The organism is Shewanella sp. HL-SH4, from assembly GCF_051164845.1.
GTDB lineage: Bacteria > Pseudomonadota > Gammaproteobacteria > Enterobacterales > Shewanellaceae > Shewanella > Shewanella glacialimarina.
Genome location: NZ_CP195037.1, coordinates 2,726,960 through 2,784,630 on the forward strand (window position 1 = coordinate 2,726,960; position 57,671 = coordinate 2,784,630).

Annotated in this window: 52 protein-coding genes (2 of these 52 running past the window's edge); 29 read left to right on the top strand and 23 right to left on the bottom strand. The window is 41.0% G+C overall.

Features of this window, described 5'->3' with window-relative positions; translation table 11 throughout:
- Together ACRWQL_RS12920 and ACRWQL_RS12925 are read left to right on the top strand one after the other, a co-directional pair.
- Window positions 1-556, top strand: partial view of an LON peptidase substrate-binding domain-containing protein gene (locus tag ACRWQL_RS12920; protein WP_434927257.1) — the 3' portion only. 23 nt of this gene lie to the left of the window's left edge; the window shows 556 of its 579 coding nt (coding positions 24-579); its start codon lies off the left edge, out of view; its stop codon occupies window positions 554-556.
- Between the two features lie 43 nt (window positions 557-599).
- On the top strand, window positions 600-1,541 hold the full coding sequence (locus ACRWQL_RS12925) for a pseudouridine synthase (RefSeq protein ID WP_434950367.1): 942 nt from the start codon (window positions 600-602) through the stop codon (window positions 1,539-1,541).
- Between the two features lie 24 nt (window positions 1,542-1,565).
- Here ACRWQL_RS12925 and ACRWQL_RS12930 read toward each other — a convergent pair whose 3' ends face one another.
- Window positions 1,566-2,297, bottom strand: a complete 732-nt coding sequence (locus ACRWQL_RS12930) for a sulfite exporter TauE/SafE family protein (RefSeq protein ID WP_434927255.1) — start codon at window positions 2,295-2,297, stop codon at window positions 1,566-1,568.
- A gap of 173 nt (window positions 2,298-2,470) precedes the next feature.
- Window positions 2,471-2,785 carry a met regulon transcriptional regulator MetJ gene (metJ, locus tag ACRWQL_RS12935; protein WP_188840950.1) on the bottom strand — a complete coding sequence of 105 codons (315 nt, stop codon included), beginning with the start codon at window positions 2,783-2,785 and terminating at the stop codon, window positions 2,471-2,473.
- A 207-nt stretch (window positions 2,786-2,992) separates the two neighbouring features.
- Between metJ and metB the strand changes: the two genes are divergently transcribed.
- From metB to ACRWQL_RS12975, 8 genes are all read left to right on the top strand, one after another.
- Window positions 2,993-4,165, top strand: a complete 1,173-nt coding sequence (metB, locus tag ACRWQL_RS12940; protein WP_434950368.1) for a cystathionine gamma-synthase — start codon at window positions 2,993-2,995, stop codon at window positions 4,163-4,165.
- Window positions 4,166-4,186: 21 nt separating this feature from the next.
- Complete coding sequence (locus tag ACRWQL_RS12945; protein WP_434950370.1) at window positions 4,187-6,580, top strand: bifunctional aspartate kinase/homoserine dehydrogenase II; 2,394 nt, start codon at window positions 4,187-4,189, stop codon at window positions 6,578-6,580.
- Window positions 6,581-6,844: 264 nt separating this feature from the next.
- Window positions 6,845-7,729 carry a methylenetetrahydrofolate reductase gene (gene metF / locus ACRWQL_RS12950; RefSeq protein ID WP_434931128.1) on the top strand — a complete coding sequence of 295 codons (885 nt, stop codon included), beginning with the start codon at window positions 6,845-6,847 and terminating at the stop codon, window positions 7,727-7,729.
- A gap of 266 nt (window positions 7,730-7,995) precedes the next feature.
- Window positions 7,996-8,631 carry a c-type cytochrome gene (locus ACRWQL_RS12955; RefSeq protein WP_434950372.1) on the top strand — a complete coding sequence of 212 codons (636 nt, stop codon included), beginning with the start codon at window positions 7,996-7,998 and terminating at the stop codon, window positions 8,629-8,631.
- A 63-nt stretch (window positions 8,632-8,694) separates the two neighbouring features.
- The gene (locus ACRWQL_RS12960) at window positions 8,695-9,699 is read left to right on the top strand and encodes a c-type cytochrome (protein WP_434940696.1); all 1,005 of its coding nucleotides are present in this window, start codon (window positions 8,695-8,697) and stop codon (window positions 9,697-9,699) included.
- Between the two features lie 109 nt (window positions 9,700-9,808).
- The gene (locus ACRWQL_RS12965) at window positions 9,809-10,063 is read left to right on the top strand and encodes a cysteine-rich CWC family protein (protein ID WP_434927249.1); all 255 of its coding nucleotides are present in this window, start codon (window positions 9,809-9,811) and stop codon (window positions 10,061-10,063) included.
- A 161-nt stretch (window positions 10,064-10,224) separates the two neighbouring features.
- Window positions 10,225-11,595, top strand: a complete 1,371-nt coding sequence (locus tag ACRWQL_RS12970; RefSeq protein WP_434950374.1) for an alanine/glycine:cation symporter family protein — start codon at window positions 10,225-10,227, stop codon at window positions 11,593-11,595.
- Between the two features lie 50 nt (window positions 11,596-11,645).
- Window positions 11,646-12,029: a hypothetical protein gene (locus ACRWQL_RS12975; RefSeq protein ID WP_434950376.1), complete on the top strand. Its 384-nt coding sequence runs from the start codon at window positions 11,646-11,648 to the stop codon at window positions 12,027-12,029.
- 73 nt (window positions 12,030-12,102) lie between these two features.
- On the opposite strand, the gene ACRWQL_RS12980 is transcribed toward ACRWQL_RS12975, so the two are convergent.
- On the bottom strand, window positions 12,103-13,458 hold the full coding sequence (locus tag ACRWQL_RS12980; RefSeq protein WP_434929143.1) for a flavohemoglobin expression-modulating QEGLA motif protein: 1,356 nt from the start codon (window positions 13,456-13,458) through the stop codon (window positions 12,103-12,105).
- Window positions 13,459-13,683: 225 nt separating this feature from the next.
- Between ACRWQL_RS12980 and ACRWQL_RS12985 the strand changes: the two genes are divergently transcribed.
- A complete protein-coding gene (locus tag ACRWQL_RS12985) occupies window positions 13,684-14,646 on the top strand; it encodes a PDC sensor domain-containing protein (protein ID WP_434950378.1) in 963 nt (320 codons plus the stop codon).
- Window positions 14,647-14,749: 103 nt separating this feature from the next.
- On the opposite strand, the gene ACRWQL_RS12990 is transcribed toward ACRWQL_RS12985, so the two are convergent.
- The 5 genes from ACRWQL_RS12990 to ACRWQL_RS13010 form a co-directional block, all read right to left on the bottom strand.
- A complete protein-coding gene (locus ACRWQL_RS12990; RefSeq protein ID WP_226413119.1) occupies window positions 14,750-14,926 on the bottom strand; it encodes a PA3496 family putative envelope integrity protein in 177 nt (58 codons plus the stop codon).
- Between the two features lie 344 nt (window positions 14,927-15,270).
- On the bottom strand, window positions 15,271-15,957 hold the full coding sequence (locus tag ACRWQL_RS12995) for a TorF family putative porin (protein WP_434927245.1): 687 nt from the start codon (window positions 15,955-15,957) through the stop codon (window positions 15,271-15,273).
- Between the two features lie 331 nt (window positions 15,958-16,288).
- Window positions 16,289-16,561 (bottom strand): HU family DNA-binding protein, encoded by a 273-nt coding sequence (locus ACRWQL_RS13000; RefSeq protein WP_188840938.1) that lies wholly within the window; start codon window positions 16,559-16,561, stop codon window positions 16,289-16,291.
- Between the two features lie 123 nt (window positions 16,562-16,684).
- Window positions 16,685-17,482, bottom strand: a complete 798-nt coding sequence (locus ACRWQL_RS13005; protein WP_434950380.1) for a response regulator — start codon at window positions 17,480-17,482, stop codon at window positions 16,685-16,687.
- Between the two features lie 102 nt (window positions 17,483-17,584).
- Window positions 17,585-17,980: a hypothetical protein gene (locus ACRWQL_RS13010; protein ID WP_434950382.1), complete on the bottom strand. Its 396-nt coding sequence runs from the start codon at window positions 17,978-17,980 to the stop codon at window positions 17,585-17,587.
- A 66-nt stretch (window positions 17,981-18,046) separates the two neighbouring features.
- Between ACRWQL_RS13010 and ACRWQL_RS13015 the strand changes: the two genes are divergently transcribed.
- On the top strand, window positions 18,047-18,556 hold the full coding sequence (locus ACRWQL_RS13015) for a DUF4240 domain-containing protein (RefSeq protein WP_434950384.1): 510 nt from the start codon (window positions 18,047-18,049) through the stop codon (window positions 18,554-18,556).
- Window positions 18,557-18,682: 126 nt separating this feature from the next.
- Here ACRWQL_RS13015 and ACRWQL_RS13020 read toward each other — a convergent pair whose 3' ends face one another.
- Window positions 18,683-18,985 (bottom strand): hypothetical protein, encoded by a 303-nt coding sequence (locus ACRWQL_RS13020; protein WP_434950386.1) that lies wholly within the window; start codon window positions 18,983-18,985, stop codon window positions 18,683-18,685.
- A gap of 307 nt (window positions 18,986-19,292) precedes the next feature.
- Between ACRWQL_RS13020 and ACRWQL_RS13025 the strand changes: the two genes are divergently transcribed.
- Window positions 19,293-19,835 carry a DUF3016 domain-containing protein gene (locus ACRWQL_RS13025; RefSeq protein ID WP_434950387.1) on the top strand — a complete coding sequence of 181 codons (543 nt, stop codon included), beginning with the start codon at window positions 19,293-19,295 and terminating at the stop codon, window positions 19,833-19,835.
- Here ACRWQL_RS13025 and ACRWQL_RS13030 read toward each other — a convergent pair.
- Together ACRWQL_RS13030 and ACRWQL_RS13035 are read right to left on the bottom strand one after the other, a co-directional pair.
- Window positions 19,832-21,580, bottom strand: a complete 1,749-nt coding sequence (locus ACRWQL_RS13030) for a GGDEF domain-containing protein (protein WP_434950389.1) — start codon at window positions 21,578-21,580, stop codon at window positions 19,832-19,834. The genes ACRWQL_RS13025 and ACRWQL_RS13030 overlap by 4 nt on opposite strands.
- A 190-nt stretch (window positions 21,581-21,770) precedes the next feature.
- Window positions 21,771-22,082 (bottom strand): prephenate dehydrogenase, encoded by a 312-nt coding sequence (locus tag ACRWQL_RS13035; protein WP_434927239.1) that lies wholly within the window; start codon window positions 22,080-22,082, stop codon window positions 21,771-21,773.
- A gap of 134 nt (window positions 22,083-22,216) precedes the next feature.
- Here ACRWQL_RS13035 and ACRWQL_RS13040 point away from each other — a divergent pair, with 134 nt between their 5' ends.
- A complete protein-coding gene (locus ACRWQL_RS13040; RefSeq protein ID WP_434927238.1) occupies window positions 22,217-23,080 on the top strand; it encodes a TraB/GumN family protein in 864 nt (287 codons plus the stop codon).
- An 88-nt stretch (window positions 23,081-23,168) separates the two neighbouring features.
- Here ACRWQL_RS13040 and ACRWQL_RS13045 read toward each other — a convergent pair whose 3' ends face one another.
- Entirely contained in the window at window positions 23,169-23,945 is a 777-nt protein-coding gene (locus ACRWQL_RS13045) for a methyltransferase (RefSeq protein WP_434950391.1), read from the bottom strand.
- A 232-nt stretch (window positions 23,946-24,177) separates the two neighbouring features.
- Between ACRWQL_RS13045 and ACRWQL_RS13050 the strand changes: the two genes are divergently transcribed.
- Window positions 24,178-25,014, top strand: a complete 837-nt coding sequence (locus tag ACRWQL_RS13050) for a MaoC family dehydratase (RefSeq protein WP_434953380.1) — start codon at window positions 24,178-24,180, stop codon at window positions 25,012-25,014.
- A 65-nt stretch (window positions 25,015-25,079) separates the two neighbouring features.
- Here ACRWQL_RS13050 and ACRWQL_RS13055 read toward each other — a convergent pair whose 3' ends face one another.
- Both ACRWQL_RS13055 and ACRWQL_RS13060 read right to left on the bottom strand, forming a co-directional pair.
- Window positions 25,080-25,970 (bottom strand): aldo/keto reductase, encoded by an 891-nt coding sequence (locus ACRWQL_RS13055; RefSeq protein ID WP_434950393.1) that lies wholly within the window; start codon window positions 25,968-25,970, stop codon window positions 25,080-25,082.
- 87 nt (window positions 25,971-26,057) lie between these two features.
- Window positions 26,058-27,728, bottom strand: a complete 1,671-nt coding sequence (locus tag ACRWQL_RS13060) for a mechanosensitive ion channel family protein (protein WP_434950395.1) — start codon at window positions 27,726-27,728, stop codon at window positions 26,058-26,060.
- Between the two features lie 206 nt (window positions 27,729-27,934).
- On the opposite strand from ACRWQL_RS13060, the gene ACRWQL_RS13065 reads away from it, so the two are divergent.
- Window positions 27,935-28,261: a hypothetical protein gene (locus tag ACRWQL_RS13065; protein ID WP_434939220.1), complete on the top strand. Its 327-nt coding sequence runs from the start codon at window positions 27,935-27,937 to the stop codon at window positions 28,259-28,261.
- Here ACRWQL_RS13065 and ACRWQL_RS13070 read toward each other — a convergent pair.
- Window positions 28,258-28,383: a hypothetical protein gene (locus ACRWQL_RS13070; protein WP_434939219.1), complete on the bottom strand. Its 126-nt coding sequence runs from the start codon at window positions 28,381-28,383 to the stop codon at window positions 28,258-28,260. The genes ACRWQL_RS13065 and ACRWQL_RS13070 overlap by 4 nt on opposite strands.
- A 210-nt stretch (window positions 28,384-28,593) precedes the next feature.
- Here ACRWQL_RS13070 and ACRWQL_RS13075 point away from each other — a divergent pair, with 210 nt between their 5' ends.
- From ACRWQL_RS13075 to rraB, 6 genes are all read left to right on the top strand, one after another.
- Window positions 28,594-28,887, top strand: coding sequence for an ABC-type zinc uptake system zinc chaperone (locus ACRWQL_RS13075; RefSeq protein ID WP_434939218.1), 294 nt, complete (start codon window positions 28,594-28,596; stop codon window positions 28,885-28,887).
- 121 nt (window positions 28,888-29,008) lie between these two features.
- Complete coding sequence (locus tag ACRWQL_RS13080; protein ID WP_434950397.1) at window positions 29,009-30,229, top strand: hypothetical protein; 1,221 nt, start codon at window positions 29,009-29,011, stop codon at window positions 30,227-30,229.
- Entirely contained in the window at window positions 30,213-31,118 is a 906-nt protein-coding gene (locus ACRWQL_RS13085; RefSeq protein WP_434950399.1) for a metal ABC transporter solute-binding protein, Zn/Mn family, read from the top strand. Before ACRWQL_RS13080 ends, ACRWQL_RS13085 begins: the two co-directional genes overlap by 17 nt.
- A gap of 3 nt (window positions 31,119-31,121) precedes the next feature.
- Window positions 31,122-31,904 carry a metal ABC transporter permease gene (locus tag ACRWQL_RS13090; protein WP_434950401.1) on the top strand — a complete coding sequence of 261 codons (783 nt, stop codon included), beginning with the start codon at window positions 31,122-31,124 and terminating at the stop codon, window positions 31,902-31,904.
- A 175-nt stretch (window positions 31,905-32,079) separates the two neighbouring features.
- Complete coding sequence (locus ACRWQL_RS13095) at window positions 32,080-32,814, top strand: 1-acylglycerol-3-phosphate O-acyltransferase (RefSeq protein WP_434953382.1); 735 nt, start codon at window positions 32,080-32,082, stop codon at window positions 32,812-32,814.
- Window positions 32,815-32,873: 59 nt separating this feature from the next.
- Window positions 32,874-33,335 carry a ribonuclease E inhibitor RraB gene (rraB, locus tag ACRWQL_RS13100; protein WP_434950403.1) on the top strand — a complete coding sequence of 154 codons (462 nt, stop codon included), beginning with the start codon at window positions 32,874-32,876 and terminating at the stop codon, window positions 33,333-33,335.
- Between the two features lie 161 nt (window positions 33,336-33,496).
- Here rraB and ACRWQL_RS13105 read toward each other — a convergent pair whose 3' ends face one another.
- Together ACRWQL_RS13105 and ACRWQL_RS13110 are read right to left on the bottom strand one after the other, a co-directional pair.
- Entirely contained in the window at window positions 33,497-34,462 is a 966-nt protein-coding gene (locus ACRWQL_RS13105; RefSeq protein WP_434950405.1) for a diguanylate cyclase, read from the bottom strand.
- An 18-nt stretch (window positions 34,463-34,480) separates the two neighbouring features.
- Window positions 34,481-35,476 carry a response regulator gene (locus ACRWQL_RS13110; protein ID WP_434927227.1) on the bottom strand — a complete coding sequence of 332 codons (996 nt, stop codon included), beginning with the start codon at window positions 35,474-35,476 and terminating at the stop codon, window positions 34,481-34,483.
- Between the two features lie 372 nt (window positions 35,477-35,848).
- Here ACRWQL_RS13110 and ACRWQL_RS13115 point away from each other — a divergent pair, with 372 nt between their 5' ends.
- Window positions 35,849-36,655: a crotonase/enoyl-CoA hydratase family protein gene (locus ACRWQL_RS13115; protein WP_434950407.1), complete on the top strand. Its 807-nt coding sequence runs from the start codon at window positions 35,849-35,851 to the stop codon at window positions 36,653-36,655.
- Window positions 36,656-36,689: 34 nt separating this feature from the next.
- Here the strand turns inward: ACRWQL_RS13115 and ACRWQL_RS13120 are convergent, their stop codons facing one another.
- Window positions 36,690-37,508: a DUF3530 family protein gene (locus tag ACRWQL_RS13120; protein WP_434939210.1), complete on the bottom strand. Its 819-nt coding sequence runs from the start codon at window positions 37,506-37,508 to the stop codon at window positions 36,690-36,692.
- A gap of 211 nt (window positions 37,509-37,719) precedes the next feature.
- Window positions 37,720-40,623 (bottom strand): RNA polymerase-associated protein RapA, encoded by a 2,904-nt coding sequence (gene rapA, locus ACRWQL_RS13125; protein ID WP_434950409.1) that lies wholly within the window; start codon window positions 40,621-40,623, stop codon window positions 37,720-37,722.
- 239 nt (window positions 40,624-40,862) lie between these two features.
- Here rapA and ACRWQL_RS13130 point away from each other — a divergent pair, with 239 nt between their 5' ends.
- Entirely contained in the window at window positions 40,863-41,369 is a 507-nt protein-coding gene (locus tag ACRWQL_RS13130) for a hypothetical protein (RefSeq protein WP_434950411.1), read from the top strand.
- A gap of 105 nt (window positions 41,370-41,474) precedes the next feature.
- On the opposite strand, the gene ACRWQL_RS13135 is transcribed toward ACRWQL_RS13130, so the two are convergent.
- Window positions 41,475-43,226, bottom strand: coding sequence for a lysophospholipid acyltransferase family protein (locus tag ACRWQL_RS13135; RefSeq protein ID WP_434950413.1), 1,752 nt, complete (start codon window positions 43,224-43,226; stop codon window positions 41,475-41,477).
- An 885-nt stretch (window positions 43,227-44,111) separates the two neighbouring features.
- On the opposite strand from ACRWQL_RS13135, the gene ACRWQL_RS13140 reads away from it, so the two are divergent.
- Together ACRWQL_RS13140 and ACRWQL_RS13145 are read left to right on the top strand one after the other, a co-directional pair.
- On the top strand, window positions 44,112-47,822 hold the full coding sequence (locus tag ACRWQL_RS13140; protein WP_434927221.1) for a response regulator: 3,711 nt from the start codon (window positions 44,112-44,114) through the stop codon (window positions 47,820-47,822).
- Between the two features lie 65 nt (window positions 47,823-47,887).
- On the top strand, window positions 47,888-50,287 hold the full coding sequence (locus tag ACRWQL_RS13145) for a zinc-dependent metalloprotease (protein ID WP_434950415.1): 2,400 nt from the start codon (window positions 47,888-47,890) through the stop codon (window positions 50,285-50,287).
- A 58-nt stretch (window positions 50,288-50,345) separates the two neighbouring features.
- On the opposite strand, the gene ACRWQL_RS13150 is transcribed toward ACRWQL_RS13145, so the two are convergent.
- On the bottom strand, window positions 50,346-52,154 hold the full coding sequence (locus ACRWQL_RS13150; RefSeq protein ID WP_434950417.1) for a protein kinase domain-containing protein: 1,809 nt from the start codon (window positions 52,152-52,154) through the stop codon (window positions 50,346-50,348).
- A gap of 173 nt (window positions 52,155-52,327) precedes the next feature.
- Between ACRWQL_RS13150 and ACRWQL_RS13155 the strand changes: the two genes are divergently transcribed.
- Window positions 52,328-52,684: a hypothetical protein gene (locus ACRWQL_RS13155; protein WP_226413181.1), complete on the top strand. Its 357-nt coding sequence runs from the start codon at window positions 52,328-52,330 to the stop codon at window positions 52,682-52,684.
- Between the two features lie 76 nt (window positions 52,685-52,760).
- Window positions 52,761-53,426 carry a thiopurine S-methyltransferase gene (locus ACRWQL_RS13160; protein WP_434950418.1) on the top strand — a complete coding sequence of 222 codons (666 nt, stop codon included), beginning with the start codon at window positions 52,761-52,763 and terminating at the stop codon, window positions 53,424-53,426.
- Window positions 53,427-53,492: 66 nt separating this feature from the next.
- Here the strand turns inward: ACRWQL_RS13160 and ACRWQL_RS13165 are convergent, their stop codons facing one another.
- Window positions 53,493-54,524 (bottom strand): porin, encoded by a 1,032-nt coding sequence (locus tag ACRWQL_RS13165; protein WP_434950420.1) that lies wholly within the window; start codon window positions 54,522-54,524, stop codon window positions 53,493-53,495.
- A 656-nt stretch (window positions 54,525-55,180) separates the two neighbouring features.
- Here ACRWQL_RS13165 and tcdA point away from each other — a divergent pair.
- Window positions 55,181-55,996, top strand: a complete 816-nt coding sequence (gene tcdA / locus ACRWQL_RS13170; RefSeq protein WP_434953384.1) for a tRNA cyclic N6-threonylcarbamoyladenosine(37) synthase TcdA — start codon at window positions 55,181-55,183, stop codon at window positions 55,994-55,996.
- Between the two features lie 112 nt (window positions 55,997-56,108).
- Here tcdA and ACRWQL_RS13175 read toward each other — a convergent pair whose 3' ends face one another.
- Window positions 56,109-57,671: the 3' portion of an ATP-binding protein gene (locus ACRWQL_RS13175; RefSeq protein WP_434950422.1), read on the bottom strand. Its footprint extends 60 nt past the window's final position; 1,563 of the gene's 1,623 nt are visible here — the last part of the coding sequence; the start codon falls outside the window, past its right edge; it ends in the stop codon at window positions 56,109-56,111.

Sequence of the window (57,671 nt, forward strand, 5' to 3'; positions counted from 1 at the left end):
ACTGATACAAGATGCGGTGTTGTTGCCAAATGGCCGGCTCGAGTTTAGGGTTGCTTTTCCTGCTGAATTGGCGCTGGTGGCATCAGTGCTTAAAGGTGAATACGGTTTAGCCATGGCAGCGCTAAAGGCTAAAAGTGAACTTCCCTGTTATCGCAGTATTACCGAGTGTGAAATTATCGACTTTCACCAACTAGAAGATAAGTCGCTAAGTATTGTGTTAGAGGGTAAGCAACGCTTAAAAGTATTATCGGCAGCTAAACAGCACAATGGCGTATGGATAGCACGGACTCTTCCTTGTCAGAATTGGCGCCATGAGCCGATAGTGGGTAAGTTTGAAATTATCAGCGCAGCGCTTGAACAGTTTTATGAAGTTAACCCTGATTTACTTGGTTTGTATTCACAAATTCATTTAGAAGATGCGACCTGGGTGAGTCAGCGTTGGTTAGAGGTTTTGCCCATGTATAGTCGTGATAAGTTACGTTTGGTGGATCAGCCCAATTGTCACAAAACCATGGACTTTGTCCTGCAATTACTAAAATCCCATGTTGATGTATAACCTGATAATATAAGGGTATCTATTCGGTACCCTGATAATTTTTATGTCGAAATCTACTCACGAGTCACTTTTACCTACTGGCGCTATTGCGGCGCAGCCATCCTATGTTGTCTTACCTCGCACGAGTGAATCCTCTACAGTTTATCCAACAGTATTGGCTTTTTTAATTGATAAGTTTCCACAAATATCACCCTCAGCGTGGGATCAACGGATTAAAGAGGGCAAAGTACATTGGCAAGATGGCCAATTAATTGATTGCCAAAGTGAATATGCCGCAACCAAACGGGTTTATTATTATCGTGAAGTTGCAGTTGAAAAAAAAGTGCCTTTTACCGAGCAAATTCTTTATCAAGATTCCCATAAAATCATTGTCTATAAACCGCATTTTTTACCGGTTACCCCTGGTGGTAATTATGTGAATGAATGCTTAGTACACCGTTTACGTATTCGTACTGGAATAGACACAATAGCCCCAGCTCATCGGCTTGATAAAGACACCGCTGGCGTGATGTTGATGACGGTAAATCCCGAGACTCGGCATGCTTATCATCAACTTTTTCTCGATGGTAAGATTAAAAAAACCTATCAAGCAGTGGCCGAGTTACCACAAGACTTCGCCTTAAATCAGATGATGTTGCCGCATCATTGGACCATTAAGAATCGGCTAGAACGTGGAACACCTAGTTTTACCATGCGGATTGTTGACGGACCCAGTAATAGTCATTCTGAGATTACATTGCTCAAAATTAACAATAACCTAGGACTTTTTGAACTGGAACCCGTTACCGGCAAAACCCATCAATTACGGGTGCATATGCAGAGTTTAGGCATGTCAATTTTGAATGACCGTTTTTATCCTACACTGCAGGCTAAAGACGATGATGATTTTGACAAACCATTACAGTTATTAGCGCAGCGTTTGCAGTTTGTTGACCCAATCACTAATGAAGTTAATGATTGGTGCAGTGAAGGACTCACTATGTGATTTAAGCTATTTTAACAAAGATTTTTAAAGGCTATTTAATGACTTTACCGTTAATAGTAGCGCACTTAACGAACACAATATTAAGGTGGCTTTGCGGGTTTTGTTTTTATCGACTTTGCCGACAATGCGCCCTGCTATAACATAGCCTGCGAATACCGATGGAAGCAGCATTAAAGAAAGCCAAATGTGCTTCACTTCAACTAAACCTACAATGGCTAAAATAGCCAGTGCAATCATTGAGCTAAAGATAAAAAAGGCTGATAGTGCCGCCCTAAATTGGCTGGCATCTTTTCCGGCCAGCAAAATAGCCATTGGCGGTCCACCAATGGCGGCAATGTTGCCAAAAATACCTGAGACAATACCCGCAATAAATAAGGTTATCCGATTCACAGGTGCGGACAATTTAAAAACACTCAATAAAACCGCTGTAAATACAATACCCGCAATAGCGAGTCCTAATATGGGTTGGGGGGCGAGTAATAGTAAGCTTGCGCCCAAAAAACCACCCGGAATTCTGCCAAGTAACGCATATTGCAATCCATTAAATTCTAAATGGCTACGCTCTCTGAATAAGGTCATTAGTGAAATTGCAAACCCCATCACAATCACTGGAACGGGCACTAACTGCGGGTCGATAATATACAGTAAGGGACTGGCGACTACGGCTAAACCGAAACCGATTAAGCTTTGGGTTAATGCGCCGCAAAAGATAATAACTGAGGCGAGTAATAACGTGGTGGGATCAATGAATGGCATGCAATGACTCTTAGTAACTAACGTTTTTCAACACAAGCATTTGTATATTGATTGATATCAATTGTTTGATCGTGTCTAAAAACAAAATTCCATCAAGATAACTACCCTGACTAAGCAGGATATTCATCTTGATGGAATGAATAGCAGGTGTAAAATGACTTAAAAGTGATTAATTACTCTAAGTCTTCCCATTCAATACCCATTTGGTCCATCAATGCTTTCGCTTCACGCGGAATGCTGTCAGGCTCATCTTTTGATAAGTCATGATCATCGGGCAATGGTTGACCCGTGTAAGCATGTAAAAAAGCTTCGCAAAGTAATTCACTATTTGTCGCGTGACGTAAATTATTTACCTGGCGACGAGTGCGCTCATCGGTCAGTACTTTCAATACTTTTAACGGAATTGAAACTGTGATTTTTTTTACTTGTTCATTCTTCTTGCCGTGTTCGGCATATGGGCTAATATAGTCGCCATTCCACTCAGTCATTAACTCACCCTTTACTTTAAATACGGTGCAGATTTTAAACCCTTAAAGTTTCTAGTCAAATTATTGCTGTGTTTTAGTGCACATTGCAAATAGATTTCTTTATGTTTAGACGTCTAAACGTCTATTTTTGTTGACCTGAGCTGCTCAGTTAGGTAAATTTAGCCATCTAGACATCTCTTTGTGTGTTCGTAATGTTAGGAATCAATCATGACCAAGTCTTGTAAACAACATAGCAATGCTACTGTCGCCGTCCGACAGGGGATTGAAAGTGACACACAACATGGTGCAGTTGTCCCGCCAATTTATTTATCGACCAATTATTCTTTTGATGGCCATAAAAATCCGCGTGAGTTTGATTACAGCCGTTCAGGCAATCCAACACGTTGTATTTTAGGCGAAGCCTTAGCCAAATTAGAGCAAGGGGCTACCGGAGTGATAACCTGTACTGGCATGGCTGCCATTACGCTAGTGACCCATTTATTAGGCCCAGACGATTTATTGGTTGTGCCACATGATTGCTATGGAGGTAGTTACCGTTTATTTACTAACCTGGCCAAGAAAGGTCAGTTTAAATTGGCCATCGTTGATCAAACCAACGCGGCAGCATTAGCAGAAGCCATTGCCAAAAAACCCAAAATGGTGTGGTTAGAAACCCCATCCAATCCATTACTGCGTGTGGTCGATATTGCCGCTATTGCCACTGCAGCAAAAGAAGTTGGCGCATTGGTTACCGTGGATAACACCTTTTTATCACCTATTTTGCAGCAGCCTTTAAATTTAGGGGCTGATATCGTTATCCATTCCACGACCAAATATATCAATGGTCACAGTGATGTGGTTGGCGGCGCTGTTGTAGCTAAAAATCCAGACATCGGCGAGTTACTGCATTGGTGGTCAAACACCTTAGGCTTAACGGGATCAGCGTTTGACAGTTACCTGACTCTGCGTGGTATTCGTACTTTAGCAGTGCGAATTCGCGAACATCAAGCCAATGCCAAACAGATAGTTGATGTGCTATGTCAAAGTCCTGTGGTGGCAAAAGTGTATTATCCAGGATTAACGGATCATCCTGGACATGAGATTGCGAAAAAACAGCAAAAAGGCTTTGGCGCTATGCTCAGTTTCGAGCTAAAAGGTGGTGAAGCAGAGGTTGTAGCATTTTTAGATGCGTTAACCTTGTTCAGTGTTGCTGAAAGTTTAGGCGGAGTGGAAAGTTTAGTCGCCGTTCCTGCGACTATGACCCATAGAGCAATGGATGCCCAAGCCCGTTTTGAGGCTGGCGTTAAAGATACATTATTGAGACTATCTGTTGGTATTGAAGATGGTGAAGATTTAGTGGCAGATATTAAAGCCGCATTAGCTGCAGTCGCAGCGCTGTAGTTGTCGTTTAAGGAGTAATACATGGCGCGTGGTCATTTACATAAATTTGGTGGTTCAAGTCTTGCCGATGCGGATTGTTATCGCCGAGTCGCCCACATTTTACTGACCCATGGTCACAGCGATGACTTAATTGTTGTTTCAGCGGCAGGTAAAAGTACCAACTTTTTATATAAGCTGCTCAATTTGCGTGAAACCGGTCAGCTATGGCAAGAAGAGCTACAAGTATTAATCGGCTATCAGCAAACCTTAATCGAACAATTATTATCTAATGAGCAAGCACGTGATTTACGTGAGCGCTTGTCGACCGACAAGTCACAATTGATTAGCTTATTATCACTTGAACAGCGCAATGAATATCAAATTAGCCATGTGGTGAGTTTTGGTGAACGTTGGTCAGCAAGATTAATGGCGGCGTTATTACGTGAATCTGGTGTAGCGTCATCCCATGTAGACGCCTGTTCAATACTTGTCGCTGACGAAGGTGCTGTGCCTAATATTCGGGTAGAAGAGTCGCGAGCCAAAGTGCAGGCTTTATTAGCGGCTCATCCTAATGAGCGTTTAGTCATTACAGGGTTTATTTGTGCTAATAGTCAGGGTGAAACACTATTGCTTGGGCGAAATGGTTCTGATTTTAGCGCGACATTAATTGCCAGTTTGGCTGATATTGATCGGGTAACAATTTGGACCGATGTTGAAGGGGTATTTAATGCTGACCCGAATAAAATTAATGATGCCAAACTGCTAAAAAGCATGTCTTTGGCTGAAGCCGATCGATTAGCTAGACTGGGCTCTCCAGTATTGCATTCACGTACATTACAGCCTTTGTTCAATACCGAAGTGAGTTTAGCCGTACGCTCAAGCTATGCCTCTCACACTGATTTTACATTGATTGCCCCCCATAGTTCGTCAGCTAGTGCGCCTGTGGTAACCAGTTTAAATGAAGTGGTGTTATTTAGTTTTAAAGCCGCCGCAGCGATAGAGCCTTTGTTAACATTACTGACCGAAGCGGGCTTAACCCCATTGGCTTATTGGTCATTGGCGCAACATAAGTATGAATTAGCCTTTACATTAGAAAGGCAAAAGCAAGTGCAGTCTTTATTAGTGTCCCAAACTGCTGAGTTTGGTATTACGCAATTGCAGGCGCAATGCGACTTGGGGCTAGTGGCTTTGGTCAGTGCCGATGCAGAATTGTATCGTAAAAGCTTTGCCCGTTTGCTAAGTCGTGATGCCAAACCTGTTTATCAAGACGGCTTAAGCCTAGTGACATTAGTGCCACAGGGGCAGGTTAGCTTACTGACTCAAAAAATACATCGCCGCTGTGCTGGCCCAAGAATGCGCATAGGCGTACTGCTGCTAGGTATAGGCAATATTGGTGAGGCGTGGATAGATTTATTTAAACGTGCTCGTTTTGGGCTAAATAAAGACTTAGAAGCCACAGTCGAATTAGTCGGTTTGGTGAGTTCTAAAAAGGCTTTTGTTGATAACGCTGGGGTTAATTTAGACAGCTGGCAGCAACAATATGAGCAACAAGGTACAGAATGGACCTATGACAGTTTGTTTGACCAATTAGAACAACTGTCTTGCGATGAGATAGTCGCGCTTGATATCAGTGCCAGTGCCACCTTGACCTTACAATACCCACAATTGTTTGCTAAAGGTATTCATGTGGTTAGTGCTAATAAATTGGCGGGTTCAGGACCATTGCCTTTTTATCGAGAGCTAAAGCAGCAACTGTGTAATCGACGTTTATTTTGGCGCTATAACGCCAGTTGTGGTGCTGGGTTGCCTATTCAGCATGCGTTAAATGACTTACGTAATAGCGGTGACACGATTGAAGCGGTTGGCGGTATTTTTTCAGGTACTTTATGTTGGTTATTTGAAAACTATGATGGCAGTAAACCATTTTCTCAATTAGTGCTTGAGGCGAAAGAGCTGGGGATTACAGAACCTGATCCCCGTGATGATTTATCGGGTCGAGATATGCAACGAAAATTGCTTATTTTAGCGCGTGAAATTGGTTTAGCCATTGAGTTAGAAGACATTACTCTAAATTCATTAGTGCCTGAAGCATTGGCTAAATTAACATTAGCAGACTTTTTAAAGCGCATTAATGAGCTTGATGCTGAAATGCTGCAGCAATTTGTGGCCGCCGCAGAGCAAAATAAAGTACTACGTTATGTGGCGGCTTTAGATAAAGTGGGTGGCAAATTGAAAGCTGAAGTGGGCATTCAATGGGTAGACCGTAATCATCCCTATGCCAATTTAACGCCTGGCGACAATGTGTTTGTTATCCGCAGTGCATTTTATCAAGGTAATCCGCTGATTATACGTGGCCCAGGCGCGGGTAGAGAAGTCACCGCGGCAGCGGTTCAATCTGATCTAGTGCATATTTGTCGCGATTTATTGCAAGAATAATACTGCTGTTTTGACAGCAACCCAGTTCAATTAAGCAAGACTCAGCGCAGTCTTGCTTTTTTTTATCTTCAAATTGAACATTCTTCATCGTGGTTATACCTATTCAATGAATATTTATTCTTGACTTCATGGTCAGTTAAATTACTATATAGACATATGGACGTCTAAACGTCCGTTATGAAGTCGCAGTAAAGTAATAGACAGTCATCATCCGAGTATTAAATCCATCGATGTTCGCATCGAAGCAGTTGAAGGAAATATAAAATGGCTTTTCATCACGCCCAGCACTCACAGTCGTTAAATCAGAGCCTATCTGAGTTAAGTGATATCAACGTGTCATTTGAATTTTTTCCACCTTCAACACCAGAAATGGAAACCATTCTGTGGAATTCTATTCGTCGTTTAGAACCATTAAACCCTAAATTTGTATCGGTAACCTACGGTGCTAATTCAGGCGTGCGCGACCGCACTCACAGTGTTATTGAGCGTATTCAAAGTGAAACTAATTTAATTGCAGCACCGCATTTAACCTTAGTGGATGCCAGCGATGAAGAGCTGATTGAACTTGCCAAACATTATTGGAATTCAGGCATTAAAGATATTGTCGCACTGCGTGGTGACTTACCCGATGGCAGCCCAAAGCCGACTCGCTTTGCTAATGATTTAGTGCGTTTACTTCGCTCAGTTGCTGATTTTGATATTTCGGTAGCGGCTTACCCAGAAGTGCATCCGGATGCGCGCAATGCTCAAGCTGATTTAATTCACCTAAAGAAGAAAATTGATGCCGGAGCAAACCGCGCAATTACTCAGTTTTTCTTTGATGTAGAGTCGTATCTTCGTTTTCGCGACCGCTGTGTTACAGCGGGTATTGATGTTGAAATCGTGCCAGGTATTTTACCGGTAACTAACTTTAAGCAAACTAAGCGTTTTGCGGATATGACTAATGTGGCTATTCCTGCATGGTTACACCGTCAGTTTGAAGGTTTAGATGATGACCCTGCCACGCGTCAATTGGTGGGTGCGAACGTGGCTATTGATATGGTGAAAGTATTAGCCCGTGAAGGGGTGAAAGACTTCCACTTTTATACTTTAAACCGTGCCGAATTGACTTATGCTATTTGCCATACCTTAGGTGTGCGCCCTAAGTAACTTCACTTGAGTAATGACAGAATCGTTAAACTTATTAAGCCTTCGTTGTAATAGCAACGAAGGCTTATTAGTATTTAACCTCAGCACAAAGTTCAATTTTTACGTAAGCAATTGAATATTATATTTTTAATATCGCTTATTCATCTCTTAACCCGAGTTGAGATGACTTATTAAAAATGGATGAAAAATAGTCGGTGTTAATAGGTTAAATAATCATCTATAGTTTGTCCGATGAATATAGATACGGACTTCTTAAGGGCGAGATGATGAATAAAATAATAATCGCTGCAACATTCGTGAGCAGTATGGTAAGTCTACATGTGAGCGCATCCATTCCAGAGTCTTCACCCAAAGAGTTACTACAGACTGTGCCCGTTCCGGCGCAGGTATGTGTGAGTTGTCATGGTGCTCAAGGGCAGGGACTTGATGTTGCAGGACCTAAATTAGCTGGTTTATCAGCATCCTACATGGTTAAACAGATCAAGTTGTTTCAAGTTGGGCAACGGCAAAATGCACTAATGCAGCCTATGGCGATGACGGTACAAGGAGATAATATTCAAGTAGCCGCTGACTACTTTGCCTCTCAAGCCGTCGATGACATTACGCTGCGATACCGTGGTGATAAAGTGGCGATTACAGATCCCGCCGAAAAACTCGCTTATCAAGGAGATTGGGCGCGCGATATTCCCGCCTGCTTTACTTGTCATGGTCCTTCTGCGATAGGTGCTGAGCAATTTCCGCGTTTAGCTGGCCAACAAGCCAGTTATATTAAAAGCCAGCTTGAAGCTTGGCAAAAAGGCACCCGCAAAGGCGATGCCGATAATATGATGGCTAATGTTGCCAGTAAATTAACCGCAATCGAAATTGACAAACTTGCCCACTATTTTGCATCGCTTAAGTAAGGACACGCCATGAAATCCCAATTAAACATCATCTTAGGCGCAGCAGTATTGTTTAGCTTGAATATGAATGCTGCTGTTATTGCTACAGAGCTACCTGATCGCCAGCAAGCTTTACCTTCAGTGCCTAAAGCTAAACAAACCTACCTTCAGCCAGCGGCATTGTCAGATATTCCAACAGGTGAGTTTGGCGATAAAGTTCGCTTAGGTTACCAATTATTTGTCAATACTCAGCAACTGCGTGATAAGTATGTCGGCAACCAACTTAATTGCGTTAACTGTCACCTCAACGCGGGCAATAAAGCCAATGCCTCACCTTTGTGGGGAGCATATTTTGCGTATCCGGCTTACCGTAAGAAAAACGATAAAGTAAACAGTTTTGAAGAGCGGTTACAAGGCTGTTTCACTTATTCGATGAATGGCAAAGCGCCTGAATCAGGCAGCAAAGAGTTAGTGGCGTTATCAGCTTATTCATATTGGTTGGGCATGTCTGGATTAATGCTACAGCACAATGTTGCTGGCCCTGTCCCTGAGTTAAGCGACAGTGAATTGGTCAAAGGGGCAAAACGCGATGACTTTATTTTACCTGAGGCCATCTCAAGTAAAATGGATCAAAATGCATTAGCGCAATTACCGGGTCGTGGTTATCCCGCGGTGCCTAAAGCTGAACAAGCTTATTCTCCTGAACGCGGTTTAGTGGTATATCAAGCGCATTGTCAATCTTGCCACGGGCAAGATGGTCAAGGTCAAATCATTGCCGGTGTAGCTGCTCTGCCACCAGTATGGGGAGCACAAAGTTTTAATTGGGGCGCGGGCATGCACAGAGTCAATACCGCGGCAGATTTTATCTATGAGAACATGCCTTTGGGTAAAAGTGTCCAACTGACTCCTCAACAAGCTTGGGACGTCGCGGCTTATATTAATTCGCAAGATCGCCCTCAAGACCCTAGATTTAAAGGCAATGTGGTTGAAACACAAAGCCAATATCATCAGCATGATGGTTTTTACGGTCAAAGTGTTGCAGGAACAGTATTAGGCAGTACTTCTTCTGCTAATTTTCCAAAAAAATAGTGTATAACTGACATCGTTCTAATTTGAAGTGATTGAGCTGGGCGATGTCAGTTTTCAGCAGCTATCGATTAATATTCAGCATTTAATAACAACTAGCAAAGGTATGACTTTGTCTGCAAAAAACTGCCCCATCTGTGATCAAATGAACCAATGTGTGATGGCCAGTGGGCAAGATGTTTTAACTTGTTGGTGTGTATTGTCAGATTATTCAGCGGTCGAACTGATCAAGCGCTATCAGCTAGCGTATCCTCAAGCCAGCATTAATGCGCAGCAATGTGTCTGTCAATCCTGTTTAGCCCAAATGGCACGCATGTCTTTACCTGCCTTACCCGTAGTACAAATTTTTAAGCCTTCGACATCGTGAATCAAACACCTATTTTTAGTTGCTAGATTGTTGCAAAAAATACACTAATCAAGGTACTCTAAAAAATTGCTGAAAATAATGCTTCGAGTTCGATAAATTTCAGCATTGATAAAACATAAATAACAATAAACATAATAATTTAGTTAATCATGGGATATTAAATGGAAGCGGTCACACTTTTAGTAAGTAATATTAACAGCATCGTTTGGGGTGTTCCCATGCTGGTGATGATATTAGGCGTAGGGTTATTTTTATCTATTGGTTTGAAATTTATGCCGATTTTAAAATTAGGCACAGGTTTTAAATTATTATGGTCAGGGAGAACGGTCACTGATGAAAGCGAAAAAGGTGATGTAAGCCCTTTTAATGCTTTGATGACCTCGCTTTCAGCAACCATAGGTACAGGCAATATAGCCGGTGTTGCCACTGCAATTGTCATAGGTGGCCCAGGCGCCTTGTTTTGGATGTGGTGTACTGCATTAGTAGGCATGGCAACCAAATTTGCAGAAGCGGTATTAGCGGTTAAATTTCGTGAAACCGACAGCAATGGCGATCATGTTGGCGGCCCTATGTATTACATCAAAAATGGCTTAGGCAAAAAATGGGCCTGGTTAGGCACAGCCTTTGCGTTTTTTGGTATGTTTGCAGGGTTCGGTATTGGTAATACTGTGCAATCAAATTCGGTAGCAGACGCATTAAGCAGTAACTTTGGTGTACCAAGTTGGATTACCGGTGTGGTGCTAATGGTATTAGTTGGTGCTGTGTTGATGGGCGGTATTAAACGCATTGCAGAAGTTGCCGGTAAACTTGTGCCATTAATGACGGTGTTTTATATCACTGCCGGACTAGCTGTATTAGTGGTGTATATTGATCAAGTACCAGCAGCGTTCGAGCTTATCGTTCACAGTGCATTCAACCCTGTTGCGGCACAAGGTGGATTTGCTGGCGCTGCAGTATGGGCGGCAATTCGTTTTGGTGTGGCCCGTGGTATATTCTCAAATGAAGCAGGCTTAGGCAGTGCGCCAATTGCCCACGCAGCAGCAAAAACTAACAACCCAGTTAAGCAAGGCTTAGTGGCAATGTTAGGTACGTTTATCGACACTATCATTGTTTGTTCTATCACCGGCTTGGCTATTGTCGTCACTGGCTCGTGGACATCGGGTGAAAATGGGGCGGCATTGACCTCGCTGGCATTCTCCCATGCCTTGCCTTTGGGGAATTACATTGTGGCAATTGCATTGGCTATATTTGCATTTACCACCATTTTAGGCTGGAGTTTTTACAGTGAGAAGTGCGTACAGTACTTATTCGGTGATAAAGCCGTGAAGCCATTCCGCTTAATATTTACCTTAGTCGTACCGATTGGTGCGATTAGTTCATTAGAGTTTATTTGGCTATTAGCTGATACGTTAAATGCGATGATGGCGCTGCCAAACTTGGTCGCATTGATGTTATTAAGCCCAGTAGTGTTTGGCTTAACACGTGAGTATTTTGTGAAACAAAAAGCGCTTAAAAAAGCGTTACAAGGTTAAAGCACATCCAGTGCGCTTTAATTAGGATCACATATAATGAGGATGTTGCAATGCCAGCTTTTATGGTTTTAATGTTAATGCTTATGGCGTCATTGTTACTGCAAGGATGCTCATCAATTAAATTTAATACTAATGTATTTGATGTTGGTGAACAAAACATCAGGGCTAATGATGTTGATGTCTATAGCCAGCAATATATCTTTAATCGCCAATACAAAGATCTCGGTAATGTCGACGCATCATATTGTCAGCAGGATAGGCCGACGGATTTAAATAAGACGGCACCCAGTGATGAGTCATTGATAAAGTCTTTGAAAGCACAAGTCCAGCGAAGAGGTGCAAATGCCTTGGTAGTGCACGAGTGTAAACGTTCAAGTTATGGACAATGCAGCTTATTGATTGAGTGCCGAGGGACTGGATATCTTATTGATTGATTCTAGAGTGATTCGTTTATTGATTGATAGGACATGAAATAAGGGCAACTATGGTTGCCCTTATTTATGGATGTTAATCCGAGTTATTATCAAATTCTGAATCATCAAATAAGTCTGCTTCTGGGGTTTTGATGGTGACCTTATCAAAAGAGCGCGCAAAGTGGCGTTGCACTCCTTTTAAATCAATATTGCCAATACCTGAAGCAAATCCAAACCATGCATATAGACCACTAATGTCTGCAAACATAGGTGGAAGATACTTGGGCCCAGCAATCACACCTTCTTGATAAGCTTGATAGAGATCAGGAATATCTTCGATAGCCAGTTTACCTAAAAACAGCATAGGGATAAGTTCAGGTAAACCAGTGCTAATAGCACTGCGAATAAAGTTGATGTTTTCAACATAGCCGCGGACATAGGAAATATCTTTGGTAAAGAAACTGCCGCCTTGCACCATGCCGCCACGAAATACACGCTGGGTGACTCGGTAACTGTCTTTTGAGCTCAAGTGTAGGTTTCTGAAATATCGATACACTTCGATGAAGTCCGCCCCTTGCTCCGCCATATCAACGGCTGACACCCTATCACTGATACGTCTAGCTCTTCCGGGGTTAGAGCTAAGGGTTAACATCTCCATTAATACCGCTAGACCTTCCTGTGAAGCGGTAACCCGCGGAGAACCAACACTTAACCATGTAGCATGCGGTTGGGCTCGTCCATTGAGTGTGGTGCCCACATGCACCCAACCTTCATGTACTTCATACACATTCATATCTGATTCACTGAACATGGCGCGAGTGTTTATTTTAACCGTGTCACCGCCGACCGCCGCATCTGACACAATACCATCGCTGAGTTTGACGTATATTTTATCATCATGAAAATAGTTAACCAGTCGCTGACTCAGTTGGTTTACGGCCTCTGGTGCTGTGATGATTTTAGGATGTTGTTTACTCATATGCCTTGCAGCGGGTAATGAGAAAATATGGCTTAGCCTGTCGCCTAACTGACGTAATGTATGGCGATCGCCGTGTAATTTATGACTGGCACTGCCATAAAGTTCTTGGCTGAGTTTGCCAAACATGGGTTTACCACGATTATTGAGCATGTCGATCACAATGCGATATTGGTCAACATTGGCAATGAGTATTTTACCTAGTTTATCTTTCTTACCTAAGCCCTTTTCAATCGCAGAGCGAAGACTTTTCAAGTCTTGCTGGGTTTTACCGGTATTGAAAGACACGGGAATTGAATCGTAAAAGTCAGTGCTTATTTCTGGTAGTACTTTAGTTTGTTTGGCTAAAAATTTGTCTTCGATTTCACGTGGCCATTTAATGGTGTCGAGGATTTTAATCGGTGCTTGTATACGGATTAATTCATCCGAAAAGCGGCGAATATCTTGTTGATAACGAATTAAAGCATCAGACATTGCATTACCTATGGTTTGATAAATCTGGGCAAAGTTAATCAATGTTCTCATTAATTGCTTTGATTCACCAATCGAAAATTTTCATCTGCCATGGATTATATCGGTGCAATTGCACTGGTTTGTGACCTAAATAAGATGTGTTTGTTATTAAGGTTATGAATTTATTATAGTAATTAGTTGGCACAATCACTGCTTTAACCTCTTATGGTAAAGAGGGAGTGATATATGGCTGCAATGAGTTTTTTAAGTGTTATCGAACGTTATCATGAGCATGAATCGGTTATTCATGAATTATTGGATTCCATTTTATTAGGGTTAAGTGACGCATCTATATTTCAGAACCCGACCTCAGACAAGGTGTTTAATGAGCTAGCTAGAAGTTACCCTTTTGTGCAATTGCTGTATCTACTTGATGAAAATGGCACTCAAGTGAGCGACAACCTTGTGGTGTCTAAAGGCAAAGTTAAATTATCTGATAAAGGGCGCGATACCGACAGAAGCCATCGTCCCTATTTTACAGGTTTAGCCGAGCAAGACAGTACTCGCTATATTACTAGCCCATATTTATCGAATACGGGTGGAGGCCTGTGTGTAAGCGCCTCAAGACAGCTGTTAAATGCTAATAGCCAGCGCGTCATTGTAGTGGTTGATATTAATCTCACTCAGTTGATTGAGTTTATGATGGGTGACAGCGCAAGACGTAAAATGACGCCAATATTTAAAGCCGTATATAGCTGCATTGTGTTGGGATTATTTGTATTAGTTAGTGTATTAATGTGGACGGTAGTGTCTGATATTTATCGCTTGCTGTCTGAGCCGGCGCAAAATGATCCGTTACTGCCTTTTGGTATTATTATTTTTCTAACCCTCGCATTAGCGATTTTTGATTTGGGTAAAACGATTTTGGAAGAAGAAGTGCTAATGCATAAAGATATATTTCGTCATAGTTCAACACGGCGGACTATAACGCGTTTTATTTCCACCATCTTAATCGCAATTTCGATAGAAGCTTTGCTAACTATGTTCAAAGCTTCTTTAGGAGAGAAACAATATATTGAGCCGGCAATCATGATGATGTTAGCTGTAGTTGGCTTGTTAGTTGGGCTAGGTATTTATGTTTATTTAGGGGCTAGGGCGGAGCAATTGTTGACTCAAAATCAACAACAAAAATTTAATCGCTTATCTTAAAAGTTTAGTTTATTTACCGCTATTAAAAAACAAACCATCGTGTTAACGGCTTACTGATAGCGGTTGTAACGATGGTTTTTTTATTTGTGTGATGATTATATGACTAAAAGAAGTCGTCATCACCAATGGCTTTTCTAAGTTGTGCTTGCTCAAGAAAATCTTCTAAACGCCTTTTGACTTGACGTTTATGTTGCAAATTTTCGGCTCCCTTAGCACTTCTTGGTGAAGTCATCGCTTCAATTTCTGTATCGTCAGGCACTCTTTCAGTGATATTAGCCATAATAAAACCCTCATAACCAATGGTAAACAACAGTACTAAACCAATGAGCTCTTTCTAACCAAAAAATTATCCTTAGAAAAGCAAAATATATTGTTCAAGCTGAACAGTTTTTTTTACCTTCACTATTTGAGCTTAGCAGTTATTTTCTGGCAAGCTAATTGAGAGATATAAAAGAGGGAAAGTACACGGCTTTTTATTTTAAGATTGACGATCATTGGACTCGTCATTATTAGGGTAAGGTTTAAAAATAAAAACGCCACCCTAAGGTAGCGTTAACGCAACTTAACATGCCAATGAAAATTGCTTACCTACTAGATTAGCAAACAATTCACATTGTTGTACTGCTATAGATCAAAGCCGTATGAATAACCTAAAACGACTTTTGCATCGTCATCTGCTAAATCTGTGTTAGAAACCATGAAAGATACTGTGCCGACATCTGTGTCAGCGCTCAGTGACACGTTGTAATCAGAATAGGTTTCGCTAAATAGGTCTTTAACGACATCACCCTGTGAATAGCCATAATGAACGCCTAAGCTGACTTTCTCTGTTAAAGGGAAGCTGGCATTAGCTTGTAAGTAACTCCAATCAGTTTCGCTGTCAGCGCCAGAAACCCCAGAATCAGCATTGACCACTTTTGAATAACCTAATTCTAGCCATTTCCAACCTAATACAAATGAAACTTCACCAAAATCATAGCTGCTATCAGCATCAGGGTAGGCGTAATATAAATAGCTTACGTCGTAAGTGAAATCTTCAGCAAACTCTCCAGCATAGCCTGCATAAAAGTCCGCTTCATAGGTTGCTGCATCACCAAAGTCGACATTTGATGCCCAAGTGCCAGCATAAAAACCAGACTCGTGTGCGTAATCAAGGCCACCCTGCACAGCAACCGCATCATCTGTCTGGGTGACTCCGCGCCATAAGTAGTTAGACGTTGCGCCAATATTAGCGGATACTTCGGCAAAAGCTGTGCTGCTGAGTAATAGTGTGCTTGATAACGCAACTGCTTGTAATAGTGATTTTTTCATCATCTTCCCTCAAAGTTTTATTATGCATTTAACACTGTGTATGTCAGGACTTTAAAACTTCATATATCGAGACAAAGTGTTAAATGTTGGTTTATCTACTCTGAGTTAAGCGAAGGTTGTGCCAATGTTTAAATGTCATGCATATCATGGTGTTATAAAATCTTGAGTACATTAAAAGCCTATTGGTTGCTTTGTAATGGTGCGGCATTGCACTTGGGTTGTGCAGTAAGCTGATCTGGCGATGTTAATTTGAGGATTGCCCGATTTGACAGAAATAGGGCATAAAAAAACCTCCGAAAGGAGGCTTTTAAAAATAACAGTTAACTTATTTTTAGTTAACGCTATCTTTTAACGTTTTACCAGCTTTGAACTTAGGTACAGTTGCAGCGGCAATTTGAATTTCTTTACCAGTTTGCGGGTTACGACCAGTACGTGCAGCACGTTGTGAGGTTTCAAATGATCCAAAACCAACGATAGAAATTTTTTCGCCATTTTTCATCGCTTCAGTTACCGCTGCTTCAAATGATTTTAATGCACGGCCAGCTTCTGCTTTAGTTAGATCTGCGTTTTCAGCAATTTTTGCAATCAGTTCACTTTTGTTCATATTGATATTCTCTGCTTTCCATAGAAATGTTTTTAAAAACGTGGTTAACATGCCATAAGCGTTGACGCTTTAAAAGTATTTTGTCCGATAAAAGGGTAAAAAGACTGTGAAATACCCACTATGCTACTCTTCAAGCAGTTGATATAAGATCCGTTTGACTAAATTAGGTTCAAAAGGCTTATCACAAAGGGCATTAACCCCAGCGCTGGATACGTTACTTAAATGGGTGTCATTAGCCTCAGACGATACCATTAAAATAGGAATGTGTGACTGTTGGCTTTCATTACGAATATATTGCGTTAGCGCTAATCCATCAACACTGGGCATGTTGTAATCGGTAATCACTAAATCATACATATTATGCTGCATTAGATTAATAGCCTGCTGACCATCTTCTGCTTCAGTAATAACTTTAATCCCTAAATTACCAATGGTACGTTTAATCACGTTACGCGCTAAACGACTATCATCAACGACCAATACTCTCAGATTATGCACATCAAAATGGCTCAAATCTAATTCGTCATTACTGATTAAATCTATGGTTGAGTTTAATGCGCGAGCCAAATGGTCTGAATTGAAAGGCTTGGGTAAAATGGCAACCACACCTGACTGTCTAAAAATTTCAAGTTGCTCGCGGCGGCATTCACTCGATACCAACATAAACTGAATGTCTTGGTATTCTGGTTTTTGCTTGATATACGCGAGTAAATCCGTTGCTTCGCCGTCAGGAAAGTGTAACGCGCTAGTAATTAAGTCAGGCTTATGACGAGCTATAATCGCTTTGGCATCTTTAAGAGTTGTAGCGGTTTGAATGCTAACAACGCCTTCTTGCTGTAATCGAGACATAATTATTTTTCGTTGAGTCTCAGAAGGCTCAAGCAATAAAATAGATAATTCGCTAGGGGATAAACTGTGCATTTATTGAACTCTTATTATTTTGTACCACTAGATAGACTATAGCATAGACATATAAGTAGATTACTATCAAATACGTCCTCGAAAATGAGTTTCAAGTGGTCTTTAAATGCCAATATTATTTAAATACTGACGCGCTTTATGGTTTAGTGCTGCCCACCACTGCAACGTGACTAGACTTATAGCAGCGCTTGCCACTATCCAAATAGGAATGATTTGGCCATTAAATTCAATTTTCACGTCCTCGGGAGTGATTTGATACGCGATTAACGCAGTAGTTCCTATTGCAATTAACACTAATGTTTGCAGCCCTAGGTGAAAAAAGAGCACTATTTTAGCCCATTTCGCGCGGATCAATAGACCCACTAATACGGGTAAAACACCAAGGGTTAATATGTCAAAAGTCGCATATTGAGTTGCACGCCAAAGGGCGATAATAGTAAATAAACTGTATAAAGCAATCAGTAATATAATGCCCAAGGGGCGCTTAACCTGTGTCATTTTGTTCACTTGGTTTAATGGATTTAGGATAGAATATCGCAATTTAATGGATATTGGGAAAGTTCAATGACTGAAACACAATTTTGGCAACTGGTTACCCGCAACCATGCAGACCAGTCTTCTGAACAAATCGTACAGCAATTACAGCAGTCACTAGATCCTTTAGATGATGAGTCATTAAAAGCATTTGATAAAATGTTTGGTCAGCAATTGCGCCGAAGTTATCAGTGGGCTATTTGGGGCGCAGCTTATATTGTGACGGGCTGTGATTCTGATTATGCTTTTACTGAGTTTCGTTGTTTTATTTTGTCATTAGGGCAAGAGTGGTATGACAAAATTATTGCCCAACCGGATAGCTTAGGTGATTTGGCGCAATGGCCATTAAAAGATAATTATGCTTATCCGTTTATTGAAGATTACGATTTAGTTGCGGGTCAGTTATATGAAAGCCGTAATGAAGATGAATTACCGTTTGTACCTTCAGGCAATAATACGCCTGTGGGTAAAAAGTTTTCGACTAAGCCTAAAGTGTTAAAACAGTCTTACCCTAAATTAACTGCGCGATTCCCATTCTAACTCAGACTGTTTGAGGTTTAAACATGGCCTAAATGAGTCGAGCCCTACACCCCATAGTCGAAAAAGCCCTGACAAGTCAGGGCAATTTAGATACCTATTGAGAGTCGCTTTATGTTGGATTCGCGGCTACTTTATACAAGTAGATGTCTCATTATCATAAGATAAATCATATTGTTGACAAATTTTAGCAACATACTGGCTTTCTGCTTTGGCTACTTGTTGAGTAAGTTTTTGTTCTAACTTTAACTCTAATAGCTGTTCATTATTTTGTATTTGTTGACTCAATTGAGTGCTGTGCTGCTCCATAACGCCTCCGTGAAGGTTGGATTCATTGGCTTGGCTTTGAGCTGAAACGGCTAGGCCCACGACAAGAGTGGCGAATAAAGCGGCTAAAGAAACACGTTTTGTTGAATTAGTGATCAGTTTCATTGTTATGACTCCGTAGCATTAATATTGATTAGTCACGACGTTAGTTCCTTGAACAATCGCTAGTGTAAAGACGCTGTCTTTTTGTTGGAGTGATAGTAGCTTCAGTTTGTTGAACCAAAGCTGAACGAAGCATAAAAAAACAGCTGAGTTAGATTTTTACGTTTTTAGCTGTTTAAAAACAGTGCTTTAATTTACATTCTTGGAATATGCTTTATGTTAAGCAAATGTACAGGTTCATTTTGTTAAAGTAGTTTCATCAAGTAAACAAGCTATCTAAATCTATTTAAATTTTGCCTGGAGGCATATTATGAACATTAACTATTTATTGGTAGTAGGGACATTCGTCAGTAGCGTGGCAATTGCAGAGGAAGTGGAAGTGGTTAGCCCTATCACTGAGACTGGCATTGTTAAAGTAGAGTGGCTAGAGCCTGATAACTACAATGACATTAAAGCCTCAAATGAGTTGCAATCGCGTTTTGAAAATAGATTTTTTGAGACCATAACTAAAAATATTAATAAGCAGGCAGAGAAAACACTTAAGCCTAATCAAAAGCTTGAAATGCAGGTTTCTAATGTTGATTTAGCGGGTGATATGCGTCCTACTTTTGGTGCAACAACTGGCGACTTGCGGGTTGTTAAAGAGCTATACCCACCAAAAATGACCTTTACTTATCAAATTTTGGAAGACAATAAAGTCATTATTAGTGGCGATGAAAAATTGACTGACATGAGTTTTCTGAGCCGTATAAGTCGAATCAATGAACGTCCTTTTTCGGCGGAAACGACTATGCTAAATGATTGGCTAAAACGTACGGTTGCCCCACAACTTGAGGCACCCAAAGCGCTTTAAGCGACATGTAATTCCATTATTTGGTCCGATAACAGGTAAAGTCCGCTAACGGCGAGTTTTGCCTGTTTTTTTGCTTGAGCACTTAATGTCGACAATTGATGCTCTGTCGCATGAGTGGTAATGCTTGGAGGTAATACCCCTATACATAATGAAATCAATGGGTGATGTTGCAATTGTCCATTTCTATCCTCTGTAAATATGCTTTGGCTTTGTAAGTGTTCGTCGCGATAAAATTCACTCTTATGCTGATTAAATTGCTCAATAATGTGTTTGCTGTGATCTATGGTATTGTCACAAGTGCAAATCATCACAAAATCATCCCCACCAATATGCCCTACAAAGCAGCGGTCGCTTTGATACGGCATTAATAGTTTCGCTACCACCTGAATAACTTCATCCCCACGACAAAACCCATAAATATCGTTATATGGCTTAAAGTGACACAAATCTAAATAGGCTAAATAGAATGGTTTTCGTTGAGTTCTTAACAGCTTAAGTTCCTCTTGAATAGGCACGTTACCAGGTAAATTAGTCAATGGGTTTGCGTGTCGAGCCATTTTTATGCGGTGTTCAGTGATTCTTTGCAGTAAATCTTTGGTATGACCGATACCGATGAGTTTTTGATTGCGGGTAATAATAAATTGCTGAGCGACTGTATTAGCGTCTTCTGATGTTAATAATTGACTGACTTCAGATAAAGGCCGATTGGCGTCAATTTGTAACACAAGAGTGTCCATTACTGCACTTGCTGGATGATTTTCATGCAATGCACGTCCGTATGGCGTGCTAAATAGCTCTAATAACGTTGCGCGGTTAATAATGCCATGAGGAATTTCATCCTCGATTATAACAATAGCTTGTAGTGCAGGTTGGTCTATAAACTTTTGACTAAGTTGCTTTAGCTGGGTTGTTGCTGAAGTGGTAATTGCGCTATGACAAATACTTTCCGCTGTTTCGCAGTATCGGGTGCGAGGCATGCTAGGCGCAATAACCTGGGGTTGATAATATTCCTGTGTCGGCTGTGTTTCAGGTCTGCCAAGTAGATATCCTTGGCAATAACTTATCCCTAACTGAGAAAGCATAGTGAGCTCTTCTTTTGTTTCAATGCCTTCGGCAATCACTTTGCAGGTTAAGTTTTGGCATAAATCGACAATTGAGCGAACAAACTCTTGTTTTACAGGGGTAATATCTATTTGATGAATAAAATGGCGATCAATTTTAACATAATCAGGTGCGAGTTCTGACCATAGTCTTAAGCCTGAATACCCCGCGCCTAAGTCGTCAATGGCGGTGAGGAAACCTTGATTTCGATAATGATTTAAGCAGGATTTGAGTAAGTCGATATCATCAGCGGGGTATTGTTCCGATAGCTCTATGACAACATCATTGGGTGATAAGCCTAATTGCTTAATGAGCTTTAAGGTGGCGCCTTTGGGGTGTGCCGGATCGAGTAATGCTTTTGGCGATATATTAATGAATAACTTGCCCGGCAATTGCCGCTGTTTAAACGCGTTAATCGATATACCGCGGCAGAGCGTTTCTAATTCACTGAGTTTGTCGCAATGTTCTGCCGTTTTAAACAGGGAAGCGGGAGAGTGCAAAGTGCTATGTTGTGGACCTCTGCTTAATGCTTCAAACCCATGTAGCTTGTTGGTGCTGATATTAAAAATGGGCTGGAACACGGCATCAATATTTTGTGTATCAATGATTTCATTTAATGTATTACATAAATCGATAGAAGACATGAGGGGGATCTTACAACGGATGATGGCTTATCATAATCTTCATCAATGACAGATTTATGTCATATATCCTCTCTAACAAAGCTGCGCTTATCGAATTTTAGCATTAAAAAATCCTGCAATGTTTAAATTGCAGGATTGAAGTATTATTTAACCATTGCTTTGGTTAAGCACTTATTATCCCTAGTTGAGGTTATTTACTTTGTTGTTTAAATGCCTGTAATGTCTGCAGTAGAATGGCCAACTTTTTAACAAATGCCTCAAGCGTTTCTGGTGCTGTGTGGACACTTTCTTGTATGGTTTCAAATTCTGTGGCAAGTTCTTGAACATAGGGTAAAAAGCGATTACTGCTCTGGCTAAAGCCATGTTCTTCTGTGAAGATAGCAACAAACTTACCGTGACCCGCCTTACGAAGTTCATCTAAGCGAATATCACAGTCAATGGCTTGCCTGTAAGCGACTTGTAGATTTTCTTTTAACTGTTGAATGACTTTGGTATACGGCATAAGAGTCTCTAAAACTAACGATGCATTTTTACAAATTATAAGGTTCTGACATGGATGCAACAAGGAAAACTCATCATAGTGTGAATATGAATATACAAATGTTAGCTATATTGAGTCTTAACGGGGAGGGAGTAATGCTTTTTTTTAAGCATATATTATTGATTGTATTAGCAAGTTTTTTTATTTCTCCGCAGTTATATGCCGCACAAGATGATAAACCCCCGTTCTATAAAGTGACCTGGAAAAATCAGCAAGCTTATTTACTGGGCTCTATTCATGTGGGTAAGGCTGACTTTTATCCTATGGCGCCTCAAATTGAGCGTGCTTTTGAGCAAAGTGCTGCCTTGGTGCTAGAAGCTGATGTTAACAAGGCTGATACCATGGGGTTATTACAACAATACGGCTACGCAGAGGCAGCATTAATTGAGCAAGCCAAACTAGTTACAGTGAAGTATTGCCAGTCAATGGAGCAATTTTGTTTAGCGATTCAGCAATTTGCGCCTTGGCTGCAAGCTGCACAAATCAGCATGATGCGCTTTACCGCTTTAGGATATAGCGCAGAGCAAGGTGTCGACGTCTCCTTTGCTGCAATACGCCAATCCAAACCTCTATTTGAACTTGAAAGTGTGGCTTTTCAATTTGAGTTGATTTCATCTTTTAGTCGGCATAGCCAAATTCAAATGTTAGACGAGGCGGTAAATGCCACTGATGCCGAAATGCTCGAGTTAATCGCAGCATGGCGTAACGGCGATGAAAAACAGTTAGCCAATATTATGGAGCAGCAAGCTGGAGAGTCAGACGAGTTGTTGAGTAAATTGCTATGGCAGCGAAATCACACCATGAGTGACAAAATGCTAGTATTGATGCACCAAAAAACTCAGCAACCGCTGTTTTTTATTATCGGTGCTGGTCATTTAGTCGGGCAGCAAAATATACCTCAATTGCTGCGTCAACAAGGTGCAGCAGTGCAGAACTGTTGGCAGCAAAGCTGTAATTAAAGCAGCCACTATATGATTAAGGAGAAATTACAAGCTCAAATGATATCGAGCAGTGCTAAGCCCTGCTTAGTTATCTTTTGAATCGAATTTAAGCTTGTTTAGCTAAAAAGTGCACATAACGACCAAGGGATAGATAGGGTTCACGCTGCGAATAAAGCAGTTCCATCTCTATCAGCTGTTTAATATCGAAATTAGGCGGTAATTGATGCTTTAAATAATCATTGATGACCCGAACACCAGACTGACAAACTATTTGTAGTTGCCATTGGTTAAACCATTGGCGGACGTCTTCGATATATAAAGGATGTGTAGGGGTTAAACCGACTTTCTTTTTAACTTTCATGTCACGCATGACATAGTCAAAGTTGCCAGAAACTAAGCTGTGAAACCGCATTGCCTCTTTGTTGTAAAACATTAAAGAGAATAGGCCTTGTGGCTTTAATAAGGATAATAATCCCTGCAGTGTTGATTGTGCATCGATTAACCATTCGGCCACAGCATGGCATAAAATGATATCAAACTGGCCATTAAGCTCAGGTGTTAAAGCTTGTATAGGGCTGTGAAACAGGGTGATGTTTAACGGTGTTTCACTCGCATCAATTTGTTGTTGCGCCTCGGCCAACATCTGCGCAGAAATATCACAAAGCACCACTTCGTGTCCTAGCACAGCTAACTTTTGGCTTAATAAACCAAAACCGCCGCCAGCATCTAATATCCGTAACGGTGAATGATTTAACGCGGCCAATAAAGCTATGGCAGGCTCAAGATCGCGCCACAATACAGCGGCTCTAATATGACCCTTAGTGGTGCCATAGATATTTTTAGCAAATTTTTGGCTTAGTTTATCGAAGTTAGTATCTTGCACAGTACATCTTTTTATTAGTTTGATAGGCGCTTATTCTGCAATGACTGTGGTGATGGGTAAAGCTAAAAGTAGCTGTATCTACTCATTGAACTAATGATAAATATTAAGAGTTAATTCAAGTATTTCAATTTTAGGGAAATACTGAGTTATAATATCACCACTATGGTGCAAGACGTGCCGTTTAAAAAGGGTTGTCACATTGAGTTTCGATTACAAAATTGATTTAAAAGCGATGCCATCGCTTTTTACACTTTATCGCAAAATATTCTTTAGCCGTAAACCTGGTTGGGATAAAAAACCGTTACCTAAAATTGCGATTCAAACTGATAATGTTTTTTTATCAAATGATAAAGTACGTCAATATGCTAACGTTTGTGGCTTTCAATTTGACGAGAAAGTGTTACCGCCCACTTATTTATATGTACTGGCCTTTCGTTTACATGCGGTGATATTTGCACACAAGGCGATCACCTTCCCTTTGCTTGGCATGATCCACCTTAAAAACAGTATTAGTGTATTACGGCCGGTGAAAACGCATGAGATATTAACCGTAAAGTGTCAGCTCACTAGCAGCACTGAAACAGATGCCGGCTTGGAGTTTGTGCTTGAGTCGAGTGTTTACGTTGCTGAAGAGTTAGTCTGGCAAGCGCATTCAACCTACTTGTACCGCATTGAGTCCGCCAAACGTCGTCCTCGGCCACCTCGAGCATCTGATATGGCTTGGGAAAATATACAGCAATGGCGCTTAACAGAAGATTTAGGTCGTCATTACGCCAAAGCATCAGGTGACTACAATTTAATTCATTTACACCCATTACTGTCAAAACGTTTTGGATTTGAGCGGGTACTTGCCCATGGTATGTGGTCAAAAGCACGTTGTATGGCACAGCTAATGCAATTTATTGGCGAGCGTCCATTTACTGTTGATGTGGAATTTAAATTACCCGTATTTATGCCATCAGAAGTGACTTTTGCCTATGAATCACTTGAAGATGGCAAGTGTTTTGAAATGCGTGATGTAAAGGGAAAGCGTCCCCATTTACATGGTAAAATGCGTTATCTAGATTAGGCTGCTCCCCTTGTAACCCTAAACCCTCGTAATAACAATACGAGGGTTATCTGACGTACTTTTGCTTAGGCAACACTGTGTCCCATTGATGCTTGCCAAATACTGAACCATTGTTGCTTGGTTAACTGAATGCTGCTTGAGTTTACTGCACTACGAATTCGTTCAATATTACCACTGCCAATAATCGGTGTCGGTTTACTGGGTAACATAGCGACCCAGGCATAAATAACCTGACTTATGTCTGCCGTGCTTACCTGGTCTGCCACCTCTGTTAAGCAGCTTCTTAATCGTATCGCTTGTTCTGTTTGCTCACTAAATAATGTACCGCCTCCCAAACATGACCATGCCATAGGGCGTATATTTAATTGTTGGCATTGATCTAATACACCATCGTTTAAATGGGTTAAGCATTGCGGTGATATTTCCACTTGATTGGTGATGAGTGGATCGTCTAGCCGTGACTGCAGCAAAGTGAAATGATGGGGTAAAAAATTGGACACACCAAAGTGGTTCACTTTACCTTGTTGTTTTAATTGTAAGAAAGCTTCAGCAACTTCATCTGCTTGCATTAAAGGATCGGGGCGATGAATCAGTAATGCGTCTAAATAATCGGTTTTTAGCTCGATCAGTGAACGCTCAACGCTTCGAATAATATGCTGTTTACTGGTGTCGTAATGATTGACGTAACGATTATCATAACCATCAAATGCAGGCTTGATACCGCACTTACTTATCAGTTGCATTTTCTGGCGTAAATGGGGAGCAAGGGCAAGGGCTTCGCCGAATAATGTCTCACATTGGTATACGCCATAAATGTCAGCATGATCCATGCTGGTTACCCCAAGCTCAAGATATTGCTCAATAAGCGTAAGCCTTTGTTGCTGGTTCATGTTCCATGCATCAATACGCCAAAAACCGGCAATAAAATCTGAAAATGCAAAATGAGATGTTGTCATGAAGTGTCCTAATATAAATTGATGCTAAAGTGATTCAACATAATCAATGTACCTACAGCGTAGTCGGTGCATTTTGTCTGTAGTTAGCTATTTCTGATAGATATGCACATCGCGTTGTGGGAACGGAATGCTAATGCCTTCAGCATCAAAGCGCATTTTCACTGCGCGGGTAATATCCCAATAAACATCCCAATAATCATCGGGTTTTACCCAAGGTCTGACGATAAAGTCAACCGATGATTCGCCTAACGTGTGCAACTTCACTATAGGCTCAGGCGTTGCTTGCACTTTTGGATGCTGGGTAACAATGTCTTTTAAAATTGTTTCAGCGTGCTCTATATTATCGCTATAACTGATGCCAAATGTCATGTCTACACGGCGCTGGTGCTCTGCGGTAATATTATTAATGGTGTCGCCCCAAATCTTGTTATTAGGAATAATAAGACGTTGGTTGTCTAGGGTTTTGATGGTTGTCGATACTAGACTCATATGGCTGACTCTTCCGGTTACGCCGGCGGCATTAATTAAATCACCCACGTCAAAAGGGCGATAAACTAAAATCATCATTCCCGATGCAAAGTTAGATAAGGTGTCTTGCAAGGCGAAACCAATAATCACACCCGCGATACCAAAACCTGCTAGCAAAGGGCCTAACTCAAAACCGAGTTGAGATAAGGCGACCAATAAACCAATAGCGAACACGGCTTTACTCGATAACGAAATAAAGAAGTCTTGTAATAATTTACTAAATTTAAGCTTGGAAGCTGTGACCGTTTTAGTGGCAACTCGGGTCACTATTTTGGCTATCAAACTGCTGATAAATAGTATTAATATAAAAATAATAATTTTAAAAGTAACGCTTGGGCCATTGTCTAAAGCCTGATGTTTAGCAACATTTGCCCATTCTTCCAGTAGGCTGGATGCAACATTAAAATTCAGCACATCTTGGGTGATATCCCCCGATATACTAAATAGGGTTTGTTTGATGTTAGCAGTGTCTTGACCTAATTGTTCTAACAGGGATGCGGCGGTCGATAAGCTGGCGCTATTTTGTGCTAGCCTTTCTTTGAGTGAACTCACGCGCTGCTTTTGCTCTGAGCTAATGTTGTCGCCTGCAGCAGTCGCTTCGCTGACTGATTTCTGTAGCTCATTTTGTGTATAAGACACTAGACTGTCTAGTCTATCTGCACGGGTTATTAAGCGTTTGGTTAGGGTTTTCCTTAAGGTTTCTACATCGAGTTTGACTTTTTCTGCCCAGATAATTGTTTCTAATTCAGCTTTAAGATAATGATCGCGTTGAAATTCGCGTTCTGAAATTCTCAATAAGATAGCATTATCACCGCTGCCACCATCTACCTGACTGCGAAGCTGAATGATATCGGTATTAAGGTAGTGACGTACTTGCTTTAAAAATACTAATTGAGACTGTACTAGTGGAACCACAAATTCCTCATCAATTTCACTGGCGTTAATCAAGTTATCGATCAGGTTTCTCAGTTCTATCACTCTGGTTTTAATGCGATATTCTGTAATTGATTTAATTTCACCTTTTAAGTCTGGTAATAAATCAATATCACCTTGAATGATTGATGATAATGATTCAATTTTATCGCGAACATCAGTACTGGTTTGATAGACGGGTTCGATTACCTGCTCGGGATTGATAGGTGACTCAGCGTGTGTGCTGACGGTGCTAAGAAGGCAAGCTAGAGTGAAACTGGCAGTAATAAGCATTCTTGATATATTCAGGCTGAGCATATTAAAAGATCCTGTGGGTAAGCTATGTTGATTTTGGCATGCAGGCGATGAGATATTTTATCATAAAGTGTTTATCTCGCTTAACCAATAAGCTTTTGGTACTAAGCCAATATTAGTCCATAATACGTCGCTGATTTAACAGGGTTGTAGACATATACTTAATATGCGTTACGTTTGAAAGGTATGTTTACCCGCAAGGATTTAAGATGTTATTACAATGTGCTTTTTGTCATAAAGGGTTTTCGGTAGCAAGTGTCACTCAAAGCCGTGGTAGAGGTCTTGGGTCGCATATTCAATGCCCTAAGTGTGGTGCTTGGTTAGGGCGGAATAAGTGGTTAACATCAGCCAAAATTATTGGCTTTTATGTTGCGGCAATAGCCGGTGTTGCAGGATATTATCTAGATAATGTGATGCATATTGTTACCCCAACAATCATTTTATCAGTGATATTGGTCGGGATAACACACATTATGGATCATTTAATTCTCATTGAGGCACCTGAAGACCAAGTGCCAAATATAAAGCTAGATTAGCTTATTATCTGTTCTTGGCTTTCTAAAGAGGCTTCCACCCAATAGATACCACCAAGTACAACAACGCCAATGATAACCATGGCAAGAATAATACCGATGTTTGCACGTATAAAGTTAGCCATGGTCAGTCCTATTTTTGAGATTTAACAGAATATGCGCCAATGTTACGAACATCAGCTTAAGTTTATCTTAATTTGATTAAGTCTTTCGTTGAATAGCCTAGTCGCGCACAAATTGGCGCTAAAAGTGATTTGTAACAATCTATAGCTTGCTTTTTTACTGCTGTCTTTTAGAATTGCTGCTTATTACATCCTCTTTAGTTTGGTATTTTTGTGAGATTTAGCCTTCAGTTAAAGCAACATATCGCAATTTGGCTTTGTGCCATTTTGATGGTATTGGCTTTGGCTGCGTCAAATCACAGTACTGAACACCATGAAGACGGCGTAAATTCTCATCACTGTACTTTGTGTTTTCACCAGCATCAGCTGAATAAAGTACTGCATGCATTTTCTTTTTCTATCCCGATCCAAAAACAGCAATATGAAGTTAGTGTCGATGTGTTGCCCGTTTTTTCATCAGTTAGCATATTTCATTACCACAGCCGTGGCCCTCCTTATACCGTGTAAACCTATTACAAATTGTTATTAATTTTTAATTGAATCGTCAGCAATTATTGCTTTGACGACGTTAAGTTTATGGTTTTAGTCTCGCTAAATGATATTGCGGACTAAAACGTAGGGAGCATGTATGTCTGTTTTAAAAACACCTTTATCTTTAGTCGCTATCGGCTGTGCGTTTACTTCTGTTGCCGTAATGGCGGAAGATTCAAGTTTAACTAACCCCAATATTAGTGCCGTGTTAGACGGTTATTATCAATCGGGTGATCGTGCAATGTCTGAACGTGCTGAAGGATTTGGTTTAGGTGAGACCGAACTGGCTATCAGTGCCAATATTGACGATATGTTTTATGGCAAAATGACCGCAGTATTAGCCAGTCATGATGGTGATACTGAGCTTGAATTAGAAGAAGCCTTTATTCAAACTATGGCTTTGCCAGAAGGATTATCTGTTCGCGCAGGGCGCTTCTTATCTGATGTGGGCTATCTGAATAATCAACATTTACACACAGACTCTTTTGCCGATCGCCCAGCTGCTTACCGTGCATTTTTAGGTGGTCATTATTTCGATGATGGTTTACGAGTGAGTATTGTTGCTCCAACTGATATTTACTGGAACTTAGGCCTTGAAGTGTTTCAGGGCGATAAAATGCACGCAGCTGATGAGCATGGTGAACGTGACTTTAGCGATTTAGGTGTATATACCGCTTTCACCAAGTTAGGTGGTGATATTGGTGTTGATAGCTCCTGGCAGCTTGGTCTAGCTTACCTGAGTAATGACAACGGCAAAGTGATTGGCGAAGAAGAAGAGCATGACCATTTTGATGAGGGCGATGCTCACGGTGGTCATGATCACAGTGCGCAATATACCGGAGAGAATACCTACATTGCTGATTTTGTCTATAAATGGGCACCTAATGGTAATTATAAATATCAGCACTTAACTGTGAGTGGCGAATACTTTCGTGTGACAGACATTTTTGGCGTTGAAGAATCTGATCACGACCACGCAGATGATGGGGAACACGACCATGACATCTTAAGCGAAGCTGCTAATAACGACTATCATGAAGGTTGGTATGTCAGTAGCGTGTATCAATTAAGCCCGAATTGGTCTACGGGTTTACGTTATGGTCAAGTGGATACTTTTGAAGCTCATGGCGATCATTTAGATCCACAGAAGCTAAAAGAAACTGAAATCAGTTTAGCTTGGCACAACAGCCACTTCTCAACGGTTCGCCTGCAATATACTCATCAGCAAGGGACTAATTTCGAAGGTTTTGAAGACGACAATATCATCACTTTACAATATGTTATGACATTAGGAGCTCACGGTGCACATCAATTCTAGAATGATTAAAATGGCTGCTGGGCTTGCGTTAATATGCTCGGCATCTGCCAATGCAGAGTTAAATGTATTTGCTTGTGAGCCTGAATATGCCGCATTGACACAGTCACTTGCGCCTGATGCCAAAGTGTATTCTGCCACCACAGCTATGCAAGACCCGCACTTGGTGCAGGCTCGCCCAAGCTTAATTGCCAAAATGCGTCAAGCGGATTTAGTGGTTTGTGCCGGTGCTGACCTTGAAATTGGTTGGCTACCTATGTTGCAGATGAAAGCATCTAACAACAGAGTTCGTTCAACGGATACAGGGTTATTCTATGCCGCCGAACATACCGACACCCTAGATAAACTCGAAAGTGTCGATCGTTCTATGGGGGATGTGCATGCTAAAGGTAATCCACATTTACATTTTGATCCGGTGAGAATGCTTGAAGTCGCTCAAGGTTTATCCGCTAAATTGATTCAGTTAGACCCGGACAATAAAGCGGCTTATACACAGGCTTTGAGTCAATTTAGTAGCCAGTGGCAAGCGAAAATTCCACAGTGGCAACAACAAGCACAAAGTCTGAAGGGTAAAAAAGTCATCGCCTACCATTCTAGTTTTCGTTATTTGTTTAACTGGACTGGGATTGAGCAGGTGGCAGACTTAGAGCCTAAGCCTGGTTTAGCGCCTACAAGCAGTCACTTAGCAACTTTACTTGCCCGTGCTGAAAAGGGAGATGTAATGGCGATAATCGTGGCATCTTACCAGGACGAGCGTGGTGCTGAATGGTTAGCGGAACGAGCTAATCTTAAGGTTGTGACTTTACCTATGTCAGTTGGCGGTAACGAGCAAAGTACTGACTTGATCAGTTTGTACGATAATGTGCTGTCGTTATTAAACGGAGTGAAATAACTCATGTTTGATTTCGAACTTGCCGCCATTTTATTACCTGCCTTAGTGGCAGGTTTACTCGTGTTATCCACTCATGTGGTATTAGGTCGGCAAGTGTTAAAACGTGGCATAATCTTCATTGATTTAGCCATAGCTCAAGTTGCCGCGCTTGGTGCTATTGTGTCTCATATTGATCACGATATTGAGAATATACCTTTTTCACACGTGTGGATGCCGGCGCTGTTCGCGTTAGCTGGTGCGGGTGTGATAGCCTGGATGGCACGTAAATTTGAAGGTGAGCTTGAGGCTTTTATTGGGTGTTTTTATGTGCTTAGTGCAGTTGGGGCTATGTTGCTGTTAGCCAATGATCCCCACGGCGCTGAGCTGTTAAAACAGTTGATGTCAGGTCAAATATTGTGGGTGAGTTGGTCACAATTAATCTTACCAGCAGCAGTGTCAGCAGTTATTTTAGCCGCTATCGCGATTAGACCTAACTTACTTGACGGCGCTGGTTTTTACTTTCTCTTTGCGATTGTAATTACTTTGTCTGTTGAGCTTGTGGGGGTTTATTTAGTCTTTAGTTCGTTAATTTTACCGGCACTCGCACTGAATAAATACTCAGGTAAAGCTAGATTAGTATTGGCTTATGTGGTCGGTATTATTGGTTATGTGAGTGGTTTATGGTTATCGGCCAGTTATGACCTACCTAGTGGTGCGGCCATTGTTGCCACCCTAGCTATCAGCGCCTTGCTATTTAGATTAGCCATTGCACAAATGAATAGAACCTCGCCAGTAGCGATGAATTAAATTATTTATTATTCATCTATAAAGACTTGTTGTTCATAAATAGTCTGTATCATCAGGCGAAATCGACGGTTTTCGTCGGTTTCGCCTTTTTTGAGCGTACACATGTATGCAAAATTGATTGAGTCAACTTGCTGGCATCGTTATACTGTCGCCAATTAATCCGCAGGAGTCTGTTGTGCTGCTAATCGCTCGTACGTTAATACTAGCCATACTATTGTGCCTTGCTTTTGTTTTGGTACTTATTTTATGTATCGTTCGTCCTATGCACCGTGACAATGTTCATGTGTTGGCTAGGATTTTTGCCTCAGTATCGCCAGTGCTCGGCATCAAGGTGATAACGCGTCATGTGCAACCCGACGTAGTTAATCAACAGAATATCTATTTAGGTAATCATCAAAACAATTTCGACCTGTTTACTCAAACTTCAGCAGTGCCTAAAGCAACGGTAAGTTTAGGCAAAAAAAGCTTGGCTTGGGTTCCCTTGTTTGGGCAGATTTACTGGCTAACGGGTAATATTCTAATTGATCGTAAAAACCGTTCTAGTGCATTTGATACTATGGCGAAAACGGTTAAAAAAATGCAAGAAAAGCACCTGTCTGTATGGATTTTTCCGGAAGGAACCCGTTCTAGAGGCAGAGGATTACTTCCCCTTAAAGTGGGGGCGTTTCATACTGCAATAGCTGCCCAAGTGCCAGTAGTGCCAGTATTAGCCTCTTGTCAGGCACATATTAAGCTAAATCGTTGGAACAACGGCGTGGTTATTGTAGAAATGATGGCGCCAATTACCACCCAAGGTGTAGATAAAGCAGACGCAAAGCTTTTTGCTGTGCAAGTACATACTATTATGGCTAAGCGTTTGGCTGAGTTAAATCTAGAAGCCGCCGAATTAATGGCTAAACCTACGGCTTAAGATAACGTATAATACACAGATTATTACCTTATCTATTTTTAAGTCATTTGGAGTACTTCATGTCCATCGAACGTCAGTTAAAAGAACAGTTAGCCGAAAACCGCGAAATTGTTGAGAACCTTATTGCTGATGGTTCTGAACCTGATGCTGAATACACAATTGAACATCATTTTTCATCAAATAACTTTGACCGTTTAGAAAAAGCAGCTGTTGAAGCATTCAAAATGGGGTTTGAAGTTAATGATGCAGAGGAAATGGAATTAGAAGATGGATCAATTATCTTCTGTTTTGATGCTATCTCAAATCATAAGTTAGAGGTTTCTTTACTTGATCAAGCTTGTGAACAGCTTATTACTATTGCTGTTAAACAAAAGGTTGATTATGACGGCTGGGGTACATACTTTGTCGGTGATGTCGAAGAGGGTGATGAAGAAGACGATGATTATGACGACGAAGACGACTTCGAAGATGATTATGAAGACGACTTTGAAGATGATGATAACAGTGTTAAAAAGCACTAGGTTCAGCTGAATTTTATTTCAAAATTAGTGTTAAATTCAGTTTAGAAAGGTCTTTTTAAATGAATCACTATTGAAATGGCAGACGTTGCCCTTAAACATAAAAACCACTCTAATGAGTGGTTTTTATGTTTAAGGGCTGATTAACTTGGTTTATCAGAAACCTATTCATTAGCGGTAAATACTACACTTTGGTTGCGACCATTTTGTTTGGCTGTATAAAGTGCTTTATCTGCACCTGATAACCAAATTGAGCTGTTCTCCGTACCAGGTTTAATTTCGTTAATACCCAGACTTACTGTTACCTTAATGATACGGTTATCACTTATAATTTCAGAGGCTTCAATTTTTTTACGTAATCTTTCTGTAAAATACAATGCGTCCGCTGAGCCTGTTTTAGCTAATACAATCGCAAATTCCTCTCCGCCATATCGGCCCGCACAATCGGTTTCACGTAAAGACTGCTTTAGTAAATGAGCAATATGCTGAATAACTTTATCCCCCGCTGGGTGCCCATATGTGTCATTTACACTTTTGAAGTTGTCAATATCGATCATCACCAATGTAGCGTGATCTTGATAGCGGATATGACGTTCATACTCACGTTCCATACAATGTTGCCAGTGACGACGATTATGTAATTGCGTTAATCCATCTGTTTGGCTCAACTCTTCAAGTTGCTGGTTCATTGCTTTAAGCTGCAATCTATTTACTGCGACGTCGCTTACATCGTAAACAATGATACTGATGTGGGTGATGTTACCTGTCAGTGAAGCGAGCGGCAGCAATGTAATATTTTGGTACATGAATTCAGCACGGCCCGTGATGGGGCGATAGTTTTTAAATTTAAACACGTATGGCCGCTGTTCCCAGCTGATGAAAGTGCGGTTTTTGAGCAAAAATACCGACTCCATTTTCTGTTTTAACCAGTCAGCTGGCACTTCCGGCAACTCAATAAACAGGTTCTTGCCTTTAATAAAGTTCGGTGAAATGCCGCTATGGTTTTCCATAAACCCATTCCACAGTTGTATATTGTAATTACGATCTAGCACAATTAAGCCGACATCAATGGTTTGTACCATATCGATAAGCCAGTGAAGTTCGTTCATTGCATCGTGATCATTTGACATATTAACAATATCCAACCTTTAATCGAGAAGATAACCTAGCTTGAAATTCAGCGTTGGTATTGAATCTTCGGTAAACAGTAGCAGCAAGTCGCATTGGATATTGTAATCTTCAATACGATAATTAATTTCCATAGCAAGCGTACGCTGCCACTTTTCAGAACTAGCATGTATAAGGTCGTTAACTGTACAGTGGCGGCCTAATACAATAGGGTGGCTTTGGCTAAACTTCATATCAAGTTGTTCAGATATACCACTTAAAAATGCACCAATGAGCACATTGCCGGTATCCATTAGTACTTCAACTTCGGTGTGAGTTTCTTCTTCACCGTTAATCTTCATCAGTTTTGCCATATCTTCAAAACTCGAATCATGAAACAGTAATAATGCTTCGCCAGCAACACCTGCCCCAATAAATCCCTGGCAAAGAGCTGATATCGATGAAGAGTCTTCAGTTGCCTTTAGTGCCATTGTCAGCTCACTGACTTCAAGCACATTAACGTTAGGAATAGGTAATACCACGAAAACATCTAGCAATTTTGACAGTAAATCAGCTGCACGTCCCATAGCAACGTTAGCGATTTCTTGGCAAGCATCACGTAGGTCGACTTTAACCATCGGCTGGATATCTGCTTCAGCACCCTGAGTAAGGGTGAGTATGCCGTATTCTTGTAAAATATTGCTGATAGCATCAGCGCTAACGGGTTTTTGGATAAAATCTAATGCACCTAAGGCTTTAACGCGCTCGTGGGCTTTTATTTGAATGTCACCGGAAACCACAATGATTAATGCAGGTAAGTCCTGCTGTTGAACGATTTGCAATACTTCATAGCCGTCCATTACCGGCATATTCAGATCAAGGAAAACAATTTCGCCTTTTCCTGCGCGAATAGCCTCAATGCCTTCGGCGCCATTATTGGCAAAAGTCACTTCCACATCCCAGTCTTTTGGGAGTGTACGTGCCATCTGTTTTCTTGCTAATGCAGAGTCATCGCATATTAGTACAGGAATGGTCATGTTGACTTGTTGTCCTTATTTTGCCTTGATGATGCAAGTATTTATTATCACGTGGGCAGCAATACAATCTGGGCGTTTATTTATTATATAAGACGTTTTACTACTTTATCTTTTATTCTAGGATACTCGTCAACAAGATGCGAAATTATTAATATTTTCATGCATACATTTAACAAGATAATTATGTATATCATGCAGTTTTTGACCAATTCTACTTAAAAATGCTGTAAAAAAAGTGAATGGTTTATTTATTGTATGTGCAGCACTGTCGACTTATTGACCTTAGCCAATAAGTCGACATGTTATATCTATTCGCTATATACAACAAACATGTTAACCTAAAATCTGGACTGACCAGTAAGGAAATGTTTCATGGAAAAGGATTTAGTGACTTTCGAGATAAGACAACAGATTGCTTATGTTTGCCTTAATCGTCCCGACAAAATGAATGCATTAAATTTTGATATGTTTGTCGCTATCGATAACACTATTAAGCGTATTGCTAAAGACCGTAGCATTAAAGCTGTTATCTTATCCGGCGCGCAAGGTAATTTCAGCTCAGGTTTAGATGTTAAAAGTCTGTCTAAAAAACCGTCGAAGGCGGTTTCTCTGCTGTTTAAATGGTTGCCAGGTAATGCAAATTTAGCTCAACGCGTATCGATTGGTTGGCAGAGACTACCCGTACCTGTGATTGCTGTTATTCAAGGTTGTTGTTTTGGCGGTGGGACCCAAATTGTATTAGGTGCAGATATGCGTATTGCAGAGCCTTCGGCAAAGTTTTCTATTATGGAAGCTAAGTGGGGATTGGTGCCTGATATGGCGGGGCTTGCCAGTTTAAGACACATTATGGCTAAAGATAAAGCGCTACAGTTAACCTATAGTGCACAGATCCTCACGGCAGATGATGCTTTAAAATATGGATTAGTGTCAGAGGTGACTGAGGATGCTACGGCAAGGGCTGAAGCTTTAGCTACACAATTTATGCAAACCTCACCCGATGCCATAGCGGCAATTAAACACAGTATTAATCGTAGCTGGGGCGCATCGGTTAGACAGCTATTAAGTCGTGAGTCGTTGAGTCAGATACGTCTTTTAATCGGAAAAAACCGTGTTATCGCTGCAATTCGTCAAACTAAAAATCCTGAGAAATCTTATCAACCTCGTCAACCATGGTGGTAGAAGCGGCTCCACTCACCATTATTTGCCATAAGCGTTATCGGCCGATAACGCTTCTTGAAAATCCTTCAATTCGTTCAAGTGCTTCTTGCCAACCACTCGAGTTAGCTAAAGTTAAGTCTAATTGATACTGGCGATAGTATTTAATGGGTTTGACTTGGTTGTATTGCTTGCGCGCAGGTGCATTCGCTTGTGCTAGGGGGTGGGAGTCAGGTGAAACTAAATCTAACACCGGAATAGACATCATCACCAATTGTTCGGCTATTTGTTTACGTTGACTCGACTCTTCTATTAAGTCTTCATACTCTCGGTAGGGGTTTACTAAAATTAGCAGCTCAGGGCTTGGTATTTTCTTTTCAAAAAGTAAGTGGGTGACCATGCCTGCACTGTCATCAAAAGCGATGATAATTTTTGCGCCTGGGTATGGCTGGCCAATCGCGGTTAATTGATTTAATGCTTCAGTGAGGTTAGCTTGCTGAAAATTACGTAATTCGAGAAGTTGTGCTGAATTATATTTAGGTACGGCTTGTTGTGCGGGTAGGCTGAGTTGCGCGTCACCGGCTTTTTTTATTTGTTCACTTTCTGTAGTGAAATTAGGTCTATATAACCCTTTTGGTGGGGTTAAACTGATGGTAGCCCAGCCCTTAGCATTGAGTTCATGGCGTAAAAAACCCACCAGTCCCATGCTTTCCGCCTGGCTGTCTGACGGCCCTATGATGATAGCTAAGCCAAATTGCTGTTTACCACTCCAGGGTCTGACTAATACATCTATTTCTTTTGCTTCTACGGTGATTTTTTTTATTTCAGCGGCGGGAGTAGGGGCAAATGAAGGTTGCGCTAAAACAGCTGTGGACATTAACAACACGCTTAACAATAAATAATACCAAGTACGTAATGAGCTCAAATTAACCTCTTCTTATTTATGTTATAAACCAGCTAGGGTACAAACTTGTCATACCAATAATAGCTTAATGGATTTAAAAAAGAAGCACATGCCTTTTAACGGGGCATGTGCTTCTTTTCTATGCCTATTCAAATAGATTTATTTAAATAGGTGTTAGGTGTGTTTACACGTGGCTCACTAATACCATGCGTATTGCATCAAGTTGCAGCTGGCTGTCATCAATATATTCATTCAACTCTGCTATTTGGTTACGGATGTAATCCAGTTCAGCATCACGGATATTAGGGTTAACCGCTTTAAGCGCCTCAAGACGGTTTAACTCGCCACCAAGCTGATGACTCATTTTATCTTTAGCGTTGAGTACTAATTCAGATAACACCGCTTTTGCATGGCCTTCACCGTGGGCAAACAAAGGGTGCAATATTGGCTGAGAAGCATTAACAAGCTTGCTGGCAATATGACGATTAACTGCACTAAGTTGTTTATCAAAACTTTTATAATCGACTTTATCCGACATATTGTTGCCACTCTTATCCAGTAAAATGCGGATAGGCGTAGGTGGCATATAACGGTATAACTGAGTCGATTTTGGTGCCGAAGCATCGGCCATATAAATCAGTTCTAAAAATAAGGTTCCAGCAGGCAAAGCTTTGTTTTTCAGCACAGCAACACTGGTAGTGCCTGTTTCTGAACCGGTAATTAAATCTAAACCCGTTTGTACGATAGGATGTTCCTGCGAGATAAAGGCTATATCATCGCGTGACAATGCAGTTTCACGATCGAACGTCACAGTGACACCATCTTCAGGTAAACCTGGATAAGTTGGATATAACATGTGCTCGCTTGGACGTAAGACAATAGTGTTTTCGCCGCAATCTTCTTGATCAACGCCAATAATGTCCCATAGGCGGATGACACTGCCAATAAGGTCGGTACTGCTATCATTGTCCGCTAGGCGTTTAATCAACGCATTAGCGCGCTCACCACCATGTGAGTTGATTTCTAATAGCTTATCTCGACCTTGTTCCATTGATTTTTTCAGTTGCTGATATTGCTGCTTGGTGTGATTTAGTAGCAGTGTAAGCGCCTCTTCGTCGTCATTGGCCAACACTTGAGTTAACTCTTCAGCAAACTGATTAAATAATACATGTCCACTTGGGCAGGTGAGTTCAAATGAATTTAATCCATCGTGATACCAACGCATCAAGCGTTCCTGAGCTGTTCCCGCTAAGTAAGGCAAATGAATTTGAATGTCATTCTTCTGCCCAATACGATCTAAACGGCCAATGCGTTGCTCGAGTAAATCTGGGTTAAGCGGTAAATCAAATAACACTAAATGACTGGCAAATTGGAAGTTGCGTCCTTCAGATCCTATTTCAGAACAAATAAGCGCCTGAGCACCGCCGTCTTCCTGGGCAAAGTAAGCACCGGCTTTATCGCGCTCAATAATTGACATACCTTCATGGAATACTGTTGCCTGAATGCCTTCACGGGTACGTAGGGCTTCTTCAAGGCTTAATGCAGTTTCAGCTAAGCTGGCAATAATCAGTACTTTTTTACTGCGGTGACTTTTGAGGAAATCAATTAACCAGTCAACGCGTGGGTCAAACTTCCACCATGAGCTGTCGTTTTCAAAGGCTTGATAAAGTTTTTCAGGGCTTAACGCCTGTAATGCCTTGGCTTCAGGTGTTTTAGCGCCGCCCATCATGTCATTCACGCGCTGAGCAGTAACATATTGTTCCGGCATCGTTTGCGGATAAGGATTAAAATGACGCTGTGGGAAGCCTTTTACTGAGGCGCGGCTGTTACGGTACAGTACGCGGCCAGTGCCATGACGGTCTAATAATTCTTGTAACAACTCGTCACGGGCTTCTTGTTGTTGTGTTTCATCAACACCAGTTGCTTGAATTAATCGAATGTTAGGCTCGATGTCTTTCTCTGGCAATAACTCAGTTAAGCTGTTGATTGCATCTTGACTTAAATTATCATTAGACGCCAAAGCTTGGGCTGCATCGGCAACATCTTTATAGCTGTTTTCTTCGCTTAAGAAAGCGTCGTAATCATAAAAACGATCGGGATCGAGCAGACGTAAACGAGCAAAGTGACTTTGGTGACCCAGTTGATCCGGTGTTGCTGTGAGTAATAAAACCCCAGGTACAACTTCACTGAGTGCTTCAACTATTTTATATGCACGGCTTGGTGCATCTTCTGACCATTCTAAATGGTGAGCTTCATCGACCACTAATAAATCCCAATCGGCATCTAATGCCTGATCAAGACGTTTCTTTTTACGCAATAACTCAAGCGAACAAATCACTAATTGCTCGGTATAAAAAGGGTTATCGTTATCGGCATAGGCTTCAACGCAGCGGTCTTCATCAAATACTGAAAACCTGAGGTTAAAGCGGCGCAACATTTCCACTAACCATTGGTGACGCAAGGTATCTGGCACTATCACCAAAATGCGTTCAGCACGACCGGTTAGTAATTGTTGGTGGATGATTAACCCTGCTTCAATGGTTTTACCTAAGCCTACTTCATCAGCAAGCAATACTCTTGGCGCATAACGGCGACCCACTTCATGGGCAATCCATTGTTGATGTGCAATTAAGCCTACACGTGGACCTTGTAAACCTAATAAATCAGAGGTGGCTAATTTGTGACGTAACAATTGACATTGGTAGCGCACGCCAAAACGTTCTAATCGATCAATTTGACCGGCAAACAAGCGGTCTTGTGGCTTATTAAAACGAATATTATGGCTCAGTAATGTTTCTCTTAAACTGACCTTTTCTTGGGTGTCACTGTGGATCCCGTGATAAATAATAATTTGATCTTTTTGTTCAATTTCTTCAACGGTTAGTTTCCAGCCGTCACCGCTTTCAATGCAATCGCCAGGATTAAAAATGACCCTTGTTAATGGTGCTTCAGCACGGGAGAACATCCGGTTCTCTCCAGTGGCAGGAAATAATAATGTGACCATCCGGCCTTCAACTTGCACAACTGTGCCTAATCCTAGTTCTGACTCGGTATCACTGATCCAGCGTTGACCTAAAGCAAACGGCATCTTCAACTCTCATGTTTAAAGCGGGAAACAAAAAGGGGGCGTATATTATCTCAAACCCATCCAAATTTAAAATTTTAGCACTTAATTAGACAGATATTTTTAAATTATCCTTCGTTAGCGCTGAAACGAGCATTTTCAAGTGGCTTGAGTATATTGTGCTAGAGTATAAAAACATTGTAATTAAATACCTCATATGAAGGTCTATTCATTTAGATTCCAATGATAGGGTTAGGTTTTTGATGTTAAGCCACTATATTTCAACGCTAGATCAAGGTGTTTCATTTTTAACGCAATTGCAGCAAAGAGACTATTGCAAGTTGGCAGATGGTTTGCCCAGCAGCATAGGTGATCATGTTAGACATATTTTAGATCATTTTATGTCGTTACAGAATTGTCTTGAAACGGGCATAGTAGATTATGAAAATCGTCGAAGAGGCTCACTGGTTGAAACCTCATTACCCGAGGCATTGAATCAATTTAATAATATAAAGCAGTGGATGCTAGCGCTGACTGAAGCGGATATTAGTCAAGTGGTGCGGGTTCATTCTGATGTTGGTATCAATCAAACTCATATCATTGAAGTAGAGAGTACTTTAGCCAGAGAACTTATGTTTGCCTGTAGTCATGCCATTCATCACTATTCAACCTTAAAACTGATATTTCAGTTAATCGGTGGTAAAACCCATGCTGAATTTGGGTTGGCTCCTTCAACTGCGAGTTTTAATCGAAAACACTGTGCACAATAAGCTGGTTTATCACTAAAAGCGGGTATGAAGTCTTTTTTATCCTTAGTTTAAGAATTGGCTAGACGATGGCTGTTTGCTTAGGTGTTTACTTCACTAAGTTCGAGGTCATTGTGCTTGTGATGTATGAACATCATGTTGTTGATAACCCTCTGCCCCTTGCCCTAGATACAGTTTTAGTAAGCGTTCTGGTGCGTGAGGCAAGTCTACACTAAGCAATAGCCCCGGTGTTTCGGCAAAGTTGGGGTCTATACCCACACAGTAAAACTTAGCACCCAATTGGTGATATAGCTTTACCAATACCGGCAACCCTTTACCGTCAGGTTCAATTTGCTTGACCAATAACTCTAAAATCTCGATATCGGCAGGGTAGCTGGCTAAATACTGCTTAACATCATTTGGCACAGTAATATCGAACTGTTTCTTGGGCTTAACGTCTGAAGATGAGGTCACCAAAAATTGTTCAATTAACCGCACACTCATAGGCGTGTATTGCTTACTTAAAGACACTGTGCCGTATAAGGTGCGATATTGTGGGAACTTGCACACAAACGCGCCAATGCCCTTAAACAATAATAGTAAACCATGAAAGCTACGCTGATGACTGGCAACTACAAATGATCGACCCATTTCAAGACAGGGCTGTTGTTGATTGATAAATTCAGCGCTAAAGTCAAACATACGGTTTAAATACAGTTGAGATACACCGCCCTGTGCGAGTAAATTATCGGTTTGGCCCATGCGATATGCACCAGTAATTGCCTGATTTTGAGTGTCGTAGACAAATAAATGAGTATAAGTGTCATCGAATGCGTCACCGTCCTGGGGTAAGCCACTGCCTTCATCAAACTGTCTGAAGTTTTCCTCCCGTAAGCGACGAATGTCTTCAATGACAGCAGGGCATTGGGCGCGAGATGCGTAGTACACTTTAAAATACTTATACTGGAGTAAGCACTGATCTTGCGGAAGTTGGCTTATTTCGTTGTCTATATTGTGCGGTAATTGCGAGGCTGCAAGAGGCAACATTTCAGGTGCCTTGCATACCGGCCATTGATGTTGGTACTCAGGGGCATGCAAGTATGTCAGTAAACGGGCAATATCAGTCGTCATTTGGGTTTTCTCAGGTAAAGATGGCAATAATGTGGCTTGGCCAAAAGTGACCTCAACGGTTTTTCCTTTGCTGTTTAGCATTTCTCTGATCAGTAATAACATTCTAAAACGAAAGTATATCTTGCCCATGAAATAGAAAAAGTCGCTATTTTTTCCTGAAATAAAACAGGGGATTAAAGGTGCTTGGGTGAAAGAGGTTAGCGCGCCCACTATTCGATGCCATTGGTGATCTGTCACTTGACCATCACGACCGGGATAACTGACCCGTCCTGCGGGAAACAGCACTAATAAGCCGCCCTGGGCCAAGTGGTCTTTGCAGGCTCTTAGCGATTTAGCATTGCCTTTCGCACCTGGAACAAGTGGGTTGGTAAAAATAAAGAAGTCGGCTAATTCTGGAATGATTTTCAATGCTTGATTAGCGAGTATTTTGACATCACCCCGCACTGAAGATAATAAAAAAGCCAAAATAACACCTTCAATTCCGCCATAGGGGTGATTCGCCACCACAATAGCGGCTCCCTTTTGTGGGATAAGCTGAGGTAAATTGGTTTGGCTTTTTATTGTTAACTCAAATACATCAACAAAGTGCGTTGCAAAGGCTTTTTTCTCTAGTCCTTTCAATCCCGAATCTTGATAAACACGATTTAATTGGCTAATGCCTAAAAGGTAATCGACTAGGGTTATCAATAATTTTGAAAAAAAACTACGAGGCTTTTTCGGTAACAGATTGTTAAGACTCAACTGCGGCATATTTTTGTTAAACCCTGTAACAAGATTAATTGAGCATCAAGCAGTGTTTTATGCTGCTGTAGTTGGCGAGTACCTCTTGCGCAACTAGGTCCGTATTTAAGCTAACGGATTACAACACTGGGTTGATTTAAATTATTTACTATAAAGATATGTTTGAATAACATCGAGTTATTGTTTAAAAAATTGAGCCATCGTTTGAAATAGAGACATTTCTTTGACAATCCTCTTTTTTGAGACCTTCACTTTTAGGTGTAAACCAATATGCAGCTTTCTCATGTATTTACCTTCATCAGCATGATTATCATCGCTGCAAACGTCTGTCTTTCTTCTGAGCTCATACTGGTCAAAAAACTGCACAATGGCAGCTTAAAATAAATGAAGGTTGGCAATGACCTTGATGTAACAGATAAGTTTGTCTCTAATGTTATTAAGCAAATCACTAATAAGACCTGTGAAAGTAGCTAATAATTTCAATAACTATTCATAAAGGTGAATATCGGGCTCGTCATTAACAATCATCGGATGTCATACTTTATAGATTCACCCAGTTCACAGACTTGAACCATATAAATATTATCAGCGAGTTAACTTAACAAGGCTAAACAACCCATAGTGCTAGCTTTATTATGTAGTTATATATCAATTTCTTATAGTTTTTTATTCGTTTTTTGACTTCGCTTGGCACTGTGGGGTAATACCCTGATGAGCCAGTAATGAGTGCCGCTAACAGATGTCATAAAAAACCGATTTAGATTTATTCATGTGATTGAGATTATGTTCCTGATAATATGGCCTTTGTCTTATTTATTGCGCGCATTAACCTAATGTTATGATGCGCCGACACTTGTGCTACCGCAAAGGGTGCGCTGTCACCAAAGGTACGGAATGAAACCAACAGAGCCTGATTTACAGCTAAAATCACCTATTCAACGTAATTATAATCGCGCGGTTTTTTACACTTATATTGGTGTGATTGTCATGTCACTTATTTCTGCGGCCATTTTTTATGAACGCCAGAAAGAGGTGCAAATTGAACAGCGTGAAGATCAAGTTGCACGGCATGTGTTGCAAATCGATTTATTATTAGAGTCCAGTATTCGTGCGGTAAAAAGCTTACGAGATGTGGCGGTTGATCATCTCCGCCTAGGCGAGCAAGTGCGCAAAGATCGTCTACCTCAATATGAAAAATTCAATGCCGATGGACAGTTTTTTAGTTTAGAGCCTAACTATGTTAAAAGTGGCGAACCCTTTACCAATATGGGACGCATCACAGGCATGGGCTCGCTTGATGGTCGCAGTGAGAAGTTTTATCAAGAATTAGAAATGCTGTTTGAGCTATCGCTATCATTTCCCGTCGCTAAAGAAGCGGCACCAAAAGCTTCGTCTATTTATTATGTATCTAAGCGAAAAATGATGTCGTACTTTCCTTGGAGCAGTTCTGATCAACGCTTCAGGGAAGAGCAGCTTAATAAGCAGCAATTTCAATTAGCCACACCAGAATTAAATCCACAACGAAATGCTTTTTGGAGTCCGGCATATGTTGATGGTGTCCAGGAAGGCTTACTAACCACCTTAGGGTTACCGGTTTATCTTGAAGATGAGTTTATCGGCACGATTAACCTCGACATGACCTTGGCTTCATTGGCGAAACAAATACGTACTTATTTCAAAATGCCTGGTACGGTTATTTTATTAGATCAACAAAATAATATTTTGTCCCATAGCGATTTTGACTCCAATGAAATGAATCGTGTGTACCATATCAGCCAACGTATTCCGGCAGAATTACATTCGTTATCTGAATCTGAATTGTTTGACGCCCATGAAGGCATATTACGTAATAATCATTATATTCATTCTGTTGCATTGCATAATGCGCCGTGGCGATTATTGTATATTCAAGAGGAAGGCGCGCTTTTTCAAGATTCATGGGAAAAGTTACAACTGACTTTTATCCTGGTTGTGTTAGCGCTTTCGGTGCTAGTGACCATTGTGCATTGGCAAACCCGCCGTGCGTTTGTTAGCCCTGCATCAAAGTTACTGACCCATTTAGAGGCGTGTTCCCAGTCACCGATACAGCCTCCAGAAGTCATCAGTCCTGGGTGGGAGCCGTGGTTTTTACTGGTCAGTCGTATTTTTGAAGAAAACAAACAATACACGCGCCATCTTGCTGAGCAAAATAAACGTCTCGATAACTTAGTCGCCAGCCGTACTCAGCGTTTACGTGATACCACTGAGCGCCGTGAACGTGAATTTGCCTTATTAAGGTCGCTTATTGATTCATTGCCAGAAGCCATTGTCTTTAAAGATAAAGAAGGTAAGTATCTTGGCTGTAACAAGTCAGCTGAGCGTATGTTAGGTGTGAATGAAAGTGATATTATTGGCTTAACTACCTGTGATTTTACTAGCCCTGAACAAGGTAAGCGCATTTTAGCCGAAGATAAAAAAATCTTAGACGACAAAAAACCACTGCAATATAAAGAGCGAATTGAAATAGCCGGAAAACCGGTACTATTGAATGCCTTTAAACTGCCATTTTATAATCGCCGCAATGAATTGCTGGGTCTGATTTCTATTTGGCGAGATATTACCCGCGAGTATGAATCAGCAGAGCAATTACGCTTATCAGAAGAGCGTTATCACATGGCAATGGATGCGGTTGAAGATGGTTTGTGGGATTGGTATATCGATTCAGAACAAATTATTTGTAACCCAGCATTTTATTCTATGTTGGGCTATGAACCCAATGAGTTCCCTGCTTTATTATCATCCATTGACGGATTGACTCATCCAGATGACCGTGACCGAGTGCAGGAATATCGTAGCCAATACTTACTTGACCCTACCGATGCCTATGAAATTGAATTCAGGATGAAAGGTAAGCTGGGTGAATACCATTGGTTGTTATCACGTGGTCGTGCGGTAGAGTTTTTGGAGTCAGGCCAAACTAAACGTATGCTTGGTACTCATAAAGATATCACCCGTCAAAAAAGTAATGAAGTGGCCTTGCTGGAAGCTAAGCAAGACGCAGAATTAGCTAACATGTATAAAAGTGAATTTTTGGCTAACATGAGCCATGAAATTCGCACCCCAATGAACGCAATTATTGGTATGTTACAGCTAGCACAACGTACTAGCCTGACCATTCAGCAAGAAGATTATCTCAGTAAAGCGGGCTTCTCGGCCCAATCTTTGTTACGAATTATCAATGATATTCTCGATTTTTCCAAAATCGAAGCCGGTAAGTTAGAGCTAGAGCGAGTCGCATTTCCGTTAGACAAGGTACTGGACCATGTGCTGGATATGAATGCCATTAAAGCACAAGAAAAAGGCGTTGAATTATTACTCTATGCACCAGTTACCGCGGGACTTATTCTAAATGGAGATCCACTGCGTCTGGGGCAGATATTAGTTAACTTATTATCAAATGCGGTTAAATTTACCCAAAATGGTGAAATTGAGCTGGGCTGTGAAGATGTTGGCGAGCGTGATCATCGCATTACCTTGAAGTTCTGGGTTCGAGACACTGGAATAGGTATTAGTAAAGAACAGCAATCAAAACTATTTGATGCATTTGCCCAGGCCGATGGTTCAACTACCCGAAAATACGGTGGCACCGGATTAGGTTTGTCGATCAGCAAACACCTTGTTTCTATGATGGGCGGTACTATGCAGGTATCGTCAGAAGTGGATCAAGGCAGTATTTTTAGCTTTACCATTAGTTTTGAAATTGCTGAAGAAAACATCGTCGAGCCGTTAATAGTACCTGAACAGTTGAATAATTTAACCACATTAGTAGTCGATGATAACCCCAGCGCATTGCAAATTTACTCAGCATTAATGAAAGACTTCAGCTTTGGTGTTCGCACCGCTTCAAGTGGACAGCAAGCATTAGATTGTTTGGCTAGACAACCTGTGGATCTGATTTTATTGGATTGGATGATGCCTGAAATGGGCGGGTTGGAAGTACTAACTAAAGTTGATGAAATGGTGGCAGATGGTCGCTTAGCAAAACGTCCGGTGATCATATTGATGACAGCCTACAGTGCAGAACCCCTAACCAAGGATGTTGCCGATAGAAATGTACATGCCATTTTACAAAAACCCTTTAAGGCATCAGTCTTGTTTGATGAAATTATTGGGGCGTTTGCCAAAGAGCCAAAACTCAATGTACAGTCTGTTCCCAAAGAAGATATTCAAGAACAACAATCAGGATTAGTGTTGTTAGTTGAGGATAACTTTATTAACCAGCAAGTGGCATCAGAATTATTAAAAAGTGCGGGTTATGAAGTGGTGATGGCAGATAATGGTCAAATAGCATTAGATTTAATTGATACCCGAGCATTTGACGCCGTATTAATGGATATTCAAATGCCCGTTATGGATGGTTTAACCGCTTCAAAAGAGCTGCGTAAACGTTACAGTCCGGAACAATTACCGATTATTGCAATGACGGCACATGCGATGTCGGGTGACCGTGAAAAAAGCTTAGCGGCTGGCATGAATGCCCATATTACCAAACCAATCGTATTGAATGAGTTATTCGATACCTTATCTCACTGGATTGAATATAAGAATAATAACAATAAGATGTGATCTGGCGTGTATTGAGTAGCAACGGATTGCATGTTTTTTTAAAGGATTTTTACAAGGAATTTGACATGAATCGACGCCATCTTTCATTGGCGATAATGCTGGCCATCAGCCCTATATTATCGCTAACAACTTTATCTAGTCCAGCATTGGCTGCGACGGCCGAAACCGTCATTAAGCAAAGCCAAGTAGCTCAAGGTTTTGTTAATTTTTATTACGATAGCACCGACGGTCAGTTGTATTTACAAGCCAACAAGTTAAATCAGCCTTTTTTACTGTTAACTAGTTTGCCCCATGGGGTTGGTTCAAACGACATTGGTTTGGATAGAGGCCAGCTTGGCCGAACTCGTATGGTGCAATTTGAGCAGCATGGTCCCTATATTGTATTAAAACAATTGAATACTTACTTTCGAGCCAGTAGCGATAATGTCGCCGAGCAGCAGTCTGTCAAACAGGCCTTTGCTGAATCTATTTTGTGGCGTGGAAAATTACTGCCAGGCAAAAAAGCGTTAGTGTCGATTAATGATCTGGTCATTAACGACTTACACGGCGTATCGGATGTATTAGTCGACACAGAACAAGGTGCTTATACCCTTGATAGCCAGTTGTCGGTGATCATGCCTGATAATATAAAATCCTTTGCACAAAATGCCGATGTTGACGTTAACCTGACTTTTAAAGCTCAACAAGCTGGCAAGCAAGTTGCGGAGGTTACCCCCGATGGTAAGTTTATGTCGGTGCGGATGCGTTACTCATTTATTCAGCTGCCCGAAGCGGGTTACCAAGCCCGCGCATATCATCCTATGAGTGGTTATTTATCTGACGAGTATGCAGATTACTCCGTTAAGGTAGATGAGCCGTTGGTGCAGCGCTATTTATTAAGGCACCGCCTTGAGAAAGTGACACCGGGCGATGCCCCAAGTGAAGTCATTAAACCTATTATCTATTATCTCGACCCCGGTGTGCCTGAACCAATTAGAACTGCATTGTTAGAGGGGGCGCGCTGGTGGGAAGAAGCCTTTAATGAAGCTGGTTTTATTAATGGTTTTAAAGTGGCGATGCTACCAGAGGGCGCGGATCCACAAGATGTGCGTTATAACATGATCCAATGGGTACATCGCGCCACGCGTGGTTGGTCATATGGGGCAGCCGTCACCGATCCGCGTACCGGTGAAATTATTAAGGGTCATGTCACTTTAGGTAGTTTAAGGGTTAAGCAAGATCACCTAATTGCCAGAGGGTTAACCGCCGACTGGCCAGATAGACAAGCTGCTGCAGATGCTGCTATGGCACTGTCTTTAGCGCGAATTCGTCAATTGTCGGCCCATGAGATTGGCCACACATTAGGCTTTGATCATAACTTTGCCGCATCAACAAATGATAATGCGTCGGTGATGGATTATCCCCACCCATATGTGCGTTTAGAAAATAACGCCATCGTGATTGATAACCCGTATTCAGAGGGCATAGGCGAGTGGGATAAATATACCGTCGCGTTTGGCTATGGTGCTGCGGCTAATCAAGAGCAACTGCTTAATCAAGCGTTAACTAAAGGCTATCGATATATTGGCGAAGCAGACTCTCGTGGAAGCGGCGCAAGTCATATTTATGCAAGTCTGTGGGATAACGGCAATGATGCTATTGCTGAATTGTCTCGCTTAGAAGCCGTGCGTCGCCATGCTATTACCCAATTTAATGGCGAGGCGTTACTCAAAGATGAGCCTAAAGGTGAGTTGGCAGATGTTTTTGTGCCTATGTATTTATTAACCCGTTATCAGATAGAAGCGGCGGCTAAATGGATTGGCGGCACTGATTATAACTACCAGCAATTAGGCTCAGGACTGCGCTGGTTTTTTGCGGCGCCAGCAAAGCAACATGCTGCGCTGGATGCATTAGTAGCAGGCTTATCGCCCCAGAGTTTAGCGATACCTGATAATGTACTGCACGCTTTAGTACCCAAAGCTGGAAATTATCGTAAAACCCGTGAAAGCTTTAATGGCAATATGGGTGTTGTGAGCGATCCATTAGGGATGGCAGAAGTCATGAGTCGGCATATTGTGGCGCAGTTATTGTCACCAGAGCGCTTAAATCGTGTTAACCAAGCTTATATGCAAGATACTGAACAGCTCTCTGTGGTAGATATATTAGATAAGCTTATAGGGGCGACCTTATATCAAGAATTATCAAGGGAAACACAGCTAGGGATTAATATGCGGGTCAATGCCGTTGTGGTTGAAGGCATGTTAGCTACATATCATCATCAAGATACCGCCAGTGAAGTTAAAGCCCAGTTGTTCGCTAAACTTGGCTTTACCGTGAAGCAATTAAAGCGCCGTAGTACCCGTGCAAGTGAGTATCAAGCAGCGCATTACGATTGGCTATATCAAGGTATTGAGAAAAGCCTGCAAACACCGGAATACAAATTAATTGCCAAGCCACTTATTATGCCACCGGGCTCACCTATTTAACCTTCCTGTTACCTTAGTTGCTTAACGTAAACGCCCTGAAGATATCTTCAGGGCGTTTTTATGTGATCAGTTCCTTGGGGTTTTTAGGGTAAAACAGGTCAGGTTTCTTATCTAAATGTGAGAACTGACGGGTATTCTTATAAGGTAACTTCATAAAACCACTGATCCCATGACCTTGAATCTTATCCGCATTTGCAATAATTCTATCGAGCGAAGCCCTGAATGCAGCTTGTTTGCGCGGATTAAGTAGTCGTAAATAGCTATGGATTTTTAAGTGAGTCGGAAGTGCTTCAAAAATAATACAGCCAGTGTGATGAATTTGGTTGAGCCAGCCTAATTCTGTCATTATCTCTGCGGGAAGTTCGAGGTTTTCTTCTGGATCTTTACCATCTTCAAAATAGGAATGCAGGCGAGATTTATCCTCCAGTAAGGGCACATCACCAACTTCAAAAGGTAATTGCATTTCACCTGTTATTTCAAAGGGCATTTCAGGATTACTACGTTCGATATGCAGTGTGTCTTTGGCATTAAAAAAGCAGGCTTTAAATACCCCAATACGCTTAATTCCACGTGCCATAGTGACCATGTTATTCACCGCAAGTGTTAACGCCGTTTTATGGCTAGGGTCATAGGTTGCTAGGTTTGAATCAATATACACGCCTGTTGGCTGCCAGTGTATTGCCAGTCCACCGACGATGGAGTATTGAGCCAAACGCCCGACAGCCGCAATAAATCCTTTTTCAGTATCTGCCATGCCCACCATAAAATTTCGATAGTATTTATCGACCTGCACATCGTCAATATCTGCAATGTGTTCATGGCTATTATGTTCTTTTAAAAATGATTTACGCGAGCTATAGCTGACGGTTTCAATTACTCTTGGGCGTGGTTGAACCCAAACCGGAATTTCAGATTTAGTTGGCAGATATGGAATATTGGGTAAGTGCATACGATGGTTGTGACGCATACTTTTTAAAAAGTAATCGCCAGCACGGGCTCTCATCACAGGATCGTTGCTTAACATGCCGTCTAATGTTTTCGCTAGCTCAATCGGCAGACCAATACTTGTGGCGGGGATAACTTTAGTACCAAAGCGACTGCTTTGCCCTGAAGCAAGTGCATATAAGGTGCCCGCAACACCTTGTTCATCAAATCGTGCTGAAGAAAGCGCGCCACTGAGCTGGTCTTCGCCGATAAAGTAGACATCACCCATGCGGGCATTTGTCTGGTGCTGATCGCTAGACATTAGCGACATCACATTATCATCCACAGGACGATTAAATTCATCGCGCTGTGCAAATACAGCCGAGCCCCAATCAATTAGCGACAGGTTATCACTTTCAATGTCATACACTAAATTCGATGGTTTAATATCACCGTGGACAAAGGGTTTGCCTTTACGTAGATAATACAAAATATTGGCAAGCTGGCGGGCTATGCTGACTATCATTGATGCTGGCAATGCTCCCATGCGGAGGCAAATTTTATCTAAATCTTCTCCTTTAGCGCGCTCCATCACTAAAATACCTTGCTTGCCTACGCGTTCAAACTTGATTGCGGCGGGCACATTAGGATGTTTCACTAGACTAAGCATATAGGCTTCTTCTTCGAGCCTGTCTTGAATATTTTGCGGTAACGTCAGACGGGAAAATTTAAACACGTGTGAATCACCCACACTGTTTATTCCTGCAAACACAAAGCCATAAGCACCTTTACCAATAAATTCTATTGTTGAGTAGCCAAGCTTGATCAGCTGCTGCTTACATAATCTGACCCAGGCTTTATGTTTGCGGGCATCATTCGCCTTAAGCAAATAAATAGATTGCTCTTCATTAATATAAAAGTGTTGTAGTTGTGGCGTTTGCAAATGATATCCCCTTAAAACTGCTTAGGTTATTTAAGCCTTATCTCAGCCTGACTTCAAGCGCTTCCTAACTAATTTTATCGGTTAAGTAAACCTTGACCTGTATCAACTTACTTTTGCCCTTGAGTCGGTAAGATTAACAGAGATTTAGCAATCGCTTTTATAGGGAACACGTTATGCCAAATATAAAAAAAGCGGATTTAATTCAACTGTTTGACTTTCCTCGACTGCGTATACTGCAATCTATGGAAGTGACACATTGTCCCCATGCGGTATTTTTCAATGCAGCGGACGAGCAATGTATTACCTGCCATCAAGGGGAAGAGTGTGTGTGGATTAATCATAATGATGAGATGGTTGCGATGGAGCAAAAATCTGTCGATGATTTAAAGCAACAATTACTGGTCGCAGTTGATTTTGTCGATTCAAGTTTGTCCCCACACCATTTATCTCGCCGTAACTGTCAATGTGAGAATTGCGTGTGGTTGCGCAAAGTTCAATTGGTTCTTAAGGGGGATTTATCTAACGAATAGTGGCTGGATTGCAGTTGCTTCTGTTGATTCAAGCTTATACAGTGGGCTGCAGTTAAATTCGTTGGAGAGATTTAAAATGGAACCTCAATTTTGGCATGAAAAATGGCAGATGCAACAGATAGGTTTTCACCAACCACAAGTGAATCCGTTATTGATTCGTTTTTGGTCTGAGTTGAATTTAGTGCCCATGAGTAAAATTTTTGTGCCGCTATGTGGTAAATCTTTAGACATGTGCTATTTAGCTGAATTGGGTCATCAATTGCAGGGGTGTGAGTTAAGTCAAACGGCTATTGAACAATTTTTTAATGACAACCAACTCCCCTTTCAAGTTCAGCAGCATACCCAACATCAATTTTATGCAGCCGATCAAATTCAGTTAATTCAAGGTGATATTTTTGCTTTAGCCCCAAGTGTCACGACAGATATTGGCGGCTTTTATGATCGAGCGGCGTTAATTGCTTGGCCAGAAGATATGCGCCAACAGTATGCACAAACACTTGCTAAGCTGATTCCCGTAGGTATATCCGGGTTATTAATTACACTAGACTATCCTCAAGACACGCTTAAAGGTCCGCCATTTGCAGTGAGCCCTGACTGGATTGAACAATATTTATCGCCGTATTTTGAGGTGACCTTACTTGCTTGTGAAGATGTGCTTGCTGATAACCCAAGATTTGTGAATAAGCAGGTCCCTTGGTTAAACGAAGCTGCATATAAGTTAACCCGCAAAAAAGTGATATAGAGTTTACAACTAGCTTAAATATAAAGGCGACCAGAAGGTCGCCTTTATATTAATCATTAATGGATATTAGAAATCGTAACGCACACCAACGGTGAATACGTTGTCATCTTTTAGATCCGTTTTAACGTTAGTTTCAGTGTAGTCACCTTCATACATAGCATAATGGGCGAATAATAACGTCGATTTGGCTACGCGATAATCAGCACCCACTGTGATATTTTGTACGTTGATATCATCAGCACCTGCTTGACCTAAGGCTTTGTAGTACTTACCAAAACCAGCTTCATCTTGACCATATTCAACTTTCAAGTTAACACCATTTAAGTTGTAAACCGCGTTGACAAAATATGTGTTACCGTCAATGTTGCTGTCAGTTACGCTTTCAGAGTTTTGGAATAAACCGCCCACTTTGAAATCGCCAAACTTAACTTGACCTACAGCACGGTAAGCATCAACGCCACCAATAGCTTTGTTATAAGCACCAGCGACATAGTAATTTTGCTTAGACAAGCCTTTATCACCTAAGGTGACACTTAATGCATACTGAGCGTCATCAGAAGCTTGGTTATCTTCCATTAAATAGGTTGCATTAAGGGTGATGAGGTCTGCAATAACTGGAGAGTAGTACCATATACCATCAGCGCTACGAGTTTGGCCGCTGACGATACGGTCGATATCAGCGTTGGAGTTGCCAAATAAATCAACACCACCTTCAGATTGTTTAAATACCGTGTCGTTACGACCGACTAAAACAGAACCCGCTGAAGTTTTGATACCTAAAAATGTATTACGGGCTTTGAACGTATCGCCTGAATTAGAAGTATTTTCGACTTGAAATTCCATTTGGTATAACACTTCAACACCATTAGCAATTTTCTCGCTACCTTTCACGCCAACATTAGAAAAGTTGTTCTCTAAATAAGTGCCGCTTTCACCCACAGTTACGCCATTAGTACCACTTTGTAAGGTTGAGCCAGCATCTGAGTTAGTAAGCGATAAATCTAAACGACCGTAAAAATCAGGGCCATCAGCAAGTGCACCAAATGAGGTAATAGCCAAAACAGACGCAACTGATGCAGATAGTAAGGTTTTTTTCATCTTTCAAACTCCCAGAACTTAACGTTCTATGATTCCATTTTAAGAATGGTTTTAATAGTAATTAATGCCAAAAAGTGGCATGTAACAATCTGATTTGAGATTTTACAGTTTTGCTAAGCTTAGTTTGTGGTAGAGATCAAACTTTTAGACCTTAAGTTATTTTTTATATCTAAAACTGAGCTGGAAAGGTGTTTTATTGCTGTTTTTATATTGTATTAAGTATTTTCACTGTGTCACTGTTCTTTAAAAAAGATTATCAGCACATCTTCTGAGCGCTTAAGTTGCCTTGGTCACGATCAATTACTGATAGCAAATTCAATGAGTAACAATGTAGTTTAGCAGTTGTTAAATTAAGTGATGTATTTTTTTAAAGGCAAAAATGAGTTTGAACTGTTATTTAGCGATTCATGACCGACATTAATGGCATAGCTAAAACTAAAGCATTGAGCTGTAAATATGGACTCGTATCTTAATTTTTTAAGCTATTGTTATTTAGAGTTTTTTATATTTAATTTTTGACTTTTGTAACATCTATGAAGCGACGATATTTAGGCTTGTTCGAATAGTGATTATATAAACCTAGGTCATTTAGCTTTGACGGCGACTAGGCTAAAATAGGCAACTCGTTAAGTCAGTCAGAATAAAGGCATGTGATGTTGTCAGAAGCATATATGAATCGATTTGCAGGTATAGGGCGTTTATATGGTCAAGCAGCATTAAATGCTTTTGCTCAAACTCATGTGGTGGTTGTCGGTATCGGCGGTGTGGGAACTTGGGTGGCAGAAGCCTTTGCCAGAAGCGGTATTGGTCAAATTAGCTTAATTGATTTAGATGATATATGCGTGACTAATACTAATCGTCAAATCCATGCTTTAGCTCAAACGGTGGGACAATCGAAAGTAGAAGTCATGGCAAAACGTATTCGAGACATTAATCCAGAATGCCAAGTTAATGAAATTGAAGACTTTATTACCTTAGACAACCTGAGCGAATATTTCCCCCGTGAAAATAATACCTCTAATAGTCAGCAAATTGATTATGTTGTCGATTGTATTGATGCGGTAAAACAGAAAGCGGGATTAATTGCCCACTGTAAACGTAATAAAATTCCAATTGTAACTATTGGTGGTGCGGGTGGACAGACCGATCCTAGTCAAATTCAAGTGACTGATTTAGCAAAAACAGTGCAAGATCCATTATTAGCTAAAGTGCGAGGGATTTTACGTAAAGAATATGGGTTTAGTAAAAATACTGAGCGACGTTTTGCTATTGATGCGGTGTTTTCAACTCAGCATTTAGTTTACCCCCAGGCTGATGGCAGTGTATGTGCGAGTAAAGCGACAGCCGATGGGAGCATGAGAATGGATTGTGCTTCAGGTTTTGGCGCCGTGACTATGGTGACAGGTACGTTCGGTTTTATGGCAGCCAGTCGTGTGTTAGCTAAAATATCCGCTAAGGCTTGTGCGAAATAATAGCGATCAAGTCGCCGGATTGGTTGTTTTTTATAAATAGCTCACTGGTAAGAGTGTTGCTGGTTTGTGCGATTTCTTACTGACTCAATTACTCAATTACTCAATTACTCAATTACTCAACAATTAACGTATTGTCGGCAAACTTTGGTACATTTTCATAAGGGAAGCTGACAATAAACATTGGACCGCCTAATGGTGAAATAGGTTCATATCTGACGTTGCCATGTAGCAAGGTCGCGGCATTAAATGCTGCGGCTAACCCTAAACCTATTCCTCCTCTATTTCTGGCAGTAGTAAAGAATGGCTCAAACATGCGTTCGGCGACATCCGCAGGAATACTCAAACCATTGTTTTGAATTTCAATATTCACTTTGTCATACTCTATTACCACATTTATCATAATTTGGCTGTGTTCGACGCCTTTAAATGCATGTGTATAAGCGTTAGAAATAATATTACTAATAATTTGGTTAAGTAAGTTAATGTTACTAACGATTTCTAATCTTTCATCTACATTTATATTAATATCTACATGTTGTGGTGAAAACATAATTTGAGTTGAGTCGATAATGTCTTCTAGCTGTTTTTTCAAATTAAACTGAGTATTTTTCTCATAACGTTGCTCTGCTGCTACCGTTTTGAATTTTTGGATTAATGTGCTGGCTCGAGTAATATTATTAACTATTAGCTCACAACTTTGCTGGTACTCTTCAAGAATACGGTTTATCTCCTCCAAGGTGGCATGCTCGCTATGGATGAGCTTAATTAAATCTTCTACATGAGAGAGTTGAGAGCTTGCCGCAGTTAAACATATGCCAATAGGGGTATTTATCTCATGTGCCAATCCTGAAACTAATCCCCCTAATGCCGCCATTTTTTCCTGCTCGACAAGCACTTGCTGAGCACGTTTTAAAATCAGTAATGACTGCTCTAGTTCTTTGGTTTGTTCTTTAACTTGTCGAGCCAGTTCATCTTTATAGCTTCGCTCAAGTTTAAGTAATCGTTCTCGATCTTCCAGTGCACTTTGTAATGCTGTTTTCGATTCTTGTTCATCGGCAAATGATGCTCTTACTTGCTGTTGCATGCTATTAATTGCTTTTGCCACCATAGCAAATTCGTCGCGTTTACTTTTATGGTCAAAAACTAAGGGATTAAAAGGTTTATCCAAACTTATTTGCTCACAATATTGACTGAGCTTGAGTAAGTGTTTTGTGATGTTCAACCAAACCAAGAATAGAATAAAACCAGCAACTAAAAAGGTTTTTATCGCGTTTGATAACAATATAAGGATAGCTTTATCATAAAGCCTATCGTAAATAATGTTCAGGTCGGCTTGGACGAGTAAAGTGCCTACCTTTATCTGATTTGAATTGGTGTAAATAAGATCAAATTGTTTCTCAATCGTCGATGTCTGATGATACTTACCTGCCTGCCACTCTTGACCGCTATCATCCTTAATTGAGATATAGGTAATGTCAGGTAGTTGGCTTAAACCGTCTAACTGAGTACTAATTAAGCGCTCATCTATTACCCAAATACTGGCAGCTAATACTTCTAAATTTACTTTTTCGATACTAGAGAATGCTCTATCTATACGGTTTACATCACTGCTGTAATCGTTAAATAACTGATAAATAGTCGTAAGAAGGGTAATAAGTGAACTAAAAAGCACAAT

Coding starts and splice junctions, on each gene's coding strand:
- ACRWQL_RS13065 (WP_434939220.1), top strand. CDS start 27,935: ATGTTATTACAATGTGCTTTTTGTCATAAAGGGTTTTCGGTAGCAAGT.
- ACRWQL_RS12960 (WP_434940696.1), top strand. CDS start 8,695: ATGAATGCTGCTGTTATTGCTACAGAGCTACCTGATCGCCAGCAAGCT.
- ACRWQL_RS13165 (WP_434950420.1), bottom strand. CDS start 54,524: ATGAAAAAAACCTTACTATCTGCATCAGTTGCGTCTGTTTTGGCTATT.
- ACRWQL_RS13090 (WP_434950401.1), top strand. CDS start 31,122: ATGTTTGATTTCGAACTTGCCGCCATTTTATTACCTGCCTTAGTGGCA.
- ACRWQL_RS12925 (WP_434950367.1), top strand. CDS start 600: ATGTCGAAATCTACTCACGAGTCACTTTTACCTACTGGCGCTATTGCG.
- rraB (WP_434950403.1), top strand. CDS start 32,874: ATGTCCATCGAACGTCAGTTAAAAGAACAGTTAGCCGAAAACCGCGAA.
- ACRWQL_RS13030 (WP_434950389.1), bottom strand. CDS start 21,580: ATGTCTTCTATCGATTTATGTAATACATTAAATGAAATCATTGATACA.
- ACRWQL_RS13140 (WP_434927221.1), top strand. CDS start 44,112: ATGAAACCAACAGAGCCTGATTTACAGCTAAAATCACCTATTCAACGT.
- ACRWQL_RS13015 (WP_434950384.1), top strand. CDS start 18,047: ATGACTGAAACACAATTTTGGCAACTGGTTACCCGCAACCATGCAGAC.
- ACRWQL_RS12930 (WP_434927255.1), bottom strand. CDS start 2,297: ATGCCATTCATTGATCCCACCACGTTATTACTCGCCTCAGTTATTATC.
- ACRWQL_RS13110 (WP_434927227.1), bottom strand. CDS start 35,476: ATGACCATTCCTGTACTAATATGCGATGACTCTGCATTAGCAAGAAAA.
- ACRWQL_RS13120 (WP_434939210.1), bottom strand. CDS start 37,508: ATGTCCACAGCTGTTTTAGCGCAACCTTCATTTGCCCCTACTCCCGCC.
- ACRWQL_RS13080 (WP_434950397.1), top strand. CDS start 29,009: ATGTCTGTTTTAAAAACACCTTTATCTTTAGTCGCTATCGGCTGTGCG.
- ACRWQL_RS13145 (WP_434950415.1), top strand. CDS start 47,888: ATGAATCGACGCCATCTTTCATTGGCGATAATGCTGGCCATCAGCCCT.
- metF (WP_434931128.1), top strand. CDS start 6,845: ATGGCTTTTCATCACGCCCAGCACTCACAGTCGTTAAATCAGAGCCTA.
- ACRWQL_RS13025 (WP_434950387.1), top strand. CDS start 19,293: ATGAACATTAACTATTTATTGGTAGTAGGGACATTCGTCAGTAGCGTG.
- ACRWQL_RS12990 (WP_226413119.1), bottom strand. CDS start 14,926: ATGGCTAATATCACTGAAAGAGTGCCTGACGATACAGAAATTGAAGCG.
- ACRWQL_RS12970 (WP_434950374.1), top strand. CDS start 10,225: ATGGAAGCGGTCACACTTTTAGTAAGTAATATTAACAGCATCGTTTGG.
- ACRWQL_RS12955 (WP_434950372.1), top strand. CDS start 7,996: ATGAATAAAATAATAATCGCTGCAACATTCGTGAGCAGTATGGTAAGT.
- ACRWQL_RS13070 (WP_434939219.1), bottom strand. CDS start 28,383: ATGGCTAACTTTATACGTGCAAACATCGGTATTATTCTTGCCATGGTT.
- ACRWQL_RS13135 (WP_434950413.1), bottom strand. CDS start 43,226: ATGCCGCAGTTGAGTCTTAACAATCTGTTACCGAAAAAGCCTCGTAGT.
- ACRWQL_RS13060 (WP_434950395.1), bottom strand. CDS start 27,728: ATGCTCAGCCTGAATATATCAAGAATGCTTATTACTGCCAGTTTCACT.
- ACRWQL_RS13000 (WP_188840938.1), bottom strand. CDS start 16,561: ATGAACAAAAGTGAACTGATTGCAAAAATTGCTGAAAACGCAGATCTA.
- ACRWQL_RS13005 (WP_434950380.1), bottom strand. CDS start 17,482: ATGCACAGTTTATCCCCTAGCGAATTATCTATTTTATTGCTTGAGCCT.
- ACRWQL_RS13105 (WP_434950405.1), bottom strand. CDS start 34,462: ATGTCAAATGATCACGATGCAATGAACGAACTTCACTGGCTTATCGAT.
- ACRWQL_RS12945 (WP_434950370.1), top strand. CDS start 4,187: ATGGCGCGTGGTCATTTACATAAATTTGGTGGTTCAAGTCTTGCCGAT.
- ACRWQL_RS13020 (WP_434950386.1), bottom strand. CDS start 18,985: ATGAAACTGATCACTAATTCAACAAAACGTGTTTCTTTAGCCGCTTTA.
- ACRWQL_RS13055 (WP_434950393.1), bottom strand. CDS start 25,970: ATGACAACATCTCATTTTGCATTTTCAGATTTTATTGCCGGTTTTTGG.
- ACRWQL_RS13155 (WP_226413181.1), top strand. CDS start 52,328: ATGCCAAATATAAAAAAAGCGGATTTAATTCAACTGTTTGACTTTCCT.
- metJ (WP_188840950.1), bottom strand. CDS start 2,785: ATGACTGAGTGGAATGGCGACTATATTAGCCCATATGCCGAACACGGC.
- rapA (WP_434950409.1), bottom strand. CDS start 40,623: ATGCCGTTTGCTTTAGGTCAACGCTGGATCAGTGATACCGAGTCAGAA.
- ACRWQL_RS13050 (WP_434953380.1), top strand. CDS start 24,178: ATGCCATCGCTTTTTACACTTTATCGCAAAATATTCTTTAGCCGTAAA.
- ACRWQL_RS12985 (WP_434950378.1), top strand. CDS start 13,684: ATGGCTGCAATGAGTTTTTTAAGTGTTATCGAACGTTATCATGAGCAT.
- ACRWQL_RS13035 (WP_434927239.1), bottom strand. CDS start 22,082: ATGCCGTATACCAAAGTCATTCAACAGTTAAAAGAAAATCTACAAGTC.
- ACRWQL_RS13010 (WP_434950382.1), bottom strand. CDS start 17,980: ATGACACAGGTTAAGCGCCCCTTGGGCATTATATTACTGATTGCTTTA.
- ACRWQL_RS13130 (WP_434950411.1), top strand. CDS start 40,863: ATGTTAAGCCACTATATTTCAACGCTAGATCAAGGTGTTTCATTTTTA.
- ACRWQL_RS13115 (WP_434950407.1), top strand. CDS start 35,849: ATGGAAAAGGATTTAGTGACTTTCGAGATAAGACAACAGATTGCTTAT.
- ACRWQL_RS12980 (WP_434929143.1), bottom strand. CDS start 13,458: ATGTCTGATGCTTTAATTCGTTATCAACAAGATATTCGCCGCTTTTCG.
- ACRWQL_RS13040 (WP_434927238.1), top strand. CDS start 22,217: ATGCTTTTTTTTAAGCATATATTATTGATTGTATTAGCAAGTTTTTTT.
- ACRWQL_RS12975 (WP_434950376.1), top strand. CDS start 11,646: ATGCCAGCTTTTATGGTTTTAATGTTAATGCTTATGGCGTCATTGTTA.
- metB (WP_434950368.1), top strand. CDS start 2,993: ATGACCAAGTCTTGTAAACAACATAGCAATGCTACTGTCGCCGTCCGA.
- ACRWQL_RS13160 (WP_434950418.1), top strand. CDS start 52,761: ATGGAACCTCAATTTTGGCATGAAAAATGGCAGATGCAACAGATAGGT.
- ACRWQL_RS12995 (WP_434927245.1), bottom strand. CDS start 15,957: ATGAAAAAATCACTATTACAAGCAGTTGCGTTATCAAGCACACTATTA.